Source organism: Alkalimarinus coralli (assembly GCF_023650515.1).
Lineage (GTDB): Bacteria > Pseudomonadota > Gammaproteobacteria > Pseudomonadales > Oleiphilaceae > Alkalimarinus > Alkalimarinus coralli.
In genome coordinates this window covers 223,015-280,685 of record NZ_CP096016.1, presented here as the reverse complement: position 1 = coordinate 280,685, position 57,671 = coordinate 223,015, and the positions used below count along the sequence as shown (strand labels likewise).

Sequence of the window (57,671 nt, the reverse complement as noted above, 5' to 3'; positions counted from 1 at the left end):
CGCGGTACGAGTCGACACAGCAAGAAGAGTATACACTCGAAGAGTATTTAAAAGTCTGCAAAGATGACCCTTCCGCGTATGCAACGGCCGCAGAGCGTATACTGCTCGCTATCGGTGAGCCAGAGCTTGTCGATACCTCCAAAGACCCCCGTCTCAGCCGTATTTTCTCAAACAAAATAATCAAACGTTATCAGGAGTTCGATGACTTCTTCGGCATGGAAGAGTGTGTTGAACAGATGGTTTCGTTCTTCAAACACGCGGCTCAAGGCCTTGAAGAGAAGAAACAAATTCTTTACCTGCTGGGGCCAGTTGGTGGCGGTAAATCATCGCTCGCAGAAAAACTAAAGCAGCTGATGCAGAAGATCCCTTTTTATGCCATTAAAGGCTCCCCTGTTCAGGAGTCTCCATTGGCTCTGTTCGATGCTGAAGAAGATGGCCCGATTCTGGAAGATGAATACGGTATCCCCCGCCGTTATCTGAATTCCATTATGTCGCCCTGGGCCGTCAAACGCCTGCATGAATACAATGGTGATATCAGTCAGTTTCGGGTCGTAAAACTCTGGCCTTCAATTTTAGACCAGGTCGCGATATCCAAGACAGAACCCGGAGACGAAAATAACCAGGATATATCCTCTCTGGTCGGCAAAGTAAATATCAGGATGCTGGAAGAGTACCCTCAAGATGACCCGGATGCCTACAGTTTTAGTGGCGGCTTATGCCGGGCTAACCAGGGGCTGATGGAATTTGTAGAGATGTTTAAAGCGCCTATCAAGGTACTTCACCCGCTACTCACAGCGACTCAAGAAGGCAACTACAACACCACTGAGGGTATGAGCTCAGTGCCGTTTGAAGGCATTATACTGGCTCACTCGAATGAGTCTGAATGGCAGTCATTCAGAAACAACAAAAACAATGAAGCGTTTCTTGATCGAATCTATATCGTCAAAGTGCCCTACTGCCTCAGGGTCACCGAAGAGATCAAGATATACGACAAACTGTTGAAAAACAGCTCATTATCGAATGCTCATTGCGCCCCTGACACGCTGGCAATGCTGGGCCAGTTCTCGGTGCTTTCAAGACTCAATGAACCGGAGAATTCCAGCGTATTCTCCAAAATGAAAGTCTATGACGGGCAGAATATTAAAGACACCGACCCAAAGGCCAAATCTATTCAGGAATACAAAGACGCGGCGGGCGTCAACGAAGGCATGGAGGGGTTATCAACCCGCTTTGCGTTCAAGATACTCTCGAAAGTATTTAACTTTGACACCACAGAAATTGCCGCCAACCCTGTTCACCTGCTGTATGTGCTTGAGAAGCAGATTGAGCAAGAGCAATTTCCACCAGAAGTTTCAGAACGCTATCTTCGTTATATCAAAGAGTACCTGGCTCCGCACTATGTCGAGTTTATCGGGAAAGAGATTCAAACCGCGTATCTCGAATCATACTCTGAATATGGTCAGAATATTTTTGACCGCTACGTTACCTACGCCGACTTCTGGATTCAGGATCAGGAATACAGAGACCCCGAAACCGGTGAGATTCTGAATCGTGCGTCAATCAATGAAGAGCTGGAAAAAATTGAAAAACCAGCTGGCATCAGCAATCCAAAAGATTTCAGAAATGAGATTGTCAACTTTGTACTTAGAGCGAGGGCCAACAATTCAGGTAACAACCCCTCCTGGTTAAGCTATGAGAAACTGAGAACCGTGATCGAGAAAAAAATGTTCTCCAATACAGAGGATCTACTCCCCGTTATATCATTCAATGCTAAAGCGTCTAATGAAGACAAAACCAAGCATGAGGAGTTTGTCGATCGGATGATAGACAGGGGCTATACCGAGAAACAGGTTCGCCTTTTGGCAGAATGGTATCTCAGAGTACGCAAGTCACAGTAGACGCGAGCCTGGCAATATAGGCAGCGTGTCGGCGGTATATCACAGACATACAGCCAAGCCGACACATGTACTGTAGTTGGAGGTCAAAAACCGGAGGTAAACTATGGGGATAACCCATGTTATCGATCGCCGCCTTAACGGTAAAAATAAGAGCGCAGTTAACCGTGAACGCTTTCTTAAACGCTATCGTCACCATATCAAGAAGGCCGTGTCAGACGCGATTGATAAGCGCAGTATTACCGATATTGAACGGGGTGAAAGCGTCAGCATCCCCGCCAAGGATATTGCTGAGCCTGTATTCCGGCATGGCCAGGGCGGCAAGCGTGAAGCGATTCACCCCGGCAACAAAGAGTTCGTAGCAGGCGATACACTCCCCAGACCGCCTTCCGGGACGGGTGCTGGCAGTGGTTCCGGGCAGGCCAGTGACTCCGGCGAAGGCATGGATGAGTTTGTTTTCAATATCTCTCAGGAAGAGTTTTTGGACTTTATGTTCGAAGACTTGGAACTGCCCAACCTGATCAAAAAACAGCTTAAAGATACCACCTCATATAAATACGTCAGAGCGGGTTTCTCAAACAAAGGCGTACCCGCCAAGATCAATATTGTGCGCTCCTTAAGAGGTGCCTACGCTCGCCGTATTGCCCTCACAGGCAAGTCTCGCGAAGCCATTCGCAAACTCGAAAGAAAACTCGAAGAGTTAGAGTCCGCACCGGAGGTTAAAGACCCGGCGTTCAGCAACAAGGACCTAATTAAAAGTTTAAAAGATGAAATCCAACGATTGAAAGAGCGGGTCAAAAAAATCCCCTGGATAGACGAGTTTGACCTCAAGTTTAATCAACATATTAAACAACCTATTCCCACCACCAGCGCCGTTATGTTCTGCCTGATGGATGTATCCGGGTCAATGAGCCAGATGCACAAAGATATCGCCAAACGCTTTTTTATTCTTCTCTATATGTTTTTAAGGCGAAACTATCAGAAAATTGATGTGGTCTTTATACGCCACCATACCAGTGCGAAAGAAGTCGATGAGGAGGAGTTCTTCTATTCACGCGAAACCGGGGGCACCATAGTATCCAGCGCACTAAAGCTAATGAACGAAGTAATGGAGCAACGCTACCCTGCCAGCGATTGGAATATCTATGCCGCTCAAGCCTCAGACGGCGATAACTGGAACGATGACTCTCCGTTATGCGGCAAACTACTCAGTGAAAAAATACTGCCGATGGTGCAGTACTATTCGTATATCGAAATAACCCCACACGAGCATCAAATGCTGTGGCACGAATATGAAAAGCTCAGCGGTCAATTTGAAGACAGTTTTGCGATGCAACAGATTGTCGATTCCGGCGATATCTACCCCGTTTTTCGCAAACTGTTTCAGAAGAAAAATGCCTGAGGCTGAGGGAGTTTTTGTGAACGCTGAGAAAGACCAGAAACAGCGCCAATATGGAATGACCAAGGCCTTTCGACACTTAGTGTAACCATTAAACCTACAAAAGGTGTCAGTTCTATTTTCCGTTTTCAAAACAGTCATAAGCTATACTTAAGTAGTGATTGACCATGAGAGTGTGTTTATGAGCAAAAAACCGATTTCAACCGGATCAGAGTGGACTTTTGAGCTAATCGAGCAGTACGACGAGGAGATTGCCAAAATTGCTCAGGAGTTTAAGCTCGACACCTACCCCAATCAAATCGAAGTGATCAGTGCCGAACAAATGATGGATGCCTATTCGTCTGTTGGCATGCCCGTTGGTTATCACCACTGGTCTTTCGGAAAACAGTTTCTAAACACCTCTAAACGCTACAAGCGCGGCCAGATGGGGTTGGCCTATGAAATCGTGATTAACTCTAACCCCTGTATCGCTTATCTGATGGAGGAAAACACCATCACCATGCAGGCATTGGTCATTGCACATGCCGCCTATGGACACAACTCGTTTTTTAAAGGTAATTACCTGTTCAAAACCTGGACAGATGCCAGTGCGATTATCGACTATCTCCTATTTGCCAGAAACTATATATCCAAGTGCGAAGAGCGCCACGGGCTTGAAACAGTGGAGCAGTTTCTGGATTCATGCCACGCCATCATGAACCACGGCGTGGATCGCTACAAGCGTCCTCCGCCTATCTCTGCGGAAGAGGAAAAGAACAGGCAGCAAGAACGTGAGGAGTATTTGCAACAGCAGGTGAATGAACTCTGGCGAACGCTGCCAACAAAACCTGGAAAAGCCAAATCTGGCAAGCAACAACGATTCCCAAAAGAGCCTCAAGAGAACCTGCTCTATTTTATTGAAAAAAACGCCCCCTTATTAGAGCCTTGGCAACGGGAGATCGTCAGGATTGTACGCAAGATAGCTCAATATTTTTATCCACAACGGCAAACCCAAGTGATGAACGAAGGTTGGGCAACGTTCTGGCACTACACAATCCTCAATCGACTCTACGACAAAGGGCTGGTCACCGATGGGTTTATGATCGAGTTTTTGCAGTCTCACACTGCGGTTACTTATCAACCTCCGTTTGACAGCCCCTGGTATAGTGGCATCAACCCTTACACGTTGGGGTTCTCCATGTATCAGGATATTCGCCGTATCTGTGAGAACCCAACAGAAGAAGACAAACAGTGGTTCCCCGACATCGCAGGGAGTGACTGGTTAACGACCATTCACTTTGCAATGGAGAACTTCAAAGATGAAAGCTTTATTCTTCAATTCCTGTCGCCCAAAGTCATTCGCGACTTAAAGCTGTTTTCCATTATGGATGATGATATGGAGAACGAATATCACATCAAAGCGATACATGACGAAAACGGTTACCAGATTGTGAGGGAGCAACTCGCAAGGCAGTACAACCTGAGCTACAGAGAACCCAATATTCAGGTATGGAATGTTGATATTAGAGGTGACCGGTCACTTACTCTTCGGCACATCCCTGTTGACCGAGTCCCCATGGAGAGCGATACCGATGACGTGTTGAAGCATATCCACAGGCTTTGGGGGTTCGATATCCATCTGGAAAGCGTTATTTACGACAAGAAAAATGGAGATAAAGTGGTCGACGATTATCATTGTCCACCACTTGAAGACTCGCTCACGGCAGCAGAAGACAGCTAGGTTTATATTCTGTCCAGCTGCTCTTCTATTTCCATAATTTTCTGCTGAACAACTTTTTCAAGATGCCTCAGGTCGGCCAGAATCTTTGCCTTCGCATCTTGCTCCTGATGTTCGTGCTCAACAATATCATCCAGCTCCGCCATAACTTTTGTCAGCATCGGCGAAACCTCACTTATTTCTTTGTATGCGTTAGGGTCTGTCGAAGACCTGACACCCCGTGAGGAGCGAGAGAATTTAAACTTTTCGCTTCTATGGAATAACTGCCCTTTTTTCTTCTCATAGTATATTTTTAGAACATCACTCCCCCCTTCCGTGCGAACAGAGTAGCGCTCTATATGATCTATATCTTTAACACCAAGAGACTGCAAAATTGTATATTCCATAAACCGCTTATACCCTCATTTATATTTAATCGCGTAAATACGACTTAATCGCATTTTTCAACACAAAAACGCCCCCTATTCCCTTATATCTATCTATGGGAATAAAGACGCTTGCTGTAAGTGCAGGCTCAATTAACAGGCTCAAGAACGGCCTTATTCGGCGTCTGCATTGGTATTCTTGACGGCCTGCGGCTGTTTCGAGACGCCCTTATGGCTTAGCAACTCCTGAAGAACCTTCTCATCTTTTTTATGGGTATAAAGCTGATTAATGGTTCGAGTCACTTCATTCATTAGAGGATGCTCTTTTTCAAAATCGCTCATGCCAACACCTCACACACTACTAATAGCCCTTAATTGGACTAATGGCCAACACGTAAGCCACAAAGGCAACGACTACATTAAAGATGGACCTTAAGGTATGATGTTGCAAGTTTTCATAAATACAATTTTCGCTTAAATTCAGCCAGGGATATAACAATATGCGCAGTTTTTATATTGCACTACTCAGCTTGGTATTTGCATTCAGCAGCGTGGCGCAAGCCAAAGACACTAAAGACGATCTTACAGCCGCGGGCGATCACTTTATGTCTTTGTTAATGAAAGGAAAAACAAAAAACGCCTACAAAGAGATGCTGGCCACAGTAGGCGGTGATTCGGAGCGCCTGATGCAACAAGCCAGCGAGATGTCGACATTCATGACAAAAGTAAGGGAGCAGTTAGGCGAGCCAATTTCTTATGACCTTATTACAACCGGCAGCATTAAAGACCACTTTTTTAAGCAGAAGTATCTACTCAAGTTTGATAATGCCGCCATCATATGGGAGATCAACTACTATCAGCCACGCAAAGGGTGGAAGCTGGTAGACGTCGCCTACAATACCGATATAGACGCACTATTTGAAAAATAACGTCATATTAAATTGAAACCTTTGCACGACGTTATTTTCACGACTTCTTGACCTAAACCAAGGCATGCCCGACACGCGGCTGTTTAACTACAGTATCTCGGGCATCCGACCTGAAATTAATCCTCTCAGAACACAACTAACGGTTCTACTTTACAGCAAAAAAGATTAAAATTTGCTCTCTTTTGATCACCACCAAAAATAATACCTGACTATTTTACTTGGTTATTGTAAAATACCCTCAACAAAAGATACGAACAGAGCGATACAACCTAGATAACATCGCTGGCAGCCCGCTCGCCATGTGGTGTCATTAATTAACGCATACCAAGCATTATTTGAGAGAATGCGGAGAATTAAAGCATGTCAGACTCCGGTAAATCGGTTAACGAACTTATTAAGAAAGAGTACAAGCACGGCTTTGTGACTGATATAGAGTCAGAAACTTTCGCGCCTGGGCTTAATGAAGAGACCGTTCGTAAAATTTCTGCCCGCAAGAATGAGCCGGAATGGATGCTGGAGTGGCGCTTAAAAGCTTATAGAGCCTGGGCTGAAATGGATACACCTGAGTGGGCTCATGTAAATTTCCCTGCCATCGACTTTGATGACATATCCTATTACTCTGCCCCAAAGTCTCAAGAAAACGCCCCTAAAAGCCTCGACGAGGTTGACCCGGAACTGCTGCGAACCTATGAAAAGCTGGGTATTCCACTACACGAACGTGCGCGTCTGGCAGGGGTTGCGGTCGATGTTGTTTTTGATAGTGTCTCTGTTGCAACAACCTTTAAAGAACAGCTGGCTGAAGCTGGTGTTATCTTTTGCCCGATCTCCGAAGCGATTCAAGAGTACCCTGAACTGGTTAAGAAGTATCTTGGCACCGTTGTCCCTCAGCGCGACAACTTTTACGCGGCCCTAAACTCTGCGGTATTCAGTGATGGTTCCTTTGTTTACATTCCCAAGGGCGTTCGTTGCCCGTTAGAACTCTCAACCTATTTCCGAATTAACGAAGCCAATACCGGCCAGTTTGAACGCACACTGATCATTGCGGATGAAGGTAGCCACGTGAGCTATCTCGAAGGCTGCACAGCCCCAATGCGTGATGAAAACCAATTGCACGCCGCCGTTGTTGAGCTGGTGCTTCTTGATGATTCTGAAATCAAATACTCGACCGTTCAAAACTGGTATCCCGGTGACGAAGAAGGCAAAGGCGGTATTTACAACTTTGTAACCAAACGTGCCACCTGTATCGGTAAAAACTCTAAAGTATCCTGGACACAGGTTGAAACCGGCTCCGCTATCACCTGGAAATACCCAAGCTGTATTTTGCGTGGCGATAACAGCGTGGGTGAGTTTTATTCTGTTGCATTAACGAATAATTTCCAGCAAGCCGATACCGGCACCAAGATGATTCACCTGGGTAAAAACACCAAGAGCACAATTATCGCCAAGGGTATTTCGGCAGGTAAAAGCGACAGCAGCTACCGGGGGCTGGTCAAGTTTGGCCCCAACGCAGAAAATGCCCGCAACTACACTCAGTGCGACTCACTGCTCATCGGCGACAAATGCGGAGCCCACACCTTCCCTTACATCGAGAGCAAGAATAAAAGCGCCATCATCGAGCATGAGGCAACTACCTCAAAGGTCAGTGATGATCAACTCTTCCTATGCCAGCAACGAGGCATGGATGCAGAACGAGCCGTATCAATGATTGTAAACGGCTTTTGTAAAGAGGTATTCAAAGAGTTGCCGATGGAGTTCGCCGTAGAAGCCACCAAGTTACTGGAAGTCAGCCTTGAAGGCTCGGTCGGCTAACCACGACCTGGTTAAATCACGGCCCGGTTTAATCACGAACTAGCTAATACCCAGTAGAATATTTATAAAGCTGTTCATCAATACTATGAGCAACGATTCAGTGTTTGAGAGAGATAGTAATGTTAAAAATTAGCAACTTACAAGCATCAGTCGAAGGAACCCAGATACTAAAAGGGATTGACCTGGAAGTTCGCCCTGGAGAAGTTCATGCCATCATGGGGCCTAACGGATCAGGAAAAAGCACCCTGTCTCAAGTACTGGCTGGCAACGAAGCCTATGACATTACCGGCGGTGACGTCACTCTCGATGGCAAGTCGCTAATCGAAATGCCAACCGAACAGCGCGCACGAGAAGGTATTTTTCTAGCCTTTCAATACCCTGTTGAAATTCCCGGTGTCAGCAACCTGCAATTTCTCAGAACCGCAATCAACAGCATTCGTGAGTACAACGGCGAAGAAGAAATTGATGCCGTATCCTTCATGAAGCGTGCCAAAGAAAAAATCAAACAGGTTAATCTCGACCCTGCATTCTTGAAGCGTGGCGTTAATGAAGGTTTCTCTGGCGGAGAGAAAAAGCGCAACGAGATCATGCAAATGCTGATGCTTGAGCCGAAACTGGCGATACTCGATGAAACAGATTCAGGGCTTGATATCGATGCTCTGAAAGTAGTGGCCGATGGTGTTAACGCGCTGCGAGCGCCTGATAAGTCAGTCATTATGGTGACACACTATCAGCGGTTACTCGACTACATCGTACCAGACTATGTGCATGTACTCGCGAAAGGAAAGATTATTAAATCCGGCGGCAAAGAGTTAGCCCTGGAACTGGAAGAGAAAGGCTATGGCTGGCTTGGCATTGACGAACAATAGTGACGATCAAGCGTCTTAATGATCGAACGTCTTTACTGCACAGAATCGTCACTACCGAACGTAGTGGCCAACGCAAACAAGACTGCCAAGCCCTTAAGTTAACCCGATTGCCAAGCTGTGTTTAGAATTTCAGGAGTCATTGAATGAGTGCGACACTCAATTTCCCAAACGCTTTTGTTGATGCATCAAAAGCACTAAATCATGATGAAGCCCGCTCTTCAGCCCCGTGGCTGGTGGCCTTCAGGGAGAGCCAACAGCACCAGTTAGAGCAATGCGCTTTGCCTACAAGAAAAACTGAGGATTGGCGCTACTCCAGTCGACACCTGAAAATGACAGACGCAGTGGCTGCACCTTTACAGGCGATCACTGAGTTCACCCCCAACAACGATTTCGTAGACCTGGATGGGTATCTGGTTGTATTCGTAAACGGGCACTTTGATGCCAGCAAATCAAGGCTGCCTGAGAGCGATCAGTTAACCATTAAACCATTTTCAGCACTATCAAACGAAGAAGCTGAACAGGTTATTGCCAGCTCTATTCCTTCTGGCGACGACACTGCTGACGCGCCCGGTACACTTGCTTCAGGTACACAGTTTCCATTTGCTGCAATCAATGCATCCTACTTGTCAGACGGGGTTTATATCTCCGTCTCAAAAAATGCAAAAATTGATAAACCAATACAAGTGCACTTCTACTCTGAAGGCCACGGAACCAATGCAGCCCGAGTGTTTTTTGTCGCAGAGCAAGGTGCTGAAGCAACCTTGATTGAAGAGTTCAGTGGCAACACCGAGTCTGAGCTCCTGACGGCCGGTGTAACCGAAGTGGTACTCAACGCGCAGGCCGAACTGAACTACATCCGCTTGAACACCGAGCAAGAACAGATCTCCAATGTAAGCCTGACCAAAGTGACTCAGCACAGAGATAGCCGATTTAACAGTTACAACATAGGCCTGGGTGGAAACCTAAGACGGCACGATCTTAAAGTTAAGCTTATTGAGCCCGGTGCCGAGTGCTCGCTGGATGGTGTTTGCGTAACCCTTGAAAAACAGCACTACGACAATCACACCGAAATCGAGCATATTTCAGCTCACTGTCAAAGTGAAGAAAACTACCGTTGTATTGCGGGCGACAGCTCCCATATTGTATTTAATGGCCGCATTATGATTCATCGTGATGCGCAGAAAACCTCGGGGGCAATGAGCAACAAGAACCTTCTACTTTCATCCAATGCTGAGATTGATACCAAACCCGAGTTAGAGATTTACGCAGACGATGTCAAGTGTGCACATGGAACCACCATTGGCCAACTGGACGAAGAAGAGCTCTACTACCTTGTTACACGCGGTATTGCGCCAGACCATGCAGCGACCATGTTAACCCTTGGTTTTGTAAATGAACTGGTGCAGAAAATCCCAAATGAAGTCATCAAAGAAAAGGTTGAAGCGCGCCTCGAAAACTTGATAAAAAGCGCCTTCCAAGAGGTCTAAACAGACATGAATCAGCAGGCAGTAGATACAAGTGGCAACAGCAAAGTGATTTTCGACATCAATAATGCGCGCAACGCCTTTCCTATATTAAATCAGGATGTGAACGGCAAACCGCTTATCTATCTCGACAATGCAGCCAGTGCACAAAAACCCGATGCGGTTATACAGTCGATCAGCGACTACTACTGCCATGACAATTCGAATGTCCACCGCGGTGCGCACACTTTGGGCGATAGAGCCACTGCAGCCTTTGAAGGAGCCCGAGAAACCGTTAGAGGTTTTCTCAACGCAAAAAGTACCAAAGAGATCATCTGGACTGGCGGAACCACCGAAGCCATCAACCTTGTTGCCAATGGGCTGACTTCATCTCTTAAAGCGGGCGATGAGATTATTGTCAGCCGCATGGAACACCATGCGAATATCGTCCCATGGCAAATGCTGGCGGAACGCACTGGCGCGACACTCAAAGTTATTGAAATCAATGAGTCGGGCGAACTGTTAGAAGGCGCGTTTGATCAGCTACTGAACGAACGCACCAAAGTGGTTGCTGTCACACATGTATCCAACGTTTTGGGCACGATTAACCCAGTTAAAGAGATTATCGATAAAGCCCAGTCGGTCGGCGCAACAACGCTGATTGATGGCGCGCAGGCGGTTCCTCACTTTCTGGTTGACGTTCAAGCCTTGGACTGTGATTTTTACGTGTTTTCATCTCACAAGCTATTCGGCCCTACGGGAATTGGCGTTCTTTACGGCAAGGAAGAGAAACTAAACGCACTTCCCCCCTACCAGGGCGGAGGTGAGATGATCGAAAGAGTGACTTTCGAGAAAACAACCTATAACGAACTTCCTTATAAATTTGAGGCAGGCACCCCGCCCATCAGCGAAGCAATAGGTCTGGCCAAAGCGATTGAGTATTTCACCGCATTTGATCGCCACTCCATAGAGCTTTATGAAAACAATCTATTGAACTATGCCAACTCAATGGTCAGCAGCGTTCCAGGGATGCGTGTTATAGGCAACGCATCTAACAAGGTTCCTGTTATGTCGTTTATGATCGACGGACTTCACCCAAGTGATATTGGCACGTTGTTAGACCAGCAAGGCATTGCCATCCGCACTGGGCACCATTGCGCCATGCCGCTCATGGACTTCTATGGCTTACCGGGAACAGCAAGAGCGTCATTCGCCTTCTACAACACCCAGGCCGAAGTTGAAAAGTTTTTTGAAGGGTTGCAAAAAATCCAACGTCTTTTTGCCTAATCATAATAGGTAAAAAGCGCTTCACCAGACGTTGAGTTGAGGAATTACAATGAGCACCGAACAATATACACCTGATGTGAATATCACGATGACAGAATCTGCCATCAAGCACATCCGCAAAGAGATAGCCAAAAAGCCTGACTGCCAGGGCATCCGCCTAAGACTTGAGACCAGCGGTTGCTCAGGCTACATGTATGAGACATCACTGGTCAGTAAAGAAGAAGCGCTTGAACAGCAAGACAATGACCAGATTTTTACGCCATCAGACGACGTAAAACTATTTGTCAGCAAAAAGCACCTGCCTATATTAAATGGTACCGAGATCGACTTTGTTACTCAGGGCTTAAACTCCGTGCTCCATTTCAATAACCCTAACGCCACAGCCGAATGCGGTTGTGGCGAAAGCTTTACCGTAGTCTGAGGTTTCGATCTGATGGAAAGAGAGGTTGTATTAACCAAACGCGATTGTGAAGCGAGATTAGTGCCGGCTGGCACCGAGATCATGATCCCTAAAGATACCTTTGTAACGATCACACAAGCGTTAGGTGGTACGTTCAGCGTCGCGGTGAACGGTAATCTCGCCCGAATTGAAGGGAAGGATGCCGATGCGCTGGGCAAAGAGATCAAGTTTGAGAACTTCGAAACCCCGGCAGATGGCACTATCAACGAAAACCAGGTATGGGAAGCATTAAGACAGTGTTTCGACCCTGAAATCCCAGTCAATGTGGTAGATTTGGGTCTGATCTATAACTGTTCGGTTGAAAATAAAACCGACAAAGGCAATGTCATCAAAATTGACATGACGCTTACCTCCGCTGGATGCGGCATGGGGCCAGTGATCGTCGAAGACGTAAGATCAAAGGTTCAGCAGGTTCCTAATGTTGATCATGTCATCGTGGATTTGGTTTTTGATCCACCCTGGAGCAATGATATGCTAACCGATGAGGCAAAGCTCGAACTAGGCATGCTCTAGAAAGCGGCCCGTCATCCCTGATTCCGCTTCGCTGCATCAAGGCTACAAAAACAGCGATAAGCGCATCGTAGCCGTGATGAAAGGAGGCACGACTGGAATCAAGGAAATGGTCACAATTGAACACAAAAACCCTGATTCCGCTTCGCTGCATCAAGGCTACAAAAACAGCGATAAGCGCATCGTAGCCGTGATGAAAGGAGGCACGACTGGAATCAAGGAAATGGTCACAATTGAACACAAAAACCCTGATTCCGCTTCGCTGCATCAAGGCTACAAAAACAGCGATAAGCGCATCGTAGCCGTGATGAAAGGAGGCACGACTGGAATCAAGGAAATGGTCACAATTGAACACAAAAACCCTGATTCCGCTTCGCTGCATCAAGGCTACAAAAACAGCGATAAGCGCACCGTAGCCGTGATGAAAGGAGGCACGACTGGAATCAAGGAAAGCCGCTGGCAGTACGATAAACCTGGAACAGATTAAACAGATTGGACGATTAGATGACCACGAACACACACGCTCAATTTACTCAGAATGATTTTGGTGGCCCAATCAATACTGATGAAATACTCGATACGTTTGAGTTTTTAGATGATTGGGAAGAACGGTATGCCTATATTATTGATCTGGGCAAAAAGCTTCCTGAGTTTCCTGAAAGTGAAAAAATCGAAGAGAACTATGTTCATGGCTGCCAAAGCCAGGTTTGGCTCATTCATTATCTCGATGAGAAAAGCGGCAAGTTATACCTTCTGATCGAAAGCGATGCGCTGATAGTCAGAGGCTTGGCTGCCGTTGTTTTAGCCGCCATGAATGCCAAAACACCCGCCGAACTACTTGCCGTTGATATAGAAGGACTATTTGAGAAAATGGATCTTATTCGACATGTTAGCCCTACCCGCGGTAACGGGTTGCGTTCAATGGTAAAAAAAGTTCAGCGTATTGCTGAGCAGATGGTATAAGCCATACATTAAGTCGCTGATAGAAGCGCTAAACTAATTCATCCAACCCTTCCCATAAAGGCCACAATTACAGCCCTGTAAACGTAGCCTTGATGCAGCGAAGAGGCTGTGAAAGTATTAACAAGCAAGAGATTCTTTGACTTCAAAACGAACTCGAAGCGAATCTGGCGTCATTACAACGGCCTTTATAATTATTGTCTGTAGAAACAGGTAATACTTATAGGCCTTTAAATATAGCTCTGGGCTCCTTCTATTAAGGCGAAACAGAGCTTTATTTTTTATCTCCTCAAGGAGCCTGTCGAACCCCAACACATTAAGTGCACGTGTGAGATTATAACATAACGCCATTAAACTAAACTCAGCCGCTACCTTCTCTTGGCCTCTTAGCAGGAAGTGGCTCCAACCTGCTCTAGATTTCATCGTGCCAAATGGGTGCTCAACGAGTGTACTTCGCTCGCGCATTTTTCCTTTGCTTACCTTCATTCGTTCTTGATGAGCTGTGAGCAGGTCTGCATTCTCACTTCGCCACACGACTCGGCAAGGTATTTTCTCCCCAAGACAGCTTGCTTTTTGGGGGCAGCTTTTACAGACTGTTTCTGATGCACTGAAGCGATGAAATACTTGTCCGTTCTGTGTGCGGGGCGACCCTCGTTGGTTTAATGACTCTCCTGCAGGGCACACATAATGATTTTTCCTCGCATCATATATGAACTGGTCTTTTGTGTACCTTCCCTTTTTCCCTTTACCCCCCGTTTTAGGCTTGGGAACATAAGGTGTTATCTTATCTTTTACACACTTAGCAATATGCGCCCCGCTGTAATAGCCCGCATCAGCAAGCACTTCTAACTCATCTGAATTCAGTATTTTCTTTGCTTTTAGCGACATTGGGTGCAATTGTTTAAGGTCGTTTGGCTCCGTTGTGACTTCTTCGCAAACGATCAAGTGATGCTTGTTATCTACTGCTATCTGTACGCTGTAGCCGGATACCTTTTGAGTTCCTTTGTTCAGTAAACGGGCATCTTTGTCTGTACTGCTCTCTTGTGTTTTTTTAGATTTTTCTAACCTTTTTAATTCGCTCTCTTTATCTTGTTTTTCTTTTTTCCAGTCTTCGAGTTGCTGAAGCACTTTTTCCAGTTCAATATCACTGGGCTTGTTTTCTTCTTCCTTTTCCTGCGCATCTTGCTGATCTAGCTCGTTCTGCCATTGCTCGATATGCGCCTCTAGCTTTTTGAGCTTCTTCTTGAGACCTGTGGTGGTCGTAAAGCTCTTGCGGCTCGCGCTTCCTTTAAAGAAACTGCCGTCAATAGCAATGCACTGGCCTCCAAACAACGAAAGTTTCTTGCAGAATAAAATAAACTCTTTATGAGTCTCCCGAATCGCACGCCGGTTTTGGCTGCGAAAATTAGCGATCGTCTTATAGCTTGGCTTAAGCCCTTGAACTAACCACATCACCTCTATATTACGGTGGCACTCTTGTTCCAACCGACGACTCGACTTAATGCGGTTTAGATATCCGTAGAGGTAAAGCTTGAGTAACGCACCGGGAGGGTAGGCAGGCTGCCCGCTATTAACCTTGTTTTCTAAGGTATGTTGATAGCCGAGCTTTCCTAAGTCTAAACATTCAACATAGGCATCAAGGGCTCTGATGGGATGCCTCTCATGCACGTAGTCATCCATATGGCTCGGAAACAAATCCCCTTGATCGCGGGAGTGTGTTTTCTTGTATTGTCTTCCCATTTTCTTATATCTTCGAAGTCGTTAGGCGACGATATTATACAGCGGGGAGCCTATGGATACTTTCACAGCCTCGAAGCGGAATCAGGGTTTATTTGTCACTTCTGAGCTCCGCAGCACGGTCAGCTACATCCCTTGATTCCAGTCGTACCTCCTTTCATCACGGCTACCAGATACCCAGTATTTAATGCCGTTCTCATCGCGTTGCCCCCTCTCATCGCGCTGCACGGAGCCCAACGAAACCAAGATTTTCATTCAGGCAAGTCGCCTACCAGGCAATCAACAAATCATCCGGCTGAATATTCAGCCTTCCACTATCAACAGAGATCGTTCCCGTTGAAAATGATGGGTGCACCTGAGACACCGTTAAAGCGGCTTTGGCATTCGTCAACTCAGTACCCGCCAGCAAATCAGCATCATAAAAGCGATAGGTTCTATAAACCGCCAATTGATCGCCCGGCCGTATTCCTGCGGCGGCCCCTGAAGCAAAGTGCACTGTTTTACCGTCAGTCCGGGTAATTCTAGCCATGAATGGCTGGCAACGCATCGCGCCGTTCACTTCCTGGGCAGCCCCCTCAAGCAACTCCGCAACCCCCTTGCCATAAGGCGTCTTAAAAAATGAAGCCGATGCAAATCCAGTTGACTCATTGGGGTCTGCATTCCATACATCCGTTAGCCTGTAGCTTTTCTGAAATACAATTGAACCGCTAAAACCATCGTGAATAAAAACGTCCACGACAAACCGCCTATTTCGATCGGCCATCCGCCAAAAACGCTTCGTCGCACTCCATACTGAATTTCCAAACGCAGTCTCATCAGCAACCGACAAATCTCTTACAATGCCAGAGACAATAAACTGAACCCCCATCTGCTGGGCATATTGCACAACTTTAGTTAACGTGCGCTGGCTGGTTTCGGTCGTTGGCGCATTGATCGGTTCATCATACAACTGGTATTGGCTAGACTCGTGAACCACCAGGTTGTCACGCTCATGCAACCGCTCTTTCAAATAACTTGGGAGCTTGCGGTCAATATCATTCAAAGCACCTAAAATAGCCTGCCGCGGATATTGAACAGAAAACCCCAAGACAGCAACCTCTTTTTTATAACCGTTAGCAGCTCCACTCGGACAGACGCTCTCCGAAACAACATCAGCAGAAACAGTAACAACCACCTTTTTCTCAGTTACTTTTTCTTCAATAATATTAGCCCGTTTTATTCTTGCTGCGGAACTAACACCGACCGAATCACTTTGCAAAACTCCATTAGTTACTGCCGTATTACTGTTGACCGTAGCCCCTACAAGTAATGACGCTTCGCGGAGCGCATTTTTATAGGCGCTGAGCTTTGCTGTCTCAACATCATTGTTAAGTATCTCCGCATCGGCTGTAACGGTTACCCACTCGGCACTTGCTGTGCCGGCACCTAGAACCAAGGCCAGAAAAAATACTAACATGCCCTCTAGTTTCATCACTCTGCCCCTCCAACCTCAGCTCGCAGCCCGCTGTTTAGTGTAGATAAAACAAACCACCACCATGATCGGCAGAGTCTGTAACAGGCCGTTTCTCAGTCATGCTATGATCTGCTGAACCCACCAACATAGAACAAACATTATTATACGATGGTCCATTTGCAAGACATCTGCGCAAACCGGGTGATATCACCATTTCTACAATGGTTTCATACCCTCCCCCCTTCAGGCGATTCACCGAAATTACTTTTGCCCCTCTAATATTTGAGTCAACAATTGTTCTTAATTGGTCATTTTCCATAACAATGTCCTGAACCTTTGATGAGCCAAATACTTGTGTACCATAAACCCTTTCAGCCAATGCCCTATAGGCATCCAATTTAGATGCTCGCATTGCCATTAACAACTTTCTTTCAGAGGCTGCTTTCCGTGTTGTATCCAACGCACCATATCCAGTAACTCTTATCACTATTGGCTGCAAGCTTTCCTGTTTCGGCGCTGGAGTTTGAGCCGTCATAGATGGCTGAACGGCGAGTTGGGGCACAGCGTTAGCACCGCAAGTATTGCAATCATCATAGTCGTGGTACCCGCCCCACCAATAATGGGAGCACCCGCTTAAAAGAATAGATATCGTTACTACTATAATTTTTCTTGTCATGCCAAACTCCTGATAGACACAGTAATATTTCTTTCATCATGAAAAATACATGCCAAACCTAATTAACAAACGATTAATGCCAGCAAAATTACTTATTATCCGGTATATATTGCCAAAGATATTCGATACAAAAGCGGCAATTAAGAGATTTCTTGTTAGCTTTAACAACATCGCCCCTTTAATATCGGGGCAATATTATTGGTCAATACATAAAGGAGTTAGTACGGCTGGGGAACAAGTCTAATAGGCTGAACAGCAACAGGAATCTGCATTTGTTGATTGCAGCACCCGCAGGCTGACGAACGGTGGCTATGATGATGAGCACATCCCGAAACAATCAAAGTTATAGTCCCTAACGCAAGAATTTTAATCATTTTTTTCATATACGATCCTTTTGTTTATTGTCTCTTTCACAGCACTTATCGGCCCGCTTAGCGATTCCTTTAATCAGTTTATTAATTTTTATACGGCAAACCCCATCCTCAGAACAAGGGAACTTTATTGCCGCTCAGTGAGCTTATCAATCATCTAAGATTCGCTACAAACAAACACATTTTGCTGCTTCAAAATACGCAATATTCTCCTAGACTGAAACTAATGTCATCAGTACTCAGCCTGCAACGGCCAGTACGTTGTCGCTGTTAATCCACATATCTTATTGTGAATAAACCTGAAGGATCTAATCATCATGAAGCAAAAACTCCTGGCTCTTTCTATTGGCGTTATTGTTGCTGGCAGTCAGACTGCTGTTGCTGCACCAAACCCATTTCAAGACGCACGATCATTTGCGATGGGTGGAACCGGTGTGGCCTCATCTAGCCCTGCCAGTGCCAGCTTTCACAACCCCGCATTACTGGCCATCAAACACGAAGAGAAACACGATGGGTTTGGCCTTATACTCCCCTCAGCGAATGCAAAGTTCGCCGATGATGAAGACGTTGTTGACCAAATTGATGACATTCAGAACGAAATTGACACATTTAACTCAGCAGTAAATCGTAACGACCAGGCAGCCGTTCAGGCATCTGCCGCAAGGTTGAGCAGTCAGTTCTCAAAGCTCGATAACGACACCGCAAGAGTAGACGTAGGAGTCGGTGCCGCACTGGTGATTCCCAACAAAGCACTTGCCGTTAGTGTATTTCTTGATGGCACGGTAAAAGGCACCGTAAGAGGTGATATCAGTGATAGTGATATCGCCTATCTCGATGCCGTAGCAGCAGGTGCACCTCCAGCAGAAATAGACGAAACCACGTTGACATCAGAAGCCACCGCTATCGTTGGCGGTATTAGTGAATTCGGTGTTAGTTTTGCGACAGCACTGGATCATAATGGCAATACTCTTACCCTGGGGGTTTCGCCAAAATACGTCTCTCTCGTTACTTACGAATATACCGCCAACGTTGCATCGTTCGATGATGACGACTTTGATTCAGACGAGCACGAAACAGACGACAGCACATTCAATATGGATCTAGGGGTCGCATACCAGTTTGGTGACAGCGGCCAGTGGATTACAGGGCTTTCAATTCGAAACGTAATACCTACAGATCTTAAAACAAAATCCGGTATTAGCATGGATGTAGACCCGCAAGCCACCGTGGGTGTGGCATACACTCGAGACATATTCACACTGACCGCCGACCTGGATTTAACGGAGAACAAAGCATTTGGCTTTGAAGATGATAATCAGTTCATCTCTGTTGGCGGCGAGTTTGACCTGTTAGACATTGCACAGTTCAGAGTCGGTGCGAGGCATAACTTCGGCAGCAGCAACGATAGCGAAGGGGTTGAGGAAGACAGCCAGTTTACCGCAGGTTTGGGGTTTTCGCCCTTCGGCGTCCATATCGAACTCTCAGGTTTGGTCAGCAGCACCGAGTACGGGGCGGCGGCTGAGCTTGGATTCACCTTTTAGTTAACGGTATACCTTCCACCCCAAGGTGTGTGGCAGTCAGCCCACACCTTTTCTACTACCTTGAATGCTGATCCCCCCTAAGATGGTTTAGTCCTCATAAAAAGTGACATATAAAACCTCTGATTTCACCAAATTTGTCAAATCGAGTCATGAAAAATTAATTAAATTCACGTATCATGCGCGCCAGAAATTAATACTTCTTGAGGCACAAGGTAATGTCGATTAAAAACGCTTTTTATGCACAATCTGGCGGTGTAACTGCTGTTATCAACGCATCTGCATGCGGAGTGATAGAAACAGCAAGAGCTAACAGCGATAAAATAGGTACTGTTTACGCTGGGCGAAATGGAATTATTGGCGCGCTTAGGGAAGAGCTGATTGATACCAGCCTCGAAACCAAAGAAGACATTGCCGCACTTCGCCACACCCCCAGTGGCGCCTTCGGTTCGTGCCGCTACAAGCTGAAAAACTTCGAAGAAAACAAGCGCGAGTATGAGCGCCTTATCGCAGTATTCCAGGCTCACAACATTGGTTATTTCTTTTATAACGGTGGCGGAGACTCTCAGGATACAGCGTATAAAGTGTCTCAACTAAGTGAAAAAATGGGTTACCCGATTACCTGTATCGGTGTGCCAAAAACAGTTGATAACGACCTTCCTTTTACTGACAACTGCCCAGGCTTCGGCTCTGTGGCGAAATATGTTGCTATTTCAACGCAGGAAGCCGCCATGGACATCGCATCCATGTGCGAGTCATCAACCAAGGTGTTTATCCTCGAAGTGATGGGGCGTCACGCAGGCTGGATTGCAGCAGCCGGTGGTTTGGCAGGTAAAAATTCTACCGAAGCACCACATATCATTCTGTTTCCTGAAGTTGCATTTGACCGCGAGAAGTTTCTCGCTCGCGTCGAAGACAGTGTTAAAAAGTATGGTTACTGTGTGGTCGTTGCTTCAGAAGGCGCACAATATGAAGATGGTCGTTTCGTTGCTGATGCAGGCCAGAAAGACGCCTTTGGACACACCCAGCTAGGCGGCGTTGCACCAGCGCTGGCTAATATGGTTAAACAAGCGTTAGGCTACAAATACCACTGGGCCGTTGCTGACTACCTTCAGCGCGCAGCACGTCACATATCCTCAGCAACCGATGTAGACCAGGCCTATGCAATGGGCAAAGCAGCGGTAGAGTTTGCAATTGAAGGCCGCAACGCGGTAATGCCGATCATCGTTCGTGAGCCCGGCGAACACTATAAGTGGACAATAGGCGAAGCACCTCTTAGCCAAGTAGCAAACCAAGAGAAGAAAATGCCTATTCACTACATTACCGATGACGGGTTTGGGATCACAGAAGAGTGCCGCCGTTACCTGGAACCACTTATTCGTGGTGAAGACTACCCTCCTTATCAACACAACGGTCTGCCTAAGTACGTCAAGTTGCAGAACACGTTGACTGAAAAGAAACTCAGCACTAGTTTTGATATATAGTTTTGATATATAGTTACGATGCACGTTTAGAAAGGGCTGCTCATTGAGTGGCCCTTTTTTATGCTTAACCATATCGCAAAGACCAAGTAAACCACTTCACTTCAACCTGTTTGTAACAAGGGGCGCGACCTGATGCATTTCTTTCAGGTCAGGGTATCGGCCTTGCGCCAGTCAAAGATATCATCAGCAGCTACCGCGGCAGTATTGAGCTTTCCCGCTCTTCACTAGGCGGGTTAGCGGTCAAACTTCAGCTATAAAGCTTAAATTGTACTAGCTATCAGAAGGGCTACTCTCTCTAATCATAATAGATGACACAAGCATCAAACCTTTCATCCACGCGGCCTTTTCGGCTTCCGAAAAAGGTCGATCGGAGATATCATCAAGCGCCTCTATCAACGTAGAGGCGACAATGTCATAGTCCTCTTGGCTAATATTCAAGTGCCTGTGCTTTCTCCCTAATATGAGTAGCTGCCCTTCAAGTGCTTCCAGGTACTCCAAGCCATTGATAACGACATTTAACATTGCAATGAATTTTACTCTCTGGAGTTCTTCTTTTCCCCTGAATAGCGGGCGATAATCTGGACGCTTTTTGAACAAAAGATCATAAAAGTGGGCAATAGCCGCTTCCTCTTTTCCAACCAACTTGTTCCAGCTAGATTGAATGATACCGATATCTTCATCATTCATTGAGATAGAGACCTTCCATGATTCAAGTGTGAGTTTGGTTATAAGACTAATTGTTTTGCTCTCCATTGCAACACATTGGATGCTTTAAAGCGCTCTCCTCTCTCTTCTCTCCGAAAACCGAAAGCAGATAATACAGTTTTAGCTGCTAACGTAAAAATTAGCAATAATTAAAACGAGTATCTGGCGCTCAACACGCAAGCTAGGCATTACACGACTCTGCCTCTCTCTCCTTTAGCCAAGTTGCCGTTTCATCCCATGCTATCGCTGGCATATAGGACTGAAAAAAACCAAAGTGGCCGATATTGTCCACACCATAGTCCTCTGCCTGCCTTACTACGACCTCTGTTTTTGCGCTTTTGTAATAACCGGCCAATGCCTCTACTGACTTGAGAGGCCCGTACATCAAATCATCTGCGATACAGTAAAACCGTATTTTATGGTCATACTTTTCAAACCCGTCTCTTACCGGAGCTCCTTTTCGATCCACAATGTAATGCCTGCTTCGGCACCAATACGCCCACTGCAAGGCAACGCCTTTAGGCAGATCTTCAGAGCCGAGAAGAACCCCGGGCATTCGCCCAAATAAGTACGTCGCAACAGGAATAGCAAAATACATCACACCGTAGAATTTTAGTTTCTCTACCCCGCTCCAGTGACCAATATAGCCACTTTGCGACGCAACCGCCAATACGGCCTTAATACTGTTATTGCTGGCGGCTAACCCTATTAGTTGACCGCCGACACTATGCACTACAGCGGTAAAGAATTTTTCAGGATAATACTCGTTTACCCACTGTATAACGCCCTCTAAGTCCTTTCTGCCCCAATCAGACATGGAAGGTGTTTTCCCCTTCCAGTTATCGCCTACCTTGCTGCCTCCAATACCACGATAGTCATAAGTCAAGACGGTAAAACCACGCTCGCATAGATGTATAGCATAAAGGTCATAGTAGCTGCGCTTAACACCGGTAGCAGAACAGACCATAACAAAGGTGTTGTTGGGTTGTGCTGGCAAATACAGTGTCGATGAAATTGGAAATTGGTCGGTCGCTAAAATACAGATGCTCTGTTTATTCATTGTCTGCCACCCCTTTTCAGCAATATCTCAAATCACTCAATCAAAACAAGGATATCGACAAAAATAGCCTCCAGACAAACGATAAAAATTCAGCTTCAAGTGACACTAAATCATCCGATAAATAAACCACTCCCCTTTCCAACTGGGTCTAACAAAACACACTCACTACTCATCACTCATCACAGATCAGCAAAAATACTTTTTATCCAGTCATTCACAGCTTTCACTCCAGCCGTTGGTTCTGTTCCTTTCGCTTCCCCGGAATTTTCCCGGTATACCAGATAAACTTTCTCGTCAGATGAAAGGCTCACATCAAACGGGGCAACCAGCGTCTTATTCTTGATTCGGGTTGGAATGCAGCGCACATCCATGAGTGTAAAACCCAACCCCTGTTCAGCAGCCTGAATCATAGATTGGATGCTATCCAGCCATAAGTCCTGTGCGTTGACCTCATAGGTAAACCCATTCTGCTTTGCCAAAATCGCCCATAGGCTTTTCAAATAGGCATTATGTATTAGAGGTTGACGAAGTAAGTCTTCAAACGAGCGAACATCATGCTGTTCTAAAAGCTCAGGCGAACAAAGTGGTGTAAGATTGACCGGCACTAACGCTTCACTTACCGTTCCCGGCCAGTCGCCTTTACCAATTCTTACAGCCACATCAATATTAGAGTTTTGAAAATCCAGGCTTTGAGAGGTAGAGCCAATCTTAAGCTCAATATTGGGATGTTGCTGCTTAAACCTTTTGAGTTGAGGCACCAATAGTTCAGTTGCAATAAATGGAAAGGTATTCAGGTTGACCGAGTTTTCCTGACCCGCGTGACATAACTTGTTGGTTGCTCGCTCAATGCTCCACAGCGCACTGTTTATTTCAGCAAAATAGAGCTTTCCCTCAGGCGTCAGATCAATAGCGCGATTATGCCGCAAAAACAGCTTTACAGAGAGGTACGCTTCAAGCTGTTTGATCTGGTGGCTTACAGCAGAGGGGGTTACGCAGAGTTCATCTGCGGCATTTTTAAAGCTCAGGTTTCTCGCCGCAGCTTCAAAGGTTCTTAATAACGGTAGTGAGGGCAGTTTTTTAAACATAAACCAAGACGTATCTAACCACTGAAAAGTGAAATCAGCCTATACTAAATAGAGTAAATTATCGAGACTCATATAGTTTGTGAGGGCTTATGCCGTACTTTACCATGCGAGACGGTAAGACACTCTTTGTTCGAATAGTTGGCACAGGCAAACCTTGCCTGGTGCTGCACGGGTTTGGGATGCACTCAGGTCACTGGCTGCCGTTCCTTGCTCCATTTCTCACTCAGCATCGCTTTATTATTCCCGACCTTAGAGGATTTGGGCAATCACACCTGACTTCTTACAACAAACCCTGTGTGCTCACCAACAATGTCGAGGATATCAACGATATTCTCGATCACTTAAGACTCGCGAAGGTTGGCCTGATTGGTATTTCAATGGGCGCGTTCACCGCACTTCAGCTGCACCGGTTAACCGGCTTTGACAGAATCCACCATTACCTCAACATAGATCAATCCCCCCTGGTTATTAACTCTGAACACTGGCAGTGGGGAATATTTGGCCAGCAAAGTGAAGCCCGGTTAAACCGGTTTAAGGATATTCTTTCAGTGATCAAAGAGTTCAGCCCCAACACGCCTTACGAGGCATTACCCCTCTATTTAAGAAAAGCGATGTGGAATGAATTGGGTAAGTTTATCGGTGCTGCCGTGCCACAGTTAGCATTAAAAAAAGCCGCACGAAAAATATGCAGAAAAGAGCGATTTATGAGATCGGTGATGCCTACCGACAACTGGTTTGCCTACATACGCTGTCTAGAATCTTACCTCAGTCAGGACTACGATATGCGCCCCTACCTAGCGGACATTGCTATACCCGTCACCTTGATGATGGGGCGAAAATCAGAAATGTACCCATGGCAGGGGCAGGCTTACATGCATCAGAAGATACCCCGGTCTGAAATCGTCATATTTGAAAAAAGCGGTCATATCCCTCTACTCAATGAACCTTTGCGTTTCACCGTAGAACTGGGGAGGTTCCTGAAATGAAGTGCTATAGACGCAGTAGACGATGCCAACCCTTTTCAGGTCACGGCAACAACACACTCCCGGTGCCATTAACCGTCACACTACATTCGCCGCCCCGATTCAATTTTAATCGGGGCAAGCCTCATTGAAGGCTGGCGGCTGAGAACCGTTTCCAACGTTACAATAACCTTTCCCAGGTCAAACGTAGAACGGGTTCCATAGGTTCCGTTTTTCTGGGCGTATGATTCGGCCTTCTGCTTTATTCGGTCAAGTAAACCTTTGGATGCTTGAATACGAGCCATGGTAAATCTCCATTTGGTTAATCAATGTCGATATTCTCGGCTAATAAATTCGTTAGGTATGTAAGTAATTACCTGTAAGTAGTTCTCAGTAAGTAGATATATGTAGAATGCACCCTTAGATTGGAGCCAGAGGGGAATGGCACTTACTTAAGCTTGTCATCCTCGCGAACGCGGGGATCCATAGGGTTGTAGACTCCGTTCCAAATGGATTCCCGCCTTCGCGGGAATGACTTTTGAGACTAGAGAATGACAGTAGTAGGTCATTATGCCTTAAGTAAGTGCAATTCAAGTCAAAGGGCAAAGATTCTATGGGGATACGGCGACCTGTTCAGCAACATGCTTATCAAACTCGGTGAAGCCGCCAATGTACTGCTGGCCAATAAAAATCTGTGGCACTGTTTCAACCTTTTTGCCCACCGTTTTCTCTAAGTCAGCCTGACTGATTCCTTCTTCAAGGATATCAATAAAGCGGTACTCAAATCCCTTGATCTCACAAAGCTGCTTTGCACGCTGGCAGAAACCACAGGCTGGTTTACCGAATATCGTTACTCTTTTCATCGCCATCTCCTAAACAGTTTAGTGAAAAGCACTTAAGCAACTCTGCTTGAGCACCTCTTAAAGTCAGTGAAAATATAGTATCGGATGCCAAAGAATAGAACTAATTAATAGTTTCAATATGCTTGATAGGGAATACCTAAATTTGGATTCAGTCACACAAAACTGACCGCTCGAAGATCTGCCAGAGCATTAACGAACCGTGATGCCAATCATAATAAGGCTTAGAGATTCATCCAGCACCGACTCCGAAATGCCCCCTTCGACACAGTCAAACCGGCGGTCAAGCATGAGGCTTGAAATACCATGCACCATCGCCCAAGTTGAGTTAGCGACAAGCAGCGGGTCTTTATTAACAAACTCACCTGAATCAATGCCGCGCTGCACCAGGCTGACAATAACCCTAAAAGCATTGCCTCCTGCCTCCTCAAGCTCTGGAAAATCATCGTCAGGTGAGAGCATGGGGCCAAACATTAGACGGTAAAGTTCCGGGTTATCCAATGCAAAGTGGATATATGACTTACCGGACATTTGCAGCGCATCTGCGGCTGAACATTCTGCTTTTAGCGTTGAGTGCGACGCATCGTATAGACGTCTGAACCCTTCCGTTGCCAGTGCAGCCAGCAGTGCAGTTTTATCTTCAAAATGCCGGTACGGTGCCGTTTGTGAAACGCCCACATCGCGCGCAAGTGCGCGCAGGCTGATTTTGTCTGGCCCGTGCAGTCGTAAATGCTCTAATGCCGTATCAAGCAGTGCTTGCTTAAGATTACCATGATGATATGGCTGAACCTGAGCGCCCATAATCTTTTCGTTCCTTTATTTTAGTCATCCCAATCCGGGGAAGTTTGCGATAACCATACTCAATCGTCAACTGAGTAGATTTACATAGTCACTCACAGATACCAATGGTCTGAGGTGCATTCAATTAAATGCCGATGCACGACAACTCATATTAACGTGTTTATAGTGAAAACATTGTTGACACTGATCACTTTAAAGCAATACTATGTTAGCACTGTTTACATAGCAAGTAATGAATGAGGGGTCTGTCATGTTTTCTAAAAAAATTTTTGGGGTGTTGCTTGTTTTCTCCTTCTCTCTACCAGCTGCACAGGCAGAGCAGCAGAGTAGCACCAGCCAGCCCACCGCTTTTCTGGTTGAAACGGCTGAAGTTAACTATTCAGCACGCGGGAAAAACGTTGATGCCAGCGGCAGACTCGCCAACAAGTCAGAGCAAAAACTGTCATTTAAAACCTCGGGGCCTGTCGCCAAGATTCTGGTGGATGAAGGTGATCGAGTAAAAAAAGGGCAGCTTTTGGCTCAACTCAACCAGGAAGAGATCAATGCACAAGTCGCTCAATCCCAATCGGTTTTTGACGAGGCCAAGCGCAACAATGCTCGCTACCAGGCATTATATGAAAAAGGGGTCGTCCCCGTTGAACAACTCCAGTCGGCCGAAACACGGCTCGAAGTCGCTCGTTCCAATTTGAGAATTGCCAAGTTCAACAAACAGCACTCGGTTATTGTTGCGCCCGATGATGGCCGCATTTTGAAGCGAGAGATTGAAGCAAATGAAATGATATCCCCTTTTCAGACTGCATTTGTCATGTCGATGAACAAGGGAGGCTGGGTTATACGCAGTGGCGTAACCGATAAAGATATCGTTCGAATTAACAAAGGTGACCAGACTACGATTCAGTTAGATGCTTACCCGGGCAAGTTACTTAAAGGCCATGTCTCAGAAGTCGGCGCAGCGGCAGACGCCAGAAGTCACTTGTTCGAAATAGAGGTCACGGTTGATACGACAGATTTGCGATTACATTCAGGCTTTATCAGCCGCTTGCTGATTGAGCCTTCACAGCAAGAGCCCGTCGCACTGCTACCTATCGAGGCCATTGTTGAAGCCAAGTCAGAAAAGGCACAGGTTTTTGTGCTCAACGAAGCATTCGAGGTGATTCAAAAAAACGTCGACATCGCGTGGCTTGAAAGTGGTTCTGTTGCCATAAAACCAGGGCTCGAAGAAGGCGTTTCAGTGGTGACCTCGGGCGCCACATACCTCCACGAAGGTGCTGTTGTATCAGTGTTCGGGCACCACTAGCCCGAACACACCTAAAAGTACAACGACTCAATTGATTTCGCTCTGCGTCCTACAGAGATCATACGACAATCCACAGAGATCATATAGCTGCTATGAACATTCCCTCACTTGCGATTAAAAACCACCAATTTACATTGGTGGTTATACTGCTGCTAGTCGCCCTCGGCACAGCCTCTCTGGCGAATATGCCCCGCTCGGAAGACCCTCAGTTTGACTTCCCGATGACAATGACAAGCGTGGTATATCCGGGCACAAACCCCGTCGATATGGAAAAACTGGTCGTCGATCCAATTGAGGATGCCATCAACGAACTGGAAGATATTCACGTAATCCGCACCGACATCGAAGATGGGGTCGCGATTATCCAAACCGAATTTATTTATGGCAGTGACCCTGACGAAAAATATGATGATGTGGTGGCAGCTATTGCCACCATTAGAGACGAGCTACCAGCCAATATTCGTCGGCTTAAAACCGACAAAGTATCCCCCGCCGATATCACTATATTGCAGCTCGCCGTTGCGTCTCCCAGTGCCAGTTACGGCGAGTTAAAACTCATCGCAGAACAACTGGAAAAGAAGCTTGAGCGCGTATCAGGTGTAAAACGCGTAGAGGTTAAAGCCTACCCTGAGCAACAAGTGCAAATTAAAGCGGACCTTATACGACTGGCCGCACTTGATATTTCGTTGGAGGAACTGGCGCAGTCGCTACGGGCTTCTGCTGCCAATATTCCTGGCGGACATGTCAATATTGGGCAACGGCGTTTCACGGTGCAAACCAGTGGTGACTTTAGCAATATTGATGAAATCAGACGCACAATCGTTCGATCTACTGGCGACCACGTTGTTTACGTTCAAGATGTTGCCGAGGTCGCATTTGGCGATGACCTGCCCAGCTACCTCGCGCGCCATCAGGGTGTCCGGTCGGTGTTTGTCACCGTGATTCAACGCAAAGGCAGCAACATCTTTGATATCACCAAAGCCCTGAACGAGGAAGTCGAGCGCTTTAAACCCTCCCTGCCTGACTCCATCAAGGTTGAAACCGTACTCGACCAGAGTGGCAGTGTTGACCAACGTGTCGGGGAGTTTTTTAACAACCTGCTACAAGGACTGTTATTGGTCGGTGTGGCTACCATTTTAGTGCTTGGATTCCGCGCATCGCTGGTAGTGGTGCTGGCTATCCCAATGTCTATCCTTATTGGCTTGGGGTGGCTGGATGTTTCGGGGTTTGGTATCCAGCAAATGTCAATCGCAGGTCTGGTCATCGCGTTAGGGCTATTAGTGGACAATGCCATCGTTGTCACTGAAAACGTCGGTCGTTTTATGCGCGAAGGTCATGACCGGCTAACCAGCGCGGTTAAAGGCTCATCACAGGTTGCCTGGGCGGTAGTCAGCGGCACGCTCACAACCATTCTGGCATTTTTCCCAATACTGTTACTCCCTAGCCACTCCGGTACGTTTATCAGATCAATGCCGGTCACCGTTGTAATTACACTTATCGCATCGCTCGTGATAGCCCTGATGCTGACACCACTGATGGCCAGCCGTGTACTTAAACAAGGCAACTGTGCCAAAAAAGCAAACAGCAATACTGACGAACCCGAGCAGGATGCCCCCTGGGTACTTAAACAAATACACCGCTTTGCCCATGGGCCATACCATCGTATGCTCTCGTTTTCACTTAAGCACCCATGGCTGATAATGGTTGCGTCAATTGCCATACTGCTATCAACGCTGTCACTATTTAAAGAGGTCGGGGTCAGTCTGTTTCCCAAAGCAGAGAAAGCACAAATTCTCGTTAATATCGAAACCGCCGAAGGCTCAAGCTTTGACAAGACCTATGCGTTAGCCGTCGATGTTGAAAAGATAATAGCCAAACACCCTCAGGTGACCAGCGTGACCACCAACATAGGTAAGGGCAATCCACGGGTTTATTACAATATTACTCCTAAGCGCGAAGTGCCAAATTATGCGCAGATATATGTCCAGTTAGAGGACACCCGACAGTACCGGGATGTGGAAGCGTTTATATCGACCCTGCGAGAAGAGTTTAAAGTGCTGCCCGCCGCAAGAGTCACCGTGCAAGAGTTTATGCAAGGGCCTCCGTATGTTGCGCCTATAGCAGTTAGAATCATGGGCGAAGACCTCGAAGCCTTGCGCACGGTTGCTGTTGATATTGAAAATCTGGTCAAGGAAACTGAAGGCACGGTTAATGTTGATAACCCTGTCGCTCGCCATAAAGTTGATATTCGAATCAATATAAACCGGGATAAAGCCGCCCGCTTGCAGATCCCGATTCACGCTATTGATCAGGCGATCCGCACCGCACTGGTCGGCCAAACCATCGGCTCATACAGGGATGAACATGGCGAGGATTACGCCATTGTTATCCGCAGTGCAGGTTCAAAAACACCTCACTTCGACGCGCTAAGAGATGTAAACCTAAAATCTCCCGTGGGTGGAATGATCATGCTCGGCCATCTGGTTGATATCGAAATGAAAAGCATCATTCCTCGCTTTCAACATCACAACCTGGAGCGCATGGCAAGGGTCACCGCTGATGTTAATACTGGCTATCAGACCGAAGCGGTCACCAATGCCATCATTGCAAAGCTTGATCAATACAGCTGGCCAGATGGGGTGCATTATATTATCGGTGGCGAGCAAGAAAACCGTAAAGAGTCATTCGGGGGGATGCTGCAAGCGTTAATCATCGCCCTACTCGGAATTTTCGCCGTGCTGGTGCTACAGTTCAGATCATTTATTCAGCCGTTAATTATTTTTGCCGCCATTCCTTTCGCGATTACTGGCGCAATACTCGGGTTATGGATTACCGGTTACACGTTTTCATTCACCGCATTTATCGGCCTGACCTCGCTGGTCGGAATAGTCGTCAATAACTCCATAATACTGGTGGACTACGCAAACCAGTTAAGAGGTTCAATTTCTAACAACCGCATCGCCGAGAGCAAACAGGATATCGCCAAGGCGATTATAGCGTCAGGGAAAACGCGCCTGTTGCCTATTCTGCTCACCACCATGACTACCATCGGCGGCTTACTACCGTTAACATTAAGCGGTTCATCTATGTGGTCTCCCATGGGCTGGGCTATTATTGGGGGGTTAGTCGTCTCTACATTGCTGACATTATTAGTCGTACCTGTGCTTTACCAGTGGCTTACAAAACCTGAGCCATTGGCTGAAGGCAGAGGCAGAGGAACAACCCAACACTCTCTCATTTAAACACTCACTGATAAATCAACACGATGCTTGAACAATGAAAAACGACCTGTCACATATCGAGAACGTAGTATTTGCCGGCGGTGGAAACCGCTGCTTCTGGCAAGCAGGACTCTGGGATGTTATCGCTGAGCCGCTTAACCTGAAGCCTAAAAGAGTCGTCTCCGTCAGTGCCGGCTCTGCCATGTCATGCGGTATTCTTGCCGGGCAATCCCATGAATGTTTGAGGGTTGTTAAAGCAACGACTGCCAGCAATGCCAAAAACCGTTATTTAGGTAACCTGTTTAAGGCTGCTCCGGTTTTTCCCCATGAACGCCTGTATCGCGAGATGGTCTTGGAGATCATGCAGGGGGACGCTTTTGCCCGACTGAAAAGCGGCCCAACCAATGCCATTCAGGTCGCTAGAATTCCACGCTGGCTCGGGCCAAAAAGTGCCGTGGCGATTGGTCTAATGGCATACCAGTTAGAGAAGAAAATTAAAGAGCCTGTTCACCCCACCTATGGCCGGAAGCTGGGATTTAAGTCTGAGTTTATTAATGCGAGTGACTGCAACACCCCCGAAGAGCTGACCGACCTAATTCTGTCATCGTCCTGCACCCCTCCGATGACGCCAATTATGTACCTGGACAATAAACCCGCGCTCGATGGCGGCCTATTCGACAATGCGCCGGTACATGGGGTGCCAGAAAATAGCGGAGAAACACTGATTCTGCTAACACGCCCCTATCGCTATATCCCGCCCGTTACTGGCAGAATCTATCTATCTCCTTCAGAAAAGCCTCCCGTTGACAGTTGGGACTACACCAACCCAAGCGGTATTCAGCGCACCTTCGATCTGGGCCGCCGCGATGGAGAAGCGCTGTTAAAAACCATCTCTGGATAGCTCAGAGCCTGGCGGATGGATTCAAACCCGTTATTTGTCCTGCCACTTTATAGCCGGTAGAACAAATAACGCCGTACAAAGACCGCTATAAGTTTGCTACAATGCGCTCGAAGAACAAAAATGATTACTCAAGGAGCTGAGGCACTATGAGTCACTGTTTGTCGTTGAAGCCTAACCTCCCTGCGTAAACCAATCGTTTAACTACACTCTCCTCCACAAAAAACGAGACCCACATATGAAAAAGTTAATTTCAGGCCTGGCCTTATTGGCTGCGTCAGTCCCTAACGTCAACGCAGACGAAATTGATAGCGGTTTCTACATCTTCCCTTCTATCGGCTACTTTCTTCTCGACAATAACCGGGAAGCAGATGATGCACCGACAGCAACCTTCGCTGCGGGTTATCAGTTCAACAACCGTTTCTCCACAGAAGCCGCCTACGGCATCATCAACTCAGAGTCTGATATCACCGGTAAAGACATCGATGGCACCTATTACCACGTAGACGGTCTCTACCATTTGAACGACGATACCGACATTCAGCCTTATGTTGTGGCAGGTATCGGTAACATGGATCTTGACGTAGAAGGTACTGAAAACGATGACGAAACCAGCTACAACGCAGGTGCCGGATTCAGACGCCATTTTACTGAAAACCTGTCTCTTCGAGCAGAAGCCAGAATGTTTTACGGTCACGACTCGAACAACAAAGATACCTTGCTGAATGTTGGTTTAGTTTATCTGTTTGGAGGAAGCTCTTCTTCAAGCTACGAAGAAGAGGTCGACTATGACAGTGATGGCGACGGCGTATTAGATAGTGATGACCAGTGCCCGAACACTGAAGCAGGTGCAAACGTTGATAGCGCAGGCTGTGTAATTGTTGCTGCTGTGGTAAAAAAGGATAGCGATAACGATGGCATAGAAGACAGCCTGGATCAGTGCCCTAACACCCCAGCAGGACGCACCGTCGATGCCAAAGGTTGTGAGCTTGATGCCGATCAGGATGGTGTTGTAGATGGTGCAGATAACTGCCCAGACACGCCAGCAGAAGCGAAAGTGGACGAAAAAGGGTGTCAGTTAGTTATTGCAGAAACGGTAACACAGACGCTTAATGTTCAATTCCCCAACAACTCCTCTGTTGTACCTAATAGCGCAAAGTCTGACATTAAAGAACTTGCAGTATTTATGACCTCTTACCCTTCTACAAAAGTGACGATTGAAGGTCACTCCGATAGCACAGGTGAAGCAAAATACAACCAGTACCTTTCTGAAAGACGTGCAAAATCTATCGCTAAAGTACTGGTAGACGAATACGGTATAGATAGTTCTCGCGTAGATGCGGTGGGTTATGGTGAAGAGAAACCCATCGCTGATAACAGCACGGCTGCAGGACGTAAAGAGAACCGCCGGGTAGTTGCGGTTATTGAAGCGACCAAGAAAAGCTAGGCTTTGTAATCAAGCTGATCAGCCAACGCGCAGCGCCTGTTGCGCGTTGGCTTAACAGTACAAATAAGCGCTATTTGCCTGTTTGCCCCCTTCTCTTTCTACTGCATTTCTATCTAAACCCGCACGCTATCTGAATACCTTCAATCGCATGACCAGCACCAGAAAAACACCCACGATGACGCCATACAAATGGGCATCAACTGCGACAGGGCCGGATACCCACTGGGTCATAAATGATATATCGCCATTAATCTGCTCCATTACGACTTTAAACACCGTTAAACCCAGAGCAAAGAGTCGGAAGATCATCGGATAGCTGGTATCCGTCGCAATCGCATAGACCACCAACGCATATAGGCTGCCGGAAAGCCCTACATACCAGCGGATACCTGGGCTGAAAAACCACATCAAAAGGCTAATTAATAACGACGCCACAAGCCACAAACAGAGCGTTCGTGACGGTTTTCCAAGCGGCCTGAACAACGCCAATAACAACGCGAGGCACAGGCCATTCATTAGCAGGTGCCTCCAGTTCAAATGGTCAAGATGGCCCGTCAATACCCTCCACCACTCTCCTGCGGCTATCGCCCCTCGGTGATAACGAGCATCAAACAAATTGAAGTGATCCAGCCCTTCAACAATAATGGCTGGCACTAACAATGCCAATAAAATGGTAAGCGCCTGCTTAGGCCCGACTTGCAGAATTCTCATGTAGTTCTCGTGCTGCTCTCGTGTGATCTGTATAAATATTGCTATGGCTTATTTTGCGGGCCAGCGTAGCACAAAACGCGCGCCACCGAGAACACTGTCGGTTACCGTAACGGTTCCACCGTGCAAGGCTGAATTAAGGAAGGCTGTGTACAGCTCTATCGAGCTTTTGTATCAGATTGTACAAATTTGAATTACGTTAACCTTAAGGCTCACTGGCTAAGCGTGAGAGAATCGTTGCCATCTGGGCATTGCGCTGCTCGCCAAACCCTAGTTTTTTTGCCCAATCGTGACCAATGATCATACACATCATGGTATAGGCAACGCGGTCACCGTTGTTTACCCCTGCCATCTTAAGGTACTGAGCAATCTCATTAAAAAAGAACTGGTAAATATTCGACATCTGTTCGAATGTTTGAGCGCTATGCCCGCCCTGGCCAATCAGCGCAAAGAACACTTCATTCTGTAAGCTGACTTGATGAAAGTCTTCCGAACACAAAAAACTGATCATTTTCTCTAATGAAGGTGAGGCGTCATCCGCCGTAAACTGCTGCAACGCGGACATGTATCTATTAACAACCCGCTCTAAAAAAGCAGTCAACATCTCTTCTCCACCCGAGAAGTAGTGATGAATCATCGGCTGGTTCATGTCTGCTTCTTTAGCAATTTTTCGTTGAGAAGCATTGGCATAACCTTCTCTTAGTATCACTCGCTCGAATGCATCCAGAATAATTTTTCTTTTTTCTTCAGACTTACTGTGGCGACCCATAGCTACTGCTGGCCCTTAATATGAGTGGGAGAGTGATTATATACATTGTCAAAACACGATGATATGATTCGTTTATATATTTATCAATCGATAAATATATAAAAAAATACAACAGATTAAGCAGGACAATAATAATGACAAGGAAAACGATACTCTCGGCTGTTGGATTGGTTATCGCTTCATTCGCGGTATTAACGGCGCTCAACTATGCAACAGCCAAAAGGCTTTATCACTCACTGACCCTCTTTAATGAAAGCGTTATCGTCGAGAACTTTTCAAATATGAGCGACATATTTGAGACAGTCGAAATTGAAAAAACAGCGCCTGAACATAAATTCGGTCAAGCCTATCAACCGCTGCCAAAAACCTATTTATACAAAGGGGAAAAAAGGGATACCGAGAACTTTTTAGAAAAAACCAGTACCACCGCACTGGTTGTCATAAGAAACAACGATATTATGTTTGAAAACTACTATCGTGGCACAACCGAGAGCGATCGCCGCATATCCTGGTCGACAGCAAAATCATTCCTTTCCGCTATTTTTGGGGTCGCCGTTGCAGAGGGCCATATAGCTAGCCTGCAAGATCCTGTTACTCAATACGTCCCCGAGCTGAAAGGCTCAGGCTACGACGGCGTATCAATAAAAAACGTACTTCAAATGTCCAGCGGCGTCAGGTTTGATGAAGACTATGGTCGATTCAATTCAGATATTAACCGCTTCGGAAGAACCATGGCATTAGGTGGCTCGTTTGACGACTTCGCAGCGTCGCTTGAAAAAGAGCGAGAACAGGGTGAGTACCTGCATTATGTCAGCATCGACACCCATGTGTTAGGCATGGTTTTGCGTAATGCCACCGGCAGAGAGATCGCCGATTACTTCAATGAGAAGCTATGGTCGCAAATAGGCGCCGAAGACAGCGCACTGTACATTGTTGACTCCTACAATGAACCGATGGTGCTAGGCGGGCTTAACCTGCGCACCCGTGACTACGCCAGATTTGGCAAGTTATTCCTTGATAATGGGCAGTGGAATGGGAAACAGATTATCCCCGCAAAATGGGTTACTGAATCAACGACACCTGACGCGCCACATTTAAAACCAGGCAAGCGAGATAGTTCAGATATCAATTTGGGATACGGCTATCAATGGTGGATTCCAGAAAATGCCGATCAGGAGTTTATGGCGATAGGGATCTACGATCAGTATATTTATGTAAACCAAAAAGCAGGCGTTGTGATTGTTAAGAACTCAGCCAACATCAACTTCATGGATAACGGTTTCGAATCCGCCACCGAAACAGTTGAAGTATTCAGATCTATTGTTGCGACTTTATAACGAAAAGGGGCTTGGCATAAGGGTGCACTTGGCACCCTTGGTTAACAAAGGGTTAATCAGACAGGTAGTACTGAACCGTTGAAACAACACGAACCTTTTTAATATGGGGGTTGTTTTTATCTCTGGCGCTGATACTAAACTGTCCCTGAGACGCTTTTTTGATTTTGCCCAGTTTACTGTCGGAATCTGACGCAAATTTTTCTGCCACCTCTCTTGCTTTCCTGGTGGCCTCCTCAATCATTTCGGGTTTAACTTCATTTAAACGGGTAAAAATATACTCCGTTTGTGATTGGTAGTTACCCCCACTGAAAACAATGCCCTGCTTCCCCAAGGTTGATAACGTGCCCATCACATTTATAACGGCTTCGATATTTTTTGAATAAACCGTCACCGTTTGCAGCGCCGAGTAGCGAAACTCAGGTTTAGCATTCCCCCCATACTGCTGGGCAGATTTATCAGTAATAGCAGGCGATGAAAATGTAATTTCATCAAGGCTGATTCCACTCTGACCGAGAAAGTCCTTAATTTTTTGAGTGCTGCTTTCAATCGAGCTGTAAAGCGTCTCCAGGTCGTTGCCTGCGGCGGTAAACTGAATAGGCCAGATAACAATATCCGCCTTAAATTCTCGTTCAGATAAACCTTTCACGGTGACACTTCGGTCAAACTGCTTGAACTCAATTGCCGCATTGCCAAGCAAATAGCCTAGTGATGACAAACCGATGAAAATGAATACGCCCAGAATAAAGGCATTTGCCTTGCTATGCTGCTCCATATGACTCTCCACAATACAGGAATAAAGACCCTTCTCAGCAAACAGCGTTTAGTTGCTTATTCTGCACAGGGTCATAGTAGGATTAACTAACACTATAGCGTAAATACGACTCAGTGAAGACAACAATCCCGACTGAAAACCATCTCCAGTACTAACGGCTGGAGACGTTTGTTCTGCACCGGCCAAGGCCAATGTTTACTTCTGAAGCAGCCACACCCTCTCTACGGCTGCTGCCTTACCTTTTAATCCACCCGATACCTGACTGCTTTCAAGTAACAGCAACCGATAACTACCGTCATAGTGCTGCTTTACTTCTTCGTCACAAATTGAGAACGGAGGCCCTGGCATCACTAGCTGATCATATTCGTAGCAGATCATCAATTGGGGAGCGGTTCCAGTTATCGTTATCAGGTGTGATGTATATTGCTGTCTCATATGTTCAGGCAACGCTACCAGAGCCGCCCGATCATATATGGCATCAACTTGACCAAGCTGTGCGGCTGTCACTGAAAAGATATCGCCTACATAGATATCAATACCCTCACCATGGTAATGGATTAAATCACCAACCTCTGAAATTTCGGGCTCGATTTCAAGGTCACTAAACAGCTCTTTAATCGCTAACTCGCTCAGTTCAGCACCCACCACCTGATAGCCCTGAGTTAACAACCAGGCAATATCACGGGTTTTGCCACATAACGGCACAAATACCTTGCTGCCTTTTTCAAGATTCAACTTTGCAAAATACTGAACAAGCAACGCATTTGCCTGACCTTCATGAAAAGCAATTTCACCCAACTCCCATCTCTGATGCCAAAATGATGCTTCCATATTTACCCCTCCTAAATTCAATGATTCAATCATATATCGCAACCAGAGTAACGTTAACATTGCGACATGTATGATGAGACGTTAGCATACAACCTCAAGTCGACTTTAAGTCAAGCATTTCTTACTCGAGGGCTAAAATGGATATAGGGGATGTCGCAAAAGCGTCTGGTCTGCCGCCTTCAACGCTACGCTATTACGAAGAGAAAGGGCTCATACAGTCAACAGGGCGAAACGGCCTAAGGCGAACTTACAAAGCAAGCATTATAGAAACACTGGCACTGATCTCATTGGGGAGAAACGCTGGATTCTCACTGGAAGAAATTAAAACGATATTCACCCCCAAGAGGCCTGAAATTGATCGTACGGCACTCATAGAAAAAGCCGAAGAGCTGGACGAAAAAATTAATGAGTTAGCCGCGATTCGCGATGGTCTTCGCCACGCAGCCGCCTGCAAGGCCCCATCACACTTTGAATGCCCGAAGTTTCAGAAGCTACTGAGGGTTGCCGGTAAAAACCGATTTCAGCAGCCCAATAAGCTGTAGCAGACGATCACAATACGCGCTGCTCAGATTTATTCGCTTTCACAAGCCAGGCCAGAAACTCACCCCCCAGATTAGTGATATGGTACTGGTCATTATTCTGAACAATCAGGGCATTGCTGAAAAGAAACTCCAAGTATTGATTAAGCTTCCAGTGTGCAATGGCGGTGTTTTTAGCAGATGTTTTGGTTTCTTTGAAAAACTGCTCAACATATTGCCTGCTACGTCCCTGCCCGGCCAGCTCGTTAAGCCGCTTTAATAACTCAATCTGGCTACCAAATATGATAGAGTAGATTCGTTCAAAGGCAGCTAGTAGCTGTGCGCCCGCTAAGTGTTTTACCAGAACTTTTACAGTATCGCCTGATGTATCCAGGCCGCGGCTTTCCAAGTCGGCAATGATTCTCGCCTCCTGATCATTGATCACCAAAGAGTCACCGACCACGTTCAGCAACTCATCAACGGACTTTTCCGTATTTGAGTTTCCTTCATTTTGCGCCTCTGGTGCAGCCGCAGACAGGCCACTCTTATCAATTTTTTCGGTTCGATCAATCAACCTTCTTATTGAGTCTCTGAAAAGGATAATGAAAATCACAGCGAAGATAAAAAGCAGATGCCATTGATTGATCTTATCTAAAAGCTCCATTTCTCCCCCCCATGCTCTATCCCGGCATTCGATATAGACGCTTAGTGAGTATAGACCCAGCCCCAGGATTGCGACACGTCAAGGCTGAGTTATAGAGCCTAGGCAGTATTCGCGAGCAACAATAGCGAAATTATCAGAAGGCTACCCTGTCCCTTTCTTTTTCCTTTGGCAGGAAACGGCAACTTCCTGGCAAAGCCAGTATGAAACTTCATTTCCACTCAACAGCTATTCGTGTAATTCATTCCCCAACAATTCAATAAAGTCTTGTACGCCGGGCATCGTTTCAAACTTTTCACCCGTTGGGGAAACCACGGCCCAAGATGCTTTCGAGCCCTGGTACAGATTGGCTACGATCTTAAACGGGCCATCTTCAAGCGTACCGATGGGCACCCAGTAATATGCAAGTTTTCTTAACAGATTAGGAACAGGTGACCCGCAGTTTTGGCAGAAACATGAAGTGAAACCGGTTTCTTTTGTCCATGTCTTGACGTTCTCTTCGCCTTTCAGCCATTTAAGCTGACTCATCGGGACAACCGTCCCGCTATTCGATGAAGAGCCGCCTTGTTTTCTGCACAAGGTACAATGGCATTGGTAAATGTTGCCACTCAAGCCCGTTACCTCATATTCAATACCACCGCACAAACAGCGTCCTATCATATAAACTCCCTTTACCTTTTTATTGTGACTATCACCTGTCCCAAACAGGTACATCTAAAAATATTGAGATCACTTTCGCGTCTTCAACCAAGGCGGCTTTATTGCCATGATCCATAACATTTATCCGTTTACCATCGTTAAGAATCAGATTTAACTCATAACTATAGTATGACCTTCGACTACCATTTCCGCTGCTGGTGCAGCGCTCTGATAACAGCTGTAGTGCCTGTATATCTGCCAGGCGAACGGCATCTTTCTGTTTAGACAGGTCACCGCCAAGTGCCACCTTTTTCGGGTTATTTGTTAGGTTGCGAGTCCCGCAGGGTCAATTTTCGCGTCCCGAGAGGTCAATCCTTTCTTAAAAAATATCCTATATTCTATCTAAATGTATAAAGTGATCAGAAAGGATCGTCTTAATGGCTAATAAAATTTCTTCCGATGTATTGGTCGTAGGTGGCGGCATTAGTGGCATCGTAACCACGCTGGAGCTGCTAAGAGCGGGTAAAACCGTGACCCTGGTTGACCGTGATACACCTGAGCGTCTGGGCGGGCTGGCATTATGGGCCTTTGGCGGCATGATGTTGGTTGGCACCCCGCTACAGGCATCGATGAAAATTCCAGACTCGCCAGAACGTGCTCTACGCGACTGGATTCGGTTCGGCGAGCTGGATACCAACGACAAACACTCCCTTAACTGGGCAGAGTATTATGTCGAAAATTCCCGCACCGAAGTATATGACTGGTTAAAAAACGAAGGCATCAAGTTTATGCCAGCGGTGAACTGGGTTGAGCGTGGCCTGTATGGTAATGGCAACAGCCTGCCCCGTTACCACGTAGTATGGGGCGCCTCCCGTGAGCTCACGCGCACGATGATTGCTGCCATGCATGAAGCCAATAGCAATAACCGCTTAACATTGTTGCATCGGCACCGTATTTCCGAACTGGTTAAACAAAACGACAGGGTAGTCGGCGCATTGGGCGTTAACGAAGAAACCAATGAACAAATAGAGTTCCGTGCCCCGGTCGTGGTGATGGCAACAGGCGGCATTAATGGCAGCCATAAAGAGTGCCGGGAAAATTGGCCGGAGCACCGTGCACTGCCTGACACCATGCTCAATGGCGCTCACCCTTATGCAGACGGTAAGCTCCATCATGAAGTTGAAGATAAACTAGGTGGCCGTATTGTTAATGCAGGTGAAATGTGGAATTACGCAGCGGGTTTTCCGCATCCCTACCCGCATTTTGAAGGTCACGGGTTATCGACCATTCCCTGTAAATCGGCACTTTGGTTGAATCATAAAGGTGAGCGCATTGGCCCAAAACCTCTGGTCACCGGGTTTGATACCCACGAGTTATGCTTGCGTGTGGTAGAACAGGAGAAACCCTGGACATGGCACCTACTGAACTGGCGCATTGCCATCAAAGAGTTTGCCATTTCCGGCGCAGAGCATAACCAGCGAATTCGTGACAAGCAGTTTATCCGTTTTGCGAAAGATCTGCTGTTGGGCAATCAAAACCTGATCAAACAAATGGCCAACGAAAGTAATGATTTTCTAGTCGATGACACGCTGGAAGGGCTAGCAGCTAAAATGAACGCCCTCACCTGTTCCCTCGATATAGATCCTGCTGTACTGCAAGCCACCGCCGACGAGTTTGATGCCAATTTTGACAAAGGTAATCAACTGGAAAACGACGACCAGATTCGCAGCATTCTGCACGCTCGACAGTGGGGGCCAGACAAGCTACGCACTTGCAAACCCGCACCGTTACAAAAACCGGGCTCCGGGCCTTTTATCGCTATTCGAGTACAGCTGGTAACCCGCAAAAGCCTCGGCGGTTTATGCACCGATATCGATTGTAAAGTACTGGGCAACGAAGACCAGCCAGTACCGGGGTTATATTGTGTCGGTGAAGCAGCCGGATTTGGCGGTGGTGGCTCCAATGGCAAACGGTCACTGGAAGGTACATTCCTACCGGGTTGTATTATGACAGCCCGTAACGCGGCCCGATCAATTATTAGCGACACCGCTTAAGCAACGATTTATTAGGAGAATCACAATGCTAAATGGAGCACAAGCTCTAATGAAAACCCTGGTCGATGCGGGCGTGGAAGTCTGTTTCACCAACCCAGGCACCAGTGAAATGCACTTTGTCGCGGCGCTCGACAGCGAGCCCAAAATGAAAGCGGTACTGGCGCTATTTGAAGGTGTCGCCACCGGCGCTGCCGATGGCTACGCACGCATGGCAGATAAACCCGCTGCAACCTTACTGCACTTAGGCTGTGGTTTAGGCAATGGTTTGGCAAATCTGCATAATGCACGTAAAGGCAAGGTGCCAATGATTAATATCGTGGGTGATCATGCCACCCATCATGTGAAATACGATGCCCAACTACAGTCAGATATTGAAACTGTCGCTCGCAACGTATCACCCGGATTTGTCCGCACCTCACAAACCACCGAAGAGCTCTGTAAAGACGCAGCAGATGCAATCACTACTGCGCGCGGCTTTCCTGGCCAGGTTGCCACTCTGATTCTACCTGCGGATGTTTCTTGGGGTGAAGGCGGCGTACCTTGTGGCGTTCCTCCTCAACCGGCTGTGCCAGTAGCCGATGATGCAGAGGTCGAAAAGATTGCAGCCGCTATTCGTTCTGGTAAAAACTCGGCATTTTTATTAGGCGGGCGAGCCTTACGAGAACCAAGCTTGCTGGTTGCAGCCAAAATTGCGGCCAACAATGGCGTTAAGATTTTTGCTGAAACCTTCCCGGTTCGTATTGAGCGTGGTGCAGGACTCCCCCCCGTAGAGCGGATTGCGTATTTGGCGGAACTGGCCAGTGTTCAGCTGGCAGATATCGACAACCTGATTCTTCTCGATAGCAAAGCCCCTGTCTCTTTCTTTGCGTATCCGGGTAAGAAGAGTTATCTGGTGCCAGATAGCTGTACCGTGCATACCTTGGCTAGCCCAGAACATGATACCACTGCCAGCCTGCACAAACTCGCAGACGCGTTGGGGGCTTCTCAAGCATCGCCAGTATTGCAGGAAGCTAAACGCCCTGATCGTCCACGAGGCAAACTCACTGCCGAAAAAGTCTGTAAAGCCGTCGGGCATTTCTTGCCAGAAGACGCCATTATTGTCGACGAAGCTATCACCTCTGGCCTGATGCTAAACAGCATGACCGAGGGTGCGCCCCGTCACGATATGATAACCCTTACGGGAGGCGCCATAGGCCAAGGCTTACCGAATGCCGTGGGTGCGGCCATTGCCTGCCCAGACCGCCCTGTATTGGCGCTGATTGGTGACGGCACTGCCATGTATACCAATCAGGCATTGTGGACCATGGCACGGGAACAATTGAATATCACCAGCATTATCTTTAACAATGCCTCTTATTCAGTGCTGAATATTGAGCTGGAGCGAGTGGGCGTGGATTCCGTGGGTGAAAAAGCGAAGTCCCAACTAGACCTGAATGGCCCAGTGCTGAACTTCTCACAACTGGCACAAGGTATGGGCGTCCACGGTATACGAGTGAGTACGGCCGAAGAACTCAATAAAGCACTGGAATACGCATTGGCACATTCAGGCCCAAACCTGATCGAAGTAATGGTGCCGGAATCCCTGAACGGCGTAAAACGTAAGGTATTACCCTGGCTACTACGCTCGCTCCCCAGCTTGCCACTGCCGGTAACCCGTGCACTGAAGAAAAAAATTGCGCCTTAAAAAAGTGCGTAACCGAAAGCCTGTAATAAAATAGTGAGAGGGGGCAGCCGACAATGAACCTCGACTGTCCCTGTCCTTTTTAGGCCGTTTTTTTAATACCTTAAGACATCCTGTAGCGAGTAACCGCCTCATTTGTTGAGTGTAAGCCCTCTCGAGTATACCTCTGGATACCTCGGCGAGGGAGGCGACTTATGATTTTCAGAATCTATTGCGTTACAAAGGCATCATCTACCGTTTTTAATATTTCAGCTCAAAACTCAAACATTGGACGCCCCCACTTATTCGAAAATAAACTTGCATTTGTTCTCCTAATATAAAGCTGGTGAGCCTTTTTCTGTATTTCTCCCGGACTGATGACTCAACTGTAAAGTCTTTGTAACATTTGAAAACATACCTGTACAGATGTACAGCAGACCAAGATGATCAATTATTGGATAATTTTTCTGTCTATTTTTAAGCAACAGAACATCTGGCGATATTCTCGCCACCAAGGGGAATCAATAAATGACACCGACTCGCACCACACTCTTTAAACGATCTCTTTTAGCATCCAGTATTGCATTGGCATTAGCCGCTTGCGGTGGCGGGTCAAGTTCAGGTACAGCTACTACAGCTACAACGGAATCTCTATCAGGCACCGTTGCCGATGGTTATTTGGTTAATGCTACTGTTTGTTTAGATATTAACGAGAACAAAGTCTGTGATGAAGGTGAGCCTAGCGCAGTCTCAACAGCCGGTGGTGAGTTTACAATTGAAGGAGCAACTACAGAGCAACTGTTAAAGCCATTAATCGTAAAAGTCATCGCTGGGGTAACCTCTGATGAAGATGGCATCGAGATTACCAGCGACTACTCAATGGCGGCACCTGCGGGGTATAAATTTGTCAGCCCACTAACCACCATGGTGCAGCAGGAATTGGAAAACAACGATGGCTTTGTCCTCGCAGATGCAGAGTCATCTATCAAGGCTAAACTGGGCACTGACCTAGACCTTTCAGAGGACTATGTGGCAGGTAAAGCATCTACTGAATTTACTGAAGAACAGAAAGATGAATTTCAGAAACTTCACCACGTTGCACAGGTAACCGCCACGGTTATTCAGAAGAATATGGACGCGGTAAACGAAGCCATTTCAGGTACAGATATCACCTTCGATCAAGTGCTCGACATGGTGGTTGCCAAAGTATTGGAAAACCTCGAAGCCATTAACAGCGCAGTAGAACAAGAAGGCGAAAACTTTACTGTTGACAATATTGCAACCATCGCCAATAGCAACGCCATCGACGAATCTGAAAAGGGTACGCTGGTCGCTGAAATGGAGGCGCGCAAAGCAGCAAAAGAAGCCAGTGCAGCCAACCTGATCGAATTAGTATCAACCGTCGGCATTAATTGGTTTGAAGCCGACCACCACGGAGATGGATTATGGCTAGGTTACGGCACATTCTCTTACAATCCAGAAACCGGTGAATCCAGCGATACAGAATATACCTACAACCCGTAAAGTGGCAGCTTTGTTCTGGAATCAGATGATGACGATGACAGCGATGGCGACTATCTACTAACATCGAGTGGCTGGGTTAAAGTCCCTGAAAATGAAAAAATCACCGCAGGTAGTGATGGCACCATTAATATCGTAAACGCACAGGTTCCTACGTATGCTGGAAAACTGGAAGCTTCACAGTTTGATATAAATGGCCTGAATATCGCTTCGACACTGGCACAAGCTGACTATGCAGGCGACTGGGCTGAGGTAGTGGATCCTAGTGTATCTTTTGGTGAAGGCGCAGTAGTAAAACAGTCAATGGCGTGGCTATGCATCTACTTGAACTGCCACTCAGCATACTAAAATACAATGACCGTGATCATGACGAGCGCTTCGTGATCTTCACAGAGCATCAAGGTTACGTGCGTCGTGGTAACTTCACACCTGCAGGGTCAATCGAAGGCGGTGAAATCGTATTCAACCAAGCGGCGAGAGACGAAATTGTTAGCGCATTCCGAGGAGATCGTTTCAATCAATTGGTAAACGAAATCAACTCACAGCCACCGGAAGAAGAGTCAAACCCTAACGGAGGCCACACAGGGCCAGAAGCGTTACAAAATGATGTTTGAAGAAAGTAATGAGTGGTCAAACTTGGATGGAACCAAGGGTGAAATATGGAGTGTAATATTGGTTAAAGAGAATGTGATTTAATCATCGAATCACTTTATAACTATTCAAAAGCCGTCTCATTGAGGCGACTTATGATTTTCAGTGACGAATGGCACTTACTTAAGCTTGTCATCCTCGCGAACGCGGGGATCCATAGGGTTGTAGACTCCGTTCCAAATGGATTCCCGCCTGCGCGGGAATGACAGTACAGAGTCATTATGTCTTAAGTAAGTGCCATTCGGGTCGGTGACAAACGATATTATTTATCTGTTGTTGCCCGCCCCTTTTTTCATCACGCTGAAGTAATACGCCCGGCAATATGTTCAACAAACTTCTTCACTTTAATTGGCAGGTTATTTACTGTATCTAGGTGTTCAACTTTGCAGAGCCAACTCATCTGCCTCTTCTCTAAAGATTGGCAATAACGTCACCAGTGAAACAGATAAACAAACGTTGCTTCGAGCGTTTTCCATCGGCTTTCTGACCAATGCCACAAACCCCAAAGCAACACTGTTCTTTTTGGCCGTTATGACCAGTGTGGTCAGCATCAGCACCCCGATTAATGTGCAGGTTTTTTATGGTGCCTGGATGTGTTTCGTGAATGCCTTCTGGTTTACACTGGTAAGCCTGCTATTTTCAGCCCCTGCCTCCCGAGCCTGGTTCAATAACCAACTACAGCTAATGGAACGGACATTAGGCATAATATTGATTATATTTGCTGCTCGACTGGCCTTTATATAAAGCCATCTACAGGCTATGGCAACAAACCATGTATGGCCAGTTGCCGTGCGGCCCGGTCAAGATCAGGGTCGCCGACGGCTGCAACCGCCTCAATCTGTTGTTGATAGTAAATAGGCAGCTCAGCTTCCTTTGCCCCCACCAACACATGTTTTTTATACCAGCTGAAAGGAAATAAAGAGCGGTCAATATGCGTCGCATAATAGGTCACGGCGTTTTCAACAACTTGCAGGGGAGACAGCACCGAGACCGACTTCTCTTCATAGCCATGACCCAACCCTTCGGCGATATCCAGCGTCTTCTTCTCAGCCGGGGCAATGTCGTACAACACACCATACACCACATCACCGGGCTTGCCGGTATAGAAGGCATCACATTTGGCTGAACCATCTGTCCCGCGCTTGTGAAAACAGAGTGTATGTTCAAGAAGGCGAAATGTACCTATAACCTCACAGCTCGGCACCCGCTCTCGAAGTCTGTTTAACGACATATTGGAGCCAAACGCGAAATATTTCATTAAACTCTAACCCCTCAAGCAACCGAAATGAAATACCTTATTTACTAGGGTCGACCACTTTAAGTTGCTGCAGTTCAAAAAATATGAACTAACAGATGTTAAAGCGTAGCCTTATAGATTCTCAGTTCTCATCACCTCCATTAAGTCAAAGCGGCTGTCACACCTTATACAGGCGCACTTTGACGAAATAGCCTGTGAAGCTTATTATGAGGAATATACTTTTGTGAAAGTTGAAATCATGACCATACAAAAAGAGAACCAAGACGAAGCCCGAGAGAAGGTCGCGTTGAGAATTCGAGACACAGCTAAAACAACCATCACCACTCAACAGGCTACCGTAGGTGTATACAAGAAACGCCCTCTAGACGAAGACGATCTAGACCCGGGTGACGCTCCAAACGCCGACACCGTTAAACTATTTGAGATAACCTCAGAAGCACGGGCTGAAGGCTTTGTCGAAACGGCCAGGGATATATTGGCCGACAAAAAAGAGTTAGACCTGAAATTGGCTGAGTCGCACTCGAACATAAATAACCTGTTAGATAATCTAAATGTGAAGGAGTTTTAAACGTGGCATGGATGGAGACAGTCGCTACAGCACTCAAAGAAGGCTTCCAGATTACCCGTGATGCGGTGAAATTACATACACAGGTAGAGTCCTTTTCGGGAGACTTGGAAAAACTCACTAAGCATTATAATCAAACTATTCGTATCCTGGATGGTAATTATGCAAAGGCGATGGAGCGAATAGGCGCATTAGAAAAGCAAAACGAATACCTCGAAAAAGAAATAAACCGGCTGAGAGACACTAAGTAACCCTCAACCGCGAATAGCAAACCAATAAGCGACTCATTTACAATTCAATTTAGCACTATACTGTACAAGAGCCAGTGCTGTGGGTTGGAATTCGGACTGCCCCATACAACCTAATTTGTCTTGTGAAAGAGTTTATATATGGACATCGCTAAATGTCATAGAGTATTTAAAAAAGCACTATTGACCCTTAGTTTAAGCACTTGCATTTTACCTGTTGCAAGTGCAGAAGATAAAACGCTCTTAAAGATTTCAGCGATCGACTGGTGTCCTCAGATTTGCGCTCAAGACTCAGAGAACCCCGGCTATCTGGTGGAGATTCTCCAAAACCTGTTTAAAGACAGCCCCTACATATTTGATATCAAAATATACCCTTGGAGCAGAGCGATCAGCCTGGTGCGTTTTGGTTCAGCACAGGCATTGTTGTCTCCTTCCAAGGAGGAAGCTCCCGACTTATACTACCATCAGGTTCCGCTCTCCTATCAAGTTCACTGCTTTTTCAAAAGTGCAGACGATTCCTGGGTATACAAAAGCGATGATAGTCTTTTGAGTAAAAAAATTATCATCTATCAAGACCATTCATATGGGAACATACTGAAAGAGTATTTATCGGCGGAACGTAATGGGATGTTCCTTCTCCCGTACAATGATGGCTATATCGAACAAGCTATTAATTTAGTGAGAGCAAAAAGAGCAGATACGTTTCTGTTCACACTGAATTCGGTCACTCACTATCTAATTAACAATAAGATAACCGATATCAAAAGAGATACCTGTATAAAGAAAGATGAGCTTTGGTTAGCCTTGTCTCCTATGCATACCGGGCTAAACAAGCAAGTCACAGAGTTTTTGGACAGAAAACTGGTCGGCTTTATCAAGACAAAAGAATATCGAGCCATCTTAAAAAAGTACCATGTCTCCTTTCCTGACCTTAACCCTCAAGGGTAATACTTCTCAACAGTCACCGCCCTCCTCCCATTAACACATACTGGAAAACAAAAATGATACGTTGTAACATGACTGAATTCACAGCAAACCTATCGCTGATCAGAAACTAGTTTGAGATGAAAAGAATGGGCAACGTAGACGCAATTATCAACCACGCCGAGCAATACTGTAAGAAGCACGGCTCTCGATTAACCACCAAAAGAAAGCAAGTGCTGGCATCACTGGTTCAATCTGAAAAAGCGCTTTCCGCTTACGACTTAATAGACTTATTTAATCAGGAGTTTGGCGAAAAAATACCCGCGATGTCGGTGTATAGGATTTTGGAATTTCTGGAAGATGAGAACCTTGTACACAAGTTAAACCTGGCAAAAAAATATGTCGCCTGTTCACACATTACTTGTGACCATGACCATGGAGTGCCGCAGTTTTTGATTTGCAGCGGATGCAACCATGTTAAGGAAATCAGCATTAACACATACACAATCGCGGAACTGCAAAAAAATGTGGAGAACGCAGGTTTTCAACTCGTTAGCCCTCAACTGGAAATGAACTGCATTTGTAATGAGTGCGCTGCGAAAGCCGCTTAAGACCCACGCCCATTTCCTAGCTTGAAAACCGGAATGCTAAACTACCGATTACACACCAAATGAGTGGTATAGAGTTAAATCAATGAATTCCAAGAATGAAACCATACGAGCAGTCCCCACTAATATCATTACTGGCTTTTTGGGCGTTGGAAAAACATCCGCTATTTTACACTTACTCAAGACCAAACCTTCTGAGGAACGCTGGGCTGTTTTGGTCAACGAATTTGGTGAAGTGGGCATTGATGGCAGCTTGTTTGAAGGGCAACACTCACAAGAGCAAGGCGTCTTTATTCGTGAAGTCCCTGGGGGTTGCATGTGCTGTGCAGCGGGACTGCCCATGCAAGTCGCACTGAATCAATTGCTAGCCAATGCAAAGCCTGACCGCCTGTTAATTGAACCAACGGGGCTTGGCCATCCAAAAGAAGTACTTGAGTTGCTGTCAGCCAGCCATTATCAGGACGTTCTATCACTGCAAAAAACCATAACCTTGGTCGATGCTCGTAAGCTGTCAGATAGTCGCTATATAGAACATGACACCTTTAATCAGCAAATAGCAATGGCTGATATTATTGTCGGCAATAAGACCGATTTATACGACAGTAAAGACAAAGCCAGATTGGCCGCCTACATCAAACAGCATAGCCAACCCAACGTGAGCATTATCTTTTCACAACAAGGTGAGATTGAGCCGTCTCAATTGGAGGGTAAAACATCTGTGCGTTTCCCAGCATCACACCACCATCATAAGACGGAAGAAAAATCACAACTTACCGACCTCCCCATTCCCGAATGCGGATTCATTAAAGCGGTTAACGAAGGTGAAGGATTTAAAAGCGTCGGCTGGCGATTTTCCCCCGATAAAGTATTTAATCACAGTAAACTGTATACGTTTTTAACGGGGATCGATGCGGAACGAATGAAGGCGGTATTTATTACTGACGAAGGCGTATTTGGCTACAACCTAACAACTGACGCACTCACCGAAATGGAACTGGACGACTGTATAGAGAGCCGCATTGAAATTATATCTGCGAACCTTAGTGGCATTTTAGAAGCGCAGTTATTGAACTGCCTGGAAGACTAAGCGTTATGCCTTTCGAAGGTGCCTATTGGCCATTAGCAAAACGCTTCTGGGCACCTAGCCCTCTGAATAACTACTCTTCTGTGTAAAATTCAAAATGCTGCATCTGCATCGAATAAGCAGCAGTAGCCATTTCATTCTGAACAATAGAGGTTTTCAAAAAGCCAAAAATCCAAACCGGGTCATAGAGTTCACCAAGCTTTACCCCGGAAGGATAGTCAACAAAGATAAGCTGGTTTGGTGGTGGTGGCGGTACATGAATGCAAGCGCCAAAATATGGCACAAGAAAAAACTGTGTAATGGTTTCAGTATCATCAAATTCAAGTGGCACAATAAAACCCGGTATTCGAATAGCCTGACCATCCATTTCAGGAATAATACGTGTTGACGCTAACGCTTGTTGGTAACGGTCATCGCCAGGCGCTGCATTACTGCTTTTAACCTGACTGCTGATTTGATCTTCAAGTGACCCATCTTCTATGTCAGTCACATAACTGGGAGGGTTCAGCAGCGCATCCAAATCGTCTTTAGGCATCAAGTCAGTCCACTCAACCGTTTTGAAAGCGGATAAAGGCAGAGTCTTAACCGGTGTTTCATCACCATTAGCCATTTTCGCGCTAGCTAATGCTTGATGCTCGGGTATTTCTGCGTCTTGCTTAGCGCCAGGTACAGGCTCTTCTATTTTTTCACAAGCCGTTAAAAATAGTGCCGCCAAGCCTGTGGTAACCCACTTTAAATATCCCATACTATGTCGCATTACGTTGAGCCTAACTAGTCTCTCTTAAAACATAATGATACAACATATCATTTATATCTTAAACGATTTTCTGTAAAAAGGCGGCGCTGACATAGAATCTATCTACGGAAAAAACTAGCGGGAAACGTACCAGCAGCAAGAGTGTAATTCGCTTTTAGTCCTGCATTGAGCATGACCAAGCTGAATCAACAATGTCAAAACGCAAAGCTGAAATTCGAGACAGAAGCGTAAGGAGTCTCAGTGGTTATCCGTTGCTTTAACTCCATATGAAAAAAACACCCAAGCAAAAAAGATCATAAATAAAAAGTCATTAAGGCCATAGATGCTATAAAAAATCCCCGCGAAAATATCTGCGGAATAAACAGCTTCTAAACTATTTTCTGTAAGCCATTTAACCCAGACAACACCATAAATTAACTTCTCTAAAGCAAACGCACCGGCAATCCATTTTATGTTTGAACTTACCGTCGCTACTGATAGATAAGCTAAGCCCCACATAATAATCATGAGGAGTCCAAAATTAGACATTACAACAGGGTCGGCCTCGTTTATAGCCACATTGGTAAACCCTCGTGAAAATATCAGCACGCTGAAATTCATTAATGCTGCGAGAATAAATCCGTTTTTTATTAGTTTTTGATTCATATCGGCCTCTTATTGTTTTATTAAATTATCGGGCGCGGGGCACCCTACTACCTATTTGTAACCACACATTTTGCCAAGCCCCTTGTAGGAGGGTGCCCCGCGCCCGATTCTATAGAGTATGCGTATGCTCAGTAGAAAATTTGCAATCGATATTAGCAAATAGGATTATGCGTTTCAGACTATATGTTTTTGAAGATATTTTGATATGCTTTTTATCGATGAAATCATATCGGTAAACGCAATAAATTTCTTCCCTTTCTCGTTACCGTACCTAAAGACAAGAAAATTGTCTGGCCCACCCAAATCACCGATAACAGTGAAATCAGCAGGTAGACTTAATTTCAGTTCGGAATATATAAGCTCTATATCAGGTTGAGAAAATGCGTTTAAAGAAAGTGTTAGTAAGAGAGCGGTCAGAATATTTCTCAACACTTTAGATTCCCCTGAAAAAGGTTGACTGTTTGGCTTGCGTGTCTTGCACGCTTATGAAAGGCGGGTAATGGCAATATTCACCAGCTCAGGTTTTCAATATCTCTGGAGGCTGACAACACTCTTACCAATTCAAGTTCTTGGGGGGTTAACTCTGTAAAACAAAATGTAATTGCCTACAGGAAAGCTTTTAAGCCCTTTACATAAACTCCGTCTATCAACCCCCATTTCAGGGCTTTCAGCCAAAAGCATGGCAGCATCATTCAGCCTGTCCAGAAACCTATCTGCATTCACTGGCTGGTCTTCTGCCACATACAACCAGATATCAATCAAGTCTTCTTCTGCTTTTGGGGCCTTAATCAATGCCCGCACTATCCCCTTTTATCCCTCATTGCACGCGCTTTGGCTTTAATCTCGTCCATGTTCAAAGGCGACCCCTCACCTCTGTCCAGTTCGACAATGCCTTCCTGAAGGTCTCGACGCAAGGCTTCCAGCTTCATTTCTTTAACGGCATCACGTTCTTCAAGTAAGCGGAGAGCCTCTCTCATCACTTCGCTGACTGAGTTGTACATGCCTGAAGTCACCTTTTCTTTTACATAGCGTTCAAGCTGTGGTGTGAGTGATACATTCATAATCTTTGCCTGTTTGTTTATCAGCAACAACAAACCTAGTTTAGCAATCTTTAGCAATGATTGTTATTGCCATGACCAAAGTGGATGACTGGAGGGTTGGGTAATCGGAACTTTAACCTGTAGCCTTGATGAAGAGAGGGACGAACGGAATCAGGGTTTTCTGTTGAGCATGCCCCTACAATACCTTCTAGCAAATAGCTGGCCGTCTATAAAATCCCTTGATTCCAGTCGTGCCTCCTTTCATCACGGCTACCTGACTCGGCGCATTTCTTTTGAGCAGGTTCCACAAGCAAGAAAGTTAACCTATCGGGCATGCATTATGCCCAGCAGAAAATTAAGCCCAGCCCACTACCTATTTGTAACCACACATGTTGCCAAGCCCCTTGCAGGAGGGTGCCCCGCGCCCGATTCTAAGGCCTTAAAAAGGGGCGCCCATAAGTCGCTAGTTTGTCAATAGCACGAGTTTGAACGAAGCGCGTCGTGGCACCCATGCCTAAATATAAACTGTTTTGGCTGTCATGAAGTACACCTGATTTTAGTTGTGTTGTGCTACTTCAAAATGAAGTGCTTCAGTCACCCATCAGGATCAAGGCTAAACGGCTGAGCCCCATAACGCGCAAAGCCGCTTACCCCTGGTATATTCATACCCCATTAAATAATCAGTACCCCTGCATAGCTAATTGGTACAGAGTTAAAGACTCGAAGTCAGTCTCCGGAGAGCTTATGCAGAGGGCACTCCATTAAACCAAATTAGGTTCAGGCGAAGGATATTCAGAGCCCTAGGTTAACCATACCCCTTTTGATCTCATCGCCTGAAAAGCTGTTTAACCAAATGCGAGTTTAATATCAAACATCGTTTTCTCCTTGAGCATGTGATAACACGCTCTCGTTAATTTATTGGCTATCGCTTTCTTGGCAACCATTGTTGGTGATTTCTTCAGCCTGCGTTGATAGGCTCGTTTTATATCAGTATTCCAGATAGATGCATAATGTGCTGCTTCAACAAAAGCCATTGCTAAATATCTATTTCCGTTCTTCGTATTTCCTTTCCCTTTTGATTTACCATTGCTGACCTTATCGGAAGGCACACAACGAGCATAAGATGAATAATTTCCAACACGAGGAAAACGCTCAATTGGTCCAGTCTCAAGCAAAATGGTCATCGCCAGTATTTTTCCAACGCCAGGGATACTAAGTAGAATTGAATACAATTCCCCTTGCTGGCATTCTCTGAGAACAAAATTTTCTATCGTAGTAATTTGCTGAGAGAGTTTTTTCATCATATGCCACTCAGTCAACGCAGTTAGTTGCGCTGCGCTTGTTGAAAAGTGAGCTTTCAGTTCTGCTTCTGTAAGATGTTTTATCTTATTCGCATTAAGCCTCTCACCTGTGTGCCGGTTAATCATGCTTTGTAAACTAAGGTGATGAGCGGTTCGTTGCTTAACCAGCAAGAGCCTTCTCCTTAGTAGATCGCGAATAGCACGTAAAGCTTTAGGGTAAATATATCCCGTAGGAAGTATGCCTAATCTTAGTAGGTGAGCTAAATAACGCGCATCCGTTAAATCATTCGTGTATTTCAATCCGCTGTATTGTTGAATGGCAAGCGTATTAGCTAGATGAACTGGATAGCCTTCATCCATTAGACCATCAACAAGCCAATACCAATTGTATGTCGATTCAACAACTATTCCGAAAATGTCTGATTGGTAGGGTGCTAGTAGTTTAGAGATATCATTGAGATCATTATCTAAACGCTTTTCTTGAACAATAGTATCGTTATCGTTGATTAACGATACAACGCTATTGTTGCTATGAAGATCGATTCCGCAGTAAAGTTGCATAAGCCGTCTCCTTTGTTGAGTGTAAGCCCTCTCGAGTATACCTCTGGATGCCTCGGCGAGGGAGGCGACTTATGATTTTCAGTGACAACTGAGAATCGTTTTCTACTCTGCCCTTCCATTCTTAAGGGGCGTAAAAGGAAAAAGTAGAATGATTGATTACTGGTTAAAAATAAATCTTTACGACCCTTTGAATGCAGCTGGTTTATTTTTTCACTCTGCCCCGAATGGCACTTACTTAAGCTTTTTCGGGTGACCATTTTTCTTAACTATCGCACGTGCATCACCCCTTGCTTTCATTAACACGAACCAATGGGGTCAGACTCCATTGGTTCTCATTTGTCACCAACCCCTTTGGTGAAGGGATAGCCTAGCAATCGAGTCTGGCCCTATTGGTTTTTATTAGTTCTGCGCTTTACCAAAGATAATGATAGTAAACCCAGAACTGCAAGGCTAAAAGACGTTGGTTCTGGAACCTCTATACTACGCACCATCCAATGGCTTCGGGTTGTATGGTGGTATGTATCTAGAGCGCTAGGTTTATTAGTACCAATAAAATTGTTACTGTTCGCGATTACTGTTGATACACCTAGAGTATCGTTTCTATTAATCCAAGAAAGTTCAGAACGGCCAGAGCTATCTAGTGCAGTAAAAGCGTAAGATGTACATAGACTACTAGAAGTAGTTGAGTTGAACCCAGAACGACATGTTATTAGATCTTGAAGCTCTACTGAAGGTGTATAATTAACGGCGCTTGTTCCGGTATCAATACCTGAAATGCCGGCACTAATAAAAAGGCTCTCTACCTGCGCAACAGTGGCGTGACTAAAACCAAAGGCAGCATAACTACTTTCTGCTGCATTCCAGCTGAGATTAGCTGTTAGATCCAGATCTAACCACTCAAGCTGAGCATTGGTGTCTCTAGTGATTTTGCCATCACCCAACACCAAATCATCAACTGATATTAATCCTGCATTGGCTACATTTATTGATAAAGCCAACAACATAAGTCCAAATTTTAACTTCATTATTTAAGTCCTTTTCTATTTTAGTATCTACCGCACATCACATTTCTTTTGATTACTGCAATTTAATTCAAGTTCTGGGTAATACGGAAACATAACAGCTAATTTAACTGAACGTTCATATAGACACGATATATATCGCCACCATATCTACATATGCACAAGTATCCAAATATAGAGCGGCAGCTATATCCAGAAACCAAACTCATCCTCTATTCACTCGCAATACGTGTCAATATTAAATAAGTGCGTTTTACCACCATACCCAAATCAAAATGACTTTCCAGTCATTTCAACATAACGCTACTCATACGCAGCAGTTATTTTCAAAATAAGGCGTTTTGCTGTATTGGTGTAGCAGTCCAGAACTAAATACAAAACCTTGGATTCCCGCCTTCGCGGGAATGACAGTGGGGAGGACGTAGGGTGTGATAGATTGATGATGCGTGGGCAATGGGAAAAAAGGGCTACCACCCCTGGGTGCTCTCTCTTGCTTCGCAATTCACCTTGTTCGCGGGAATGATTGGAGGGTATCCATAGTATTACACTTGTAGCCTTGATGAAGAGAGGTACGAACGGAATCAGGGTTTCCTGTTGGCATGCCCCGGTCATACCCTCTTGCGAATAACTGGCCGTCTATAAAATCCCTTGATTCCAGTCGTGCCTCCTTACATCACGGCTACCTGACTCGGCAGCATAGCTGGGCGTATTTCTTTTGAGCAGGCTCCACAAACCAAAAAAGCCAACCTAAACAGGCTGGCTTTTTCTTTATTCACTACCCCCTATCAATGCAAATCAGGCACTACCCCTACCTGTGGCATATTGGCTAGGCCAATATCGCGGGCATGTTGCTCGAAGCCTTTGTTCTTCCAGAAGAACGCGCCCGGCATGGTAGTAGGTATCACCAACACGTAAAACAGTGCGCGCCCGGCTAGCAGTGCAGCGACAACGGCGAGTGATGCCAGTAGCACCAATGTCATCGCGAACCAACCTGCGGGTGCAAAGGCAGCTACTGCCAGTGAAGATACAACACCTAACCCAATCAGCGCATTTCTAAGCAGGTAGGTTTTACCAAAGGTGGTGGACTGTATGTAGTGCGCGGCAGCGCCTTCGCCGTTTTCAGTATTCAGATAACGAGCGTGAAATGCCAAACCAATAGCTTCTGCGATTAAGCCGACGGCAACCAGCCCGCCTAATGTAGAAACCATGGCGCTGTAGTCTTGCCCTTGAATGGCCATAGCCGTGATGACAAACAAGCCAAGTAAGATGCCTCCCACACTAAACATAGTGCCGAAGAATGAGGTGAGTACTTGCCAGTGGTTCCAGAATGGCCGCGCCTGTATGCGATAGATGCAGTGCATAAAGTACAAACCGACCAGTGCAGACACCGTCGCAAAAACACCGGCGGCTATCGCAGCTATATCGAGAATCCATAGGTCTAACCATACGTTAAGTAATTCAAAAAACGTATACCCTGCAAGCCCTGCGAAGAACATGGCAATACCTAACGCTTCTCGGCTCAACGGTGAGTAACGTAGGTTGTTAAAACCACGATAGAAGCGTAATGGCTTACCCAAGTGCAGGGTTGATAACACTAATACTCCGGCCTGAATCACAATCAATGAAATAAGCATGGGGAAGTATGCTGCACTCTCTTTTACTGCTGACAATGCGTCTATGCCCAACAGTGGCCCTAGGAACGTCATCAAGAATGCACCGATAACCGCTTGGGTTGATAGGGTAAAGATAACCAGCGGATTTTCACGAGAGCTTAGTTTATCAAGAGCCCACGATTTAACTCGGCCTGCCTTTTCATCAACCACTGAACGGAAGGTGCCGTCTTCTTGCTTGTGGTATTTAACCGGCATGGAGTCGGTACGCTGAACTTCGTTTGGCATGGTGCGGGTCTGCTGAAAACGAATATTTGGTTGGGTAATGGATGGGTCTGGGAAGCCGGGAATAGAGGTTTTGATCTGCTCTCGGTTTTCCGGGGTGTTTTCAATCACGCCAAAGTTAAGTGCGTTACCTAAACAGGCGGAAACACAGGCGGGTTTTAGGCCGACTTCAAGGCGGTCTACACACATATTACACTTGGAGACCTGCCCTTCAATCGGGTCTAGCTGCGGTGCGTTATAGGGGCATACCCAGGTACAGTAACCACAACCAAAACAGGTATCGGGGTCTTGCAGTACCGCACCATATTCTGCGTGTTTGGTATAGGCGCGAGTTGGGCAGCCTTTTAAACACACCGGGTTGTCGCAGTGATTACAGGCCATTGA

General features: G+C 46.1%; 58 protein-coding genes (2 of these 58 only partly in view). 31 read left to right on the top strand and 27 right to left on the bottom strand.

Features of this window, described 5'->3' with window-relative positions; genetic code table 11:
* The 3 genes from MY523_RS01250 to MY523_RS01240 form a co-directional block, all read left to right on the top strand.
* Positions 1 to 1,898, top strand: the 3' portion of a protein-coding gene (locus tag MY523_RS01250) for a PrkA family serine protein kinase (RefSeq protein ID WP_250656995.1). 25 nt of this gene lie to the left of the window's left edge; only the last 1,898 of its 1,923 coding nucleotides appear in the window; its start codon lies beyond the left edge, outside the window; its stop codon occupies positions 1,896 to 1,898.
* A 103-nt stretch (positions 1,899 to 2,001) separates the two neighbouring features.
* On the top strand, positions 2,002 to 3,297 hold the full coding sequence (locus tag MY523_RS01245; protein WP_250656994.1) for a YeaH/YhbH family protein: 1,296 nt from the start codon (positions 2,002 to 2,004) through the stop codon (positions 3,295 to 3,297).
* 178 nt (positions 3,298 to 3,475) lie between these two features.
* Entirely contained in the window at positions 3,476 to 5,014 is a 1,539-nt protein-coding gene (locus MY523_RS01240; RefSeq protein ID WP_250656993.1) for a SpoVR family protein, read from the top strand.
* A 2-nt stretch (positions 5,015 to 5,016) separates the two neighbouring features.
* Here the strand turns inward: MY523_RS01240 and MY523_RS01235 are convergent, their stop codons facing one another.
* The gene (locus tag MY523_RS01235; protein ID WP_250656992.1) at positions 5,017 to 5,397 is read right to left on the bottom strand and encodes a DUF3461 family protein; all 381 of its coding nucleotides are present in this window, start codon (positions 5,395 to 5,397) and stop codon (positions 5,017 to 5,019) included.
* A gap of 153 nt (positions 5,398 to 5,550) precedes the next feature.
* The gene (locus MY523_RS01230; RefSeq protein WP_250656991.1) at positions 5,551 to 5,718 is read right to left on the bottom strand and encodes a hypothetical protein; all 168 of its coding nucleotides are present in this window, start codon (positions 5,716 to 5,718) and stop codon (positions 5,551 to 5,553) included.
* Positions 5,719 to 5,876: 158 nt separating this feature from the next.
* Between MY523_RS01230 and MY523_RS01225 the strand changes: the two genes are divergently transcribed.
* From MY523_RS01225 to MY523_RS01185, 9 genes are all read left to right on the top strand, one after another.
* Positions 5,877 to 6,305: a hypothetical protein gene (locus tag MY523_RS01225; protein ID WP_250656990.1), complete on the top strand. Its 429-nt coding sequence runs from the start codon at positions 5,877 to 5,879 to the stop codon at positions 6,303 to 6,305.
* 360 nt (positions 6,306 to 6,665) lie between these two features.
* A complete protein-coding gene (gene sufB, locus MY523_RS01220; protein WP_250656989.1) occupies positions 6,666 to 8,114 on the top strand; it encodes a Fe-S cluster assembly protein SufB in 1,449 nt (482 codons plus the stop codon).
* Positions 8,115 to 8,233: 119 nt separating this feature from the next.
* Positions 8,234 to 8,983, top strand: a complete 750-nt coding sequence (gene sufC, locus MY523_RS01215) for a Fe-S cluster assembly ATPase SufC (protein ID WP_250656988.1) — start codon at positions 8,234 to 8,236, stop codon at positions 8,981 to 8,983.
* 143 nt (positions 8,984 to 9,126) lie between these two features.
* Positions 9,127 to 10,470 carry a Fe-S cluster assembly protein SufD gene (sufD, locus tag MY523_RS01210; protein ID WP_250656987.1) on the top strand — a complete coding sequence of 448 codons (1,344 nt, stop codon included), beginning with the start codon at positions 9,127 to 9,129 and terminating at the stop codon, positions 10,468 to 10,470.
* A gap of 45 nt (positions 10,471 to 10,515) precedes the next feature.
* Positions 10,516 to 11,733 (top strand): aminotransferase class V-fold PLP-dependent enzyme, encoded by a 1,218-nt coding sequence (locus tag MY523_RS01205; protein WP_370301509.1) that lies wholly within the window; start codon positions 10,516 to 10,518, stop codon positions 11,731 to 11,733.
* 49 nt (positions 11,734 to 11,782) lie between these two features.
* Entirely contained in the window at positions 11,783 to 12,154 is a 372-nt protein-coding gene (locus MY523_RS01200; RefSeq protein ID WP_250656985.1) for a HesB/IscA family protein, read from the top strand.
* A gap of 12 nt (positions 12,155 to 12,166) precedes the next feature.
* Positions 12,167 to 12,706, top strand: a complete 540-nt coding sequence (gene sufT, locus MY523_RS01195) for a putative Fe-S cluster assembly protein SufT (protein WP_250656984.1) — start codon at positions 12,167 to 12,169, stop codon at positions 12,704 to 12,706.
* A gap of 106 nt (positions 12,707 to 12,812) precedes the next feature.
* Positions 12,813 to 13,190: a hypothetical protein gene (locus MY523_RS01190; protein WP_250656983.1), complete on the top strand. Its 378-nt coding sequence runs from the start codon at positions 12,813 to 12,815 to the stop codon at positions 13,188 to 13,190.
* A gap of 17 nt (positions 13,191 to 13,207) precedes the next feature.
* Positions 13,208 to 13,666 carry a SufE family protein gene (locus tag MY523_RS01185; protein WP_250656982.1) on the top strand — a complete coding sequence of 153 codons (459 nt, stop codon included), beginning with the start codon at positions 13,208 to 13,210 and terminating at the stop codon, positions 13,664 to 13,666.
* 117 nt (positions 13,667 to 13,783) lie between these two features.
* On the opposite strand, the gene MY523_RS01180 is transcribed toward MY523_RS01185, so the two are convergent.
* The 4 genes from MY523_RS01180 to MY523_RS01170 all read right to left on the bottom strand — a co-directional run bounded on the left by MY523_RS01180 (position 13,784) and on the right by MY523_RS01170 (position 17,529).
* Positions 13,784 to 15,403 carry an IS1182 family transposase gene (locus MY523_RS01180; RefSeq protein WP_250655547.1) on the bottom strand — a complete coding sequence of 540 codons (1,620 nt, stop codon included), beginning with the start codon at positions 15,401 to 15,403 and terminating at the stop codon, positions 13,784 to 13,786.
* 123 nt (positions 15,404 to 15,526) lie between these two features.
* Positions 15,527 to 15,655 (bottom strand): hypothetical protein, encoded by a 129-nt coding sequence (locus MY523_RS21790; RefSeq protein ID WP_256469595.1) that lies wholly within the window; start codon positions 15,653 to 15,655, stop codon positions 15,527 to 15,529.
* A gap of 13 nt (positions 15,656 to 15,668) precedes the next feature.
* A complete protein-coding gene (locus MY523_RS01175; protein WP_250658753.1) occupies positions 15,669 to 16,871 on the bottom strand; it encodes a flagellar assembly protein T N-terminal domain-containing protein in 1,203 nt (400 codons plus the stop codon).
* A gap of 37 nt (positions 16,872 to 16,908) precedes the next feature.
* Entirely contained in the window at positions 16,909 to 17,529 is a 621-nt protein-coding gene (locus MY523_RS01170; RefSeq protein ID WP_250656981.1) for an LPP20 family lipoprotein, read from the bottom strand.
* A gap of 688 nt (positions 17,530 to 18,217) precedes the next feature.
* Between MY523_RS01170 and MY523_RS01165 the strand changes: the two genes are divergently transcribed.
* Together MY523_RS01165 and MY523_RS01160 are read left to right on the top strand one after the other, a co-directional pair.
* The gene (locus MY523_RS01165) at positions 18,218 to 19,441 is read left to right on the top strand and encodes a conjugal transfer protein TraF (protein ID WP_250656980.1); all 1,224 of its coding nucleotides are present in this window, start codon (positions 18,218 to 18,220) and stop codon (positions 19,439 to 19,441) included.
* Positions 19,442 to 19,656: 215 nt separating this feature from the next.
* Complete coding sequence (locus MY523_RS01160; protein WP_250656979.1) at positions 19,657 to 20,922, top strand: 6-phosphofructokinase; 1,266 nt, start codon at positions 19,657 to 19,659, stop codon at positions 20,920 to 20,922.
* Positions 20,923 to 21,192: 270 nt separating this feature from the next.
* Here the strand turns inward: MY523_RS01160 and MY523_RS01155 are convergent, their stop codons facing one another.
* From MY523_RS01155 to MY523_RS01145, 3 genes are all read right to left on the bottom strand, one after another.
* Positions 21,193 to 21,675 carry a globin domain-containing protein gene (locus MY523_RS01155; protein ID WP_250656978.1) on the bottom strand — a complete coding sequence of 161 codons (483 nt, stop codon included), beginning with the start codon at positions 21,673 to 21,675 and terminating at the stop codon, positions 21,193 to 21,195.
* 133 nt (positions 21,676 to 21,808) lie between these two features.
* Positions 21,809 to 22,687, bottom strand: coding sequence for an alpha/beta hydrolase family protein (locus MY523_RS01150; protein ID WP_250656977.1), 879 nt, complete (start codon positions 22,685 to 22,687; stop codon positions 21,809 to 21,811).
* Between the two features lie 179 nt (positions 22,688 to 22,866).
* Positions 22,867 to 23,772 (bottom strand): LysR substrate-binding domain-containing protein, encoded by a 906-nt coding sequence (locus tag MY523_RS01145; RefSeq protein WP_250656976.1) that lies wholly within the window; start codon positions 23,770 to 23,772, stop codon positions 22,867 to 22,869.
* Positions 23,773 to 23,861: 89 nt separating this feature from the next.
* Here MY523_RS01145 and MY523_RS01140 point away from each other — a divergent pair, with 89 nt between their 5' ends.
* Positions 23,862 to 24,758, top strand: a complete 897-nt coding sequence (locus MY523_RS01140) for an alpha/beta fold hydrolase (protein ID WP_250656975.1) — start codon at positions 23,862 to 23,864, stop codon at positions 24,756 to 24,758.
* Positions 24,759 to 24,838: 80 nt separating this feature from the next.
* On the opposite strand, the gene MY523_RS01135 is transcribed toward MY523_RS01140, so the two are convergent.
* The 3 genes from MY523_RS01135 to MY523_RS01125 form a co-directional block, all read right to left on the bottom strand.
* Entirely contained in the window at positions 24,839 to 25,039 is a 201-nt protein-coding gene (locus MY523_RS01135) for a hypothetical protein (protein WP_250656974.1), read from the bottom strand.
* A gap of 306 nt (positions 25,040 to 25,345) precedes the next feature.
* Positions 25,346 to 25,597 carry a GrxA family glutaredoxin gene (locus MY523_RS01130; protein ID WP_250656973.1) on the bottom strand — a complete coding sequence of 84 codons (252 nt, stop codon included), beginning with the start codon at positions 25,595 to 25,597 and terminating at the stop codon, positions 25,346 to 25,348.
* 189 nt (positions 25,598 to 25,786) lie between these two features.
* Complete coding sequence (locus tag MY523_RS01125; RefSeq protein WP_250656972.1) at positions 25,787 to 26,395, bottom strand: TetR/AcrR family transcriptional regulator; 609 nt, start codon at positions 26,393 to 26,395, stop codon at positions 25,787 to 25,789.
* 250 nt (positions 26,396 to 26,645) lie between these two features.
* Here MY523_RS01125 and MY523_RS01120 point away from each other — a divergent pair, with 250 nt between their 5' ends.
* From MY523_RS01120 to MY523_RS01105, 4 genes are all read left to right on the top strand, one after another.
* Positions 26,646 to 27,692: an efflux RND transporter periplasmic adaptor subunit gene (locus tag MY523_RS01120; RefSeq protein WP_250656971.1), complete on the top strand. Its 1,047-nt coding sequence runs from the start codon at positions 26,646 to 26,648 to the stop codon at positions 27,690 to 27,692.
* Between the two features lie 92 nt (positions 27,693 to 27,784).
* The gene (locus MY523_RS01115) at positions 27,785 to 30,934 is read left to right on the top strand and encodes an efflux RND transporter permease subunit (protein ID WP_250656970.1); all 3,150 of its coding nucleotides are present in this window, start codon (positions 27,785 to 27,787) and stop codon (positions 30,932 to 30,934) included.
* A gap of 34 nt (positions 30,935 to 30,968) precedes the next feature.
* Positions 30,969 to 31,814 (top strand): patatin-like phospholipase family protein, encoded by an 846-nt coding sequence (locus MY523_RS01110; RefSeq protein WP_250656969.1) that lies wholly within the window; start codon positions 30,969 to 30,971, stop codon positions 31,812 to 31,814.
* A gap of 235 nt (positions 31,815 to 32,049) precedes the next feature.
* A complete protein-coding gene (locus tag MY523_RS01105; RefSeq protein WP_250656968.1) occupies positions 32,050 to 33,258 on the top strand; it encodes an OmpA family protein in 1,209 nt (402 codons plus the stop codon).
* A 126-nt stretch (positions 33,259 to 33,384) separates the two neighbouring features.
* Here the strand turns inward: MY523_RS01105 and rrtA are convergent, their stop codons facing one another.
* Both rrtA and MY523_RS01095 read right to left on the bottom strand, forming a co-directional pair.
* Entirely contained in the window at positions 33,385 to 33,969 is a 585-nt protein-coding gene (rrtA, locus tag MY523_RS01100) for a rhombosortase (RefSeq protein ID WP_250656967.1), read from the bottom strand.
* A 202-nt stretch (positions 33,970 to 34,171) separates the two neighbouring features.
* Positions 34,172 to 34,735, bottom strand: coding sequence for a TetR/AcrR family transcriptional regulator (locus tag MY523_RS01095; RefSeq protein ID WP_250656966.1), 564 nt, complete (start codon positions 34,733 to 34,735; stop codon positions 34,172 to 34,174).
* A gap of 134 nt (positions 34,736 to 34,869) precedes the next feature.
* Here MY523_RS01095 and MY523_RS01090 point away from each other — a divergent pair, with 134 nt between their 5' ends.
* A complete protein-coding gene (locus MY523_RS01090; RefSeq protein ID WP_250656965.1) occupies positions 34,870 to 36,072 on the top strand; it encodes a serine hydrolase domain-containing protein in 1,203 nt (400 codons plus the stop codon).
* Positions 36,073 to 36,124: 52 nt separating this feature from the next.
* Here MY523_RS01090 and MY523_RS01085 read toward each other — a convergent pair whose 3' ends face one another.
* Together MY523_RS01085 and tmpT are read right to left on the bottom strand one after the other, a co-directional pair.
* Positions 36,125 to 36,844, bottom strand: a complete 720-nt coding sequence (locus MY523_RS01085) for an SIMPL domain-containing protein (RefSeq protein WP_250656964.1) — start codon at positions 36,842 to 36,844, stop codon at positions 36,125 to 36,127.
* A 195-nt stretch (positions 36,845 to 37,039) separates the two neighbouring features.
* A complete protein-coding gene (tmpT, locus tag MY523_RS01080) occupies positions 37,040 to 37,675 on the bottom strand; it encodes a thiopurine S-methyltransferase (protein WP_250656963.1) in 636 nt (211 codons plus the stop codon).
* A gap of 137 nt (positions 37,676 to 37,812) precedes the next feature.
* Between tmpT and MY523_RS01075 the strand changes: the two genes are divergently transcribed.
* Positions 37,813 to 38,217: a helix-turn-helix domain-containing protein gene (locus tag MY523_RS01075; RefSeq protein WP_250656962.1), complete on the top strand. Its 405-nt coding sequence runs from the start codon at positions 37,813 to 37,815 to the stop codon at positions 38,215 to 38,217.
* A gap of 7 nt (positions 38,218 to 38,224) precedes the next feature.
* Here the strand turns inward: MY523_RS01075 and MY523_RS01070 are convergent, their stop codons facing one another.
* From MY523_RS01070 to MY523_RS01060, 3 genes are all read right to left on the bottom strand, one after another.
* Positions 38,225 to 38,857 (bottom strand): helix-turn-helix domain-containing protein, encoded by a 633-nt coding sequence (locus MY523_RS01070; protein ID WP_250656961.1) that lies wholly within the window; start codon positions 38,855 to 38,857, stop codon positions 38,225 to 38,227.
* A 225-nt stretch (positions 38,858 to 39,082) separates the two neighbouring features.
* Entirely contained in the window at positions 39,083 to 39,514 is a 432-nt protein-coding gene (locus tag MY523_RS01065) for a GFA family protein (RefSeq protein ID WP_250656960.1), read from the bottom strand.
* Between the two features lie 31 nt (positions 39,515 to 39,545).
* Positions 39,546 to 39,800 carry a hypothetical protein gene (locus MY523_RS01060; protein ID WP_250656959.1) on the bottom strand — a complete coding sequence of 85 codons (255 nt, stop codon included), beginning with the start codon at positions 39,798 to 39,800 and terminating at the stop codon, positions 39,546 to 39,548.
* Positions 39,801 to 39,930: 130 nt separating this feature from the next.
* On the opposite strand from MY523_RS01060, the gene MY523_RS01055 reads away from it, so the two are divergent.
* The 5 genes from MY523_RS01055 to MY523_RS01035 all read left to right on the top strand — a co-directional run bounded on the left by MY523_RS01055 (position 39,931) and on the right by MY523_RS01035 (position 46,123).
* Positions 39,931 to 41,547 (top strand): FAD-dependent oxidoreductase, encoded by a 1,617-nt coding sequence (locus MY523_RS01055; RefSeq protein WP_250656958.1) that lies wholly within the window; start codon positions 39,931 to 39,933, stop codon positions 41,545 to 41,547.
* A gap of 25 nt (positions 41,548 to 41,572) precedes the next feature.
* Positions 41,573 to 43,231: an acetolactate synthase large subunit gene (locus MY523_RS01050; RefSeq protein ID WP_250656957.1), complete on the top strand. Its 1,659-nt coding sequence runs from the start codon at positions 41,573 to 41,575 to the stop codon at positions 43,229 to 43,231.
* A 504-nt stretch (positions 43,232 to 43,735) separates the two neighbouring features.
* Positions 43,736 to 44,731: a hypothetical protein gene (locus MY523_RS01045; protein WP_250656956.1), complete on the top strand. Its 996-nt coding sequence runs from the start codon at positions 43,736 to 43,738 to the stop codon at positions 44,729 to 44,731.
* A 311-nt stretch (positions 44,732 to 45,042) separates the two neighbouring features.
* The gene (locus MY523_RS01040; protein ID WP_250656955.1) at positions 45,043 to 45,342 is read left to right on the top strand and encodes a hypothetical protein; all 300 of its coding nucleotides are present in this window, start codon (positions 45,043 to 45,045) and stop codon (positions 45,340 to 45,342) included.
* A 385-nt stretch (positions 45,343 to 45,727) separates the two neighbouring features.
* Positions 45,728 to 46,123: a LysE family translocator gene (locus MY523_RS01035; protein WP_250656954.1), complete on the top strand. Its 396-nt coding sequence runs from the start codon at positions 45,728 to 45,730 to the stop codon at positions 46,121 to 46,123.
* A gap of 13 nt (positions 46,124 to 46,136) precedes the next feature.
* On the opposite strand, the gene MY523_RS01030 is transcribed toward MY523_RS01035, so the two are convergent.
* Entirely contained in the window at positions 46,137 to 46,637 is a 501-nt protein-coding gene (locus tag MY523_RS01030; protein ID WP_250656953.1) for a gamma-glutamylcyclotransferase family protein, read from the bottom strand.
* 223 nt (positions 46,638 to 46,860) lie between these two features.
* On the opposite strand from MY523_RS01030, the gene MY523_RS01025 reads away from it, so the two are divergent.
* The 5 genes from MY523_RS01025 (at position 46,861) to MY523_RS01005 (ending at position 50,069) form a co-directional block, all read left to right on the top strand.
* Positions 46,861 to 47,205, top strand: coding sequence for a hypothetical protein (locus tag MY523_RS01025; protein ID WP_250656952.1), 345 nt, complete (start codon positions 46,861 to 46,863; stop codon positions 47,203 to 47,205).
* Positions 47,206 to 47,207: 2 nt separating this feature from the next.
* Positions 47,208 to 47,453: a hypothetical protein gene (locus tag MY523_RS01020; protein ID WP_250656951.1), complete on the top strand. Its 246-nt coding sequence runs from the start codon at positions 47,208 to 47,210 to the stop codon at positions 47,451 to 47,453.
* Between the two features lie 138 nt (positions 47,454 to 47,591).
* Positions 47,592 to 48,398: a substrate-binding periplasmic protein gene (locus tag MY523_RS01015; RefSeq protein WP_250656950.1), complete on the top strand. Its 807-nt coding sequence runs from the start codon at positions 47,592 to 47,594 to the stop codon at positions 48,396 to 48,398.
* A gap of 125 nt (positions 48,399 to 48,523) precedes the next feature.
* Positions 48,524 to 48,985, top strand: coding sequence for a Fur family transcriptional regulator (locus MY523_RS01010; protein WP_250656949.1), 462 nt, complete (start codon positions 48,524 to 48,526; stop codon positions 48,983 to 48,985).
* Positions 48,986 to 49,067: 82 nt separating this feature from the next.
* Positions 49,068 to 50,069, top strand: coding sequence for a CobW family GTP-binding protein (locus MY523_RS01005; RefSeq protein WP_250656948.1), 1,002 nt, complete (start codon positions 49,068 to 49,070; stop codon positions 50,067 to 50,069).
* 70 nt (positions 50,070 to 50,139) lie between these two features.
* Here MY523_RS01005 and MY523_RS01000 read toward each other — a convergent pair whose 3' ends face one another.
* The 7 genes from MY523_RS01000 to MY523_RS00970 all read right to left on the bottom strand — a co-directional run.
* Positions 50,140 to 50,811 carry a DUF3299 domain-containing protein gene (locus MY523_RS01000; protein WP_250656947.1) on the bottom strand — a complete coding sequence of 224 codons (672 nt, stop codon included), beginning with the start codon at positions 50,809 to 50,811 and terminating at the stop codon, positions 50,140 to 50,142.
* Between the two features lie 249 nt (positions 50,812 to 51,060).
* Positions 51,061 to 51,468 (bottom strand): hypothetical protein, encoded by a 408-nt coding sequence (locus MY523_RS00995; protein ID WP_250656946.1) that lies wholly within the window; start codon positions 51,466 to 51,468, stop codon positions 51,061 to 51,063.
* A 561-nt stretch (positions 51,469 to 52,029) separates the two neighbouring features.
* The gene (locus MY523_RS00990; protein WP_250656945.1) at positions 52,030 to 52,260 is read right to left on the bottom strand and encodes a type II toxin-antitoxin system RelE/ParE family toxin; all 231 of its coding nucleotides are present in this window, start codon (positions 52,258 to 52,260) and stop codon (positions 52,030 to 52,032) included.
* Positions 52,261 to 52,268: 8 nt separating this feature from the next.
* Entirely contained in the window at positions 52,269 to 52,529 is a 261-nt protein-coding gene (locus MY523_RS00985) for a type II toxin-antitoxin system ParD family antitoxin (RefSeq protein WP_250656944.1), read from the bottom strand.
* An 824-nt stretch (positions 52,530 to 53,353) separates the two neighbouring features.
* Positions 53,354 to 54,370 carry an IS110 family RNA-guided transposase gene (locus MY523_RS00980; protein ID WP_250654847.1) on the bottom strand — a complete coding sequence of 339 codons (1,017 nt, stop codon included), beginning with the start codon at positions 54,368 to 54,370 and terminating at the stop codon, positions 53,354 to 53,356.
* A 386-nt stretch (positions 54,371 to 54,756) separates the two neighbouring features.
* On the bottom strand, positions 54,757 to 55,395 hold the full coding sequence (locus MY523_RS00975) for a hypothetical protein (protein ID WP_250656943.1): 639 nt from the start codon (positions 55,393 to 55,395) through the stop codon (positions 54,757 to 54,759).
* 782 nt (positions 55,396 to 56,177) lie between these two features.
* On the bottom strand, positions 56,178 to 57,671 hold the 3' portion of the coding sequence (locus tag MY523_RS00970; protein ID WP_250656942.1) for a DmsC/YnfH family molybdoenzyme membrane anchor subunit. 423 nt of this gene lie beyond the right edge of the window; 1,494 of the gene's 1,917 nt are visible here — the last part of the coding sequence; its start codon lies beyond the right edge, outside the window — the gene reads right to left on this strand; it ends in the stop codon at positions 56,178 to 56,180.

Coding starts and splice junctions, on each gene's coding strand:
- MY523_RS01245 (WP_250656994.1), top strand. CDS start 2,002: ATGGGGATAACCCATGTTATCGATCGCCGCCTTAACGGTAAAAATAAG.
- MY523_RS01240 (WP_250656993.1), top strand. CDS start 3,476: ATGAGCAAAAAACCGATTTCAACCGGATCAGAGTGGACTTTTGAGCTA.
- MY523_RS01235 (WP_250656992.1), bottom strand. CDS start 5,397: ATGGAATATACAATTTTGCAGTCTCTTGGTGTTAAAGATATAGATCAT.
- MY523_RS01230 (WP_250656991.1), bottom strand. CDS start 5,718: ATGAGCGATTTTGAAAAAGAGCATCCTCTAATGAATGAAGTGACTCGA.
- MY523_RS01225 (WP_250656990.1), top strand. CDS start 5,877: ATGCGCAGTTTTTATATTGCACTACTCAGCTTGGTATTTGCATTCAGC.
- sufB (WP_250656989.1), top strand. CDS start 6,666: ATGTCAGACTCCGGTAAATCGGTTAACGAACTTATTAAGAAAGAGTAC.
- sufC (WP_250656988.1), top strand. CDS start 8,234: ATGTTAAAAATTAGCAACTTACAAGCATCAGTCGAAGGAACCCAGATA.
- sufD (WP_250656987.1), top strand. CDS start 9,127: ATGAGTGCGACACTCAATTTCCCAAACGCTTTTGTTGATGCATCAAAA.
- MY523_RS01200 (WP_250656985.1), top strand. CDS start 11,783: ATGAGCACCGAACAATATACACCTGATGTGAATATCACGATGACAGAA.
- sufT (WP_250656984.1), top strand. CDS start 12,167: ATGGAAAGAGAGGTTGTATTAACCAAACGCGATTGTGAAGCGAGATTA.
- MY523_RS01190 (WP_250656983.1), top strand. CDS start 12,813: ATGGTCACAATTGAACACAAAAACCCTGATTCCGCTTCGCTGCATCAA.
- MY523_RS01185 (WP_250656982.1), top strand. CDS start 13,208: ATGACCACGAACACACACGCTCAATTTACTCAGAATGATTTTGGTGGC.
- MY523_RS01180 (WP_250655547.1), bottom strand. CDS start 15,403: ATGGGAAGACAATACAAGAAAACACACTCCCGCGATCAAGGGGATTTG.
- MY523_RS21790 (WP_256469595.1), bottom strand. CDS start 15,655: ATGAAAATCTTGGTTTCGTTGGGCTCCGTGCAGCGCGATGAGAGGGGG.
- MY523_RS01175 (WP_250658753.1), bottom strand. CDS start 16,871: ATGAAACTAGAGGGCATGTTAGTATTTTTTCTGGCCTTGGTTCTAGGT.
- MY523_RS01170 (WP_250656981.1), bottom strand. CDS start 17,529: ATGACAAGAAAAATTATAGTAGTAACGATATCTATTCTTTTAAGCGGG.
- MY523_RS01165 (WP_250656980.1), top strand. CDS start 18,218: ATGAAGCAAAAACTCCTGGCTCTTTCTATTGGCGTTATTGTTGCTGGC.
- MY523_RS01160 (WP_250656979.1), top strand. CDS start 19,657: ATGTCGATTAAAAACGCTTTTTATGCACAATCTGGCGGTGTAACTGCT.
- MY523_RS01155 (WP_250656978.1), bottom strand. CDS start 21,675: ATGGAGAGCAAAACAATTAGTCTTATAACCAAACTCACACTTGAATCA.
- MY523_RS01150 (WP_250656977.1), bottom strand. CDS start 22,687: ATGAATAAACAGAGCATCTGTATTTTAGCGACCGACCAATTTCCAATT.
- MY523_RS01145 (WP_250656976.1), bottom strand. CDS start 23,772: ATGTTTAAAAAACTGCCCTCACTACCGTTATTAAGAACCTTTGAAGCT.
- MY523_RS01140 (WP_250656975.1), top strand. CDS start 23,862: ATGCCGTACTTTACCATGCGAGACGGTAAGACACTCTTTGTTCGAATA.
- MY523_RS01135 (WP_250656974.1), bottom strand. CDS start 25,039: ATGGCTCGTATTCAAGCATCCAAAGGTTTACTTGACCGAATAAAGCAG.
- MY523_RS01130 (WP_250656973.1), bottom strand. CDS start 25,597: ATGAAAAGAGTAACGATATTCGGTAAACCAGCCTGTGGTTTCTGCCAG.
- MY523_RS01125 (WP_250656972.1), bottom strand. CDS start 26,395: ATGGGCGCTCAGGTTCAGCCATATCATCATGGTAATCTTAAGCAAGCA.
- MY523_RS01120 (WP_250656971.1), top strand. CDS start 26,646: ATGTTTTCTAAAAAAATTTTTGGGGTGTTGCTTGTTTTCTCCTTCTCT.
- MY523_RS01115 (WP_250656970.1), top strand. CDS start 27,785: ATGAACATTCCCTCACTTGCGATTAAAAACCACCAATTTACATTGGTG.
- MY523_RS01110 (WP_250656969.1), top strand. CDS start 30,969: ATGAAAAACGACCTGTCACATATCGAGAACGTAGTATTTGCCGGCGGT.
- MY523_RS01105 (WP_250656968.1), top strand. CDS start 32,050: ATGAAAAAGTTAATTTCAGGCCTGGCCTTATTGGCTGCGTCAGTCCCT.
- rrtA (WP_250656967.1), bottom strand. CDS start 33,969: ATGAGAATTCTGCAAGTCGGGCCTAAGCAGGCGCTTACCATTTTATTG.
- MY523_RS01095 (WP_250656966.1), bottom strand. CDS start 34,735: ATGGGTCGCCACAGTAAGTCTGAAGAAAAAAGAAAAATTATTCTGGAT.
- MY523_RS01090 (WP_250656965.1), top strand. CDS start 34,870: ATGACAAGGAAAACGATACTCTCGGCTGTTGGATTGGTTATCGCTTCA.
- MY523_RS01085 (WP_250656964.1), bottom strand. CDS start 36,844: ATGGAGCAGCATAGCAAGGCAAATGCCTTTATTCTGGGCGTATTCATT.
- tmpT (WP_250656963.1), bottom strand. CDS start 37,675: ATGGAAGCATCATTTTGGCATCAGAGATGGGAGTTGGGTGAAATTGCT.
- MY523_RS01075 (WP_250656962.1), top strand. CDS start 37,813: ATGGATATAGGGGATGTCGCAAAAGCGTCTGGTCTGCCGCCTTCAACG.
- MY523_RS01070 (WP_250656961.1), bottom strand. CDS start 38,857: ATGGAGCTTTTAGATAAGATCAATCAATGGCATCTGCTTTTTATCTTC.
- MY523_RS01065 (WP_250656960.1), bottom strand. CDS start 39,514: ATGATAGGACGCTGTTTGTGCGGTGGTATTGAATATGAGGTAACGGGC.
- MY523_RS01055 (WP_250656958.1), top strand. CDS start 39,931: ATGGCTAATAAAATTTCTTCCGATGTATTGGTCGTAGGTGGCGGCATT.
- MY523_RS01050 (WP_250656957.1), top strand. CDS start 41,573: ATGCTAAATGGAGCACAAGCTCTAATGAAAACCCTGGTCGATGCGGGC.
- MY523_RS01045 (WP_250656956.1), top strand. CDS start 43,736: ATGACACCGACTCGCACCACACTCTTTAAACGATCTCTTTTAGCATCC.
- MY523_RS01040 (WP_250656955.1), top strand. CDS start 45,043: ATGCATCTACTTGAACTGCCACTCAGCATACTAAAATACAATGACCGT.
- MY523_RS01030 (WP_250656953.1), bottom strand. CDS start 46,637: ATGAAATATTTCGCGTTTGGCTCCAATATGTCGTTAAACAGACTTCGA.
- MY523_RS01015 (WP_250656950.1), top strand. CDS start 47,592: ATGGACATCGCTAAATGTCATAGAGTATTTAAAAAAGCACTATTGACC.
- MY523_RS01010 (WP_250656949.1), top strand. CDS start 48,524: ATGGGCAACGTAGACGCAATTATCAACCACGCCGAGCAATACTGTAAG.
- MY523_RS01005 (WP_250656948.1), top strand. CDS start 49,068: ATGAATTCCAAGAATGAAACCATACGAGCAGTCCCCACTAATATCATT.
- MY523_RS01000 (WP_250656947.1), bottom strand. CDS start 50,811: ATGGGATATTTAAAGTGGGTTACCACAGGCTTGGCGGCACTATTTTTA.
- MY523_RS00995 (WP_250656946.1), bottom strand. CDS start 51,468: ATGAATCAAAAACTAATAAAAAACGGATTTATTCTCGCAGCATTAATG.
- MY523_RS00985 (WP_250656944.1), bottom strand. CDS start 52,529: ATGAATGTATCACTCACACCACAGCTTGAACGCTATGTAAAAGAAAAG.
- MY523_RS00980 (WP_250654847.1), bottom strand. CDS start 54,370: ATGCAACTTTACTGCGGAATCGATCTTCATAGCAACAATAGCGTTGTA.
- MY523_RS00975 (WP_250656943.1), bottom strand. CDS start 55,395: ATGAAGTTAAAATTTGGACTTATGTTGTTGGCTTTATCAATAAATGTA.